The organism is Microbacterium sp. Z12_35, from assembly GCF_058310475.1.
This window is the reverse complement of the sequence record NZ_JBZEGJ010000001.1, coordinates 2,541,339-2,596,746: the sequence shown is the minus strand read 5'-3', so window position 1 is coordinate 2,596,746 and position 55,408 is coordinate 2,541,339. Positions and strand designations below refer to the sequence as shown.

Annotated in this window: 62 protein-coding genes and 1 tRNA gene (2 of these 63 only partly in view); 16 read left to right on the top strand and 47 right to left on the bottom strand. The window is 69.5% G+C overall.

Annotated elements, in window-relative coordinates:
• A protein-coding gene (locus AC4FS1_RS12525) for a zinc-dependent alcohol dehydrogenase (RefSeq protein WP_491155473.1) crosses the window boundary here: on the bottom strand, positions 1-596 show its 5' portion. 424 nt of this gene lie to the left of the window's left edge; 596 of the gene's 1,020 nt are visible here — the first part of the coding sequence; the start codon lies at positions 594-596; its stop codon lies off the left edge, out of view.
• Positions 597-717: 121 nt separating this feature from the next.
• The gene (locus AC4FS1_RS12520) at positions 718-1,257 is read right to left on the bottom strand and encodes a MarR family winged helix-turn-helix transcriptional regulator (protein ID WP_491155471.1); all 540 of its coding nucleotides are present in this window, start codon (positions 1,255-1,257) and stop codon (positions 718-720) included.
• 118 nt (positions 1,258-1,375) lie between these two features.
• Between AC4FS1_RS12520 and AC4FS1_RS12515 the strand changes: the two genes are divergently transcribed.
• The gene (locus AC4FS1_RS12515; protein ID WP_491155469.1) at positions 1,376-2,101 is read left to right on the top strand and encodes a MarR family winged helix-turn-helix transcriptional regulator; all 726 of its coding nucleotides are present in this window, start codon (positions 1,376-1,378) and stop codon (positions 2,099-2,101) included.
• 112 nt (positions 2,102-2,213) lie between these two features.
• On the opposite strand, the gene AC4FS1_RS12510 is transcribed toward AC4FS1_RS12515, so the two are convergent.
• The 6 genes from AC4FS1_RS12510 to dcd form a co-directional block, all read right to left on the bottom strand.
• Positions 2,214-2,927, bottom strand: a complete 714-nt coding sequence (locus tag AC4FS1_RS12510; RefSeq protein WP_491155467.1) for a copper homeostasis protein CutC — start codon at positions 2,925-2,927, stop codon at positions 2,214-2,216.
• A 23-nt stretch (positions 2,928-2,950) separates the two neighbouring features.
• Complete coding sequence (locus AC4FS1_RS12505; protein ID WP_491155466.1) at positions 2,951-3,847, bottom strand: carbohydrate ABC transporter permease; 897 nt, start codon at positions 3,845-3,847, stop codon at positions 2,951-2,953.
• A 3-nt stretch (positions 3,848-3,850) separates the two neighbouring features.
• Complete coding sequence (locus AC4FS1_RS12500) at positions 3,851-4,735, bottom strand: carbohydrate ABC transporter permease (RefSeq protein WP_491155464.1); 885 nt, start codon at positions 4,733-4,735, stop codon at positions 3,851-3,853.
• A 143-nt stretch (positions 4,736-4,878) separates the two neighbouring features.
• Positions 4,879-6,126 (bottom strand): extracellular solute-binding protein, encoded by a 1,248-nt coding sequence (locus AC4FS1_RS12495; protein ID WP_491155462.1) that lies wholly within the window; start codon positions 6,124-6,126, stop codon positions 4,879-4,881.
• 260 nt (positions 6,127-6,386) lie between these two features.
• Entirely contained in the window at positions 6,387-7,517 is a 1,131-nt protein-coding gene (locus AC4FS1_RS12490; RefSeq protein ID WP_491155460.1) for an ROK family transcriptional regulator, read from the bottom strand.
• 37 nt (positions 7,518-7,554) lie between these two features.
• On the bottom strand, positions 7,555-8,160 hold the full coding sequence (gene dcd / locus AC4FS1_RS12485; RefSeq protein ID WP_491155458.1) for a dCTP deaminase: 606 nt from the start codon (positions 8,158-8,160) through the stop codon (positions 7,555-7,557).
• Positions 8,161-8,321: 161 nt separating this feature from the next.
• Here dcd and AC4FS1_RS12480 point away from each other — a divergent pair.
• A tRNA-Gly gene (locus tag AC4FS1_RS12480) sits at positions 8,322-8,395 on the top strand.
• A gap of 59 nt (positions 8,396-8,454) precedes the next feature.
• On the opposite strand, the gene AC4FS1_RS12475 is transcribed toward AC4FS1_RS12480, so the two are convergent.
• Entirely contained in the window at positions 8,455-8,886 is a 432-nt protein-coding gene (locus tag AC4FS1_RS12475; protein WP_491155457.1) for a hypothetical protein, read from the bottom strand.
• 100 nt (positions 8,887-8,986) lie between these two features.
• Here AC4FS1_RS12475 and AC4FS1_RS12470 point away from each other — a divergent pair, with 100 nt between their 5' ends.
• A complete protein-coding gene (locus AC4FS1_RS12470) occupies positions 8,987-9,568 on the top strand; it encodes a TetR/AcrR family transcriptional regulator (protein WP_491155455.1) in 582 nt (193 codons plus the stop codon).
• 146 nt (positions 9,569-9,714) lie between these two features.
• On the opposite strand, the gene AC4FS1_RS12465 is transcribed toward AC4FS1_RS12470, so the two are convergent.
• From AC4FS1_RS12465 to AC4FS1_RS12430, 8 genes are all read right to left on the bottom strand, one after another.
• The gene (locus tag AC4FS1_RS12465) at positions 9,715-10,452 is read right to left on the bottom strand and encodes a response regulator transcription factor (RefSeq protein WP_491155453.1); all 738 of its coding nucleotides are present in this window, start codon (positions 10,450-10,452) and stop codon (positions 9,715-9,717) included.
• Positions 10,449-10,601 carry a hypothetical protein gene (locus tag AC4FS1_RS12460; RefSeq protein ID WP_491155451.1) on the bottom strand — a complete coding sequence of 51 codons (153 nt, stop codon included), beginning with the start codon at positions 10,599-10,601 and terminating at the stop codon, positions 10,449-10,451. The genes AC4FS1_RS12465 and AC4FS1_RS12460 overlap by 4 nt, the downstream gene beginning before the upstream one ends.
• A gap of 328 nt (positions 10,602-10,929) precedes the next feature.
• Positions 10,930-12,279: an MFS transporter gene (locus AC4FS1_RS12455; RefSeq protein ID WP_491155449.1), complete on the bottom strand. Its 1,350-nt coding sequence runs from the start codon at positions 12,277-12,279 to the stop codon at positions 10,930-10,932.
• A gap of 188 nt (positions 12,280-12,467) precedes the next feature.
• Positions 12,468-12,986: a DUF1269 domain-containing protein gene (locus tag AC4FS1_RS12450; RefSeq protein ID WP_491155447.1), complete on the bottom strand. Its 519-nt coding sequence runs from the start codon at positions 12,984-12,986 to the stop codon at positions 12,468-12,470.
• Between the two features lie 56 nt (positions 12,987-13,042).
• A complete protein-coding gene (locus AC4FS1_RS12445; RefSeq protein WP_491155445.1) occupies positions 13,043-13,519 on the bottom strand; it encodes an Hsp20/alpha crystallin family protein in 477 nt (158 codons plus the stop codon).
• Between the two features lie 126 nt (positions 13,520-13,645).
• Positions 13,646-14,074: an Hsp20/alpha crystallin family protein gene (locus AC4FS1_RS12440; protein ID WP_491155443.1), complete on the bottom strand. Its 429-nt coding sequence runs from the start codon at positions 14,072-14,074 to the stop codon at positions 13,646-13,648.
• Positions 14,075-14,204: 130 nt separating this feature from the next.
• Positions 14,205-15,068 (bottom strand): EamA family transporter, encoded by an 864-nt coding sequence (locus tag AC4FS1_RS12435; RefSeq protein WP_491155728.1) that lies wholly within the window; start codon positions 15,066-15,068, stop codon positions 14,205-14,207.
• 44 nt (positions 15,069-15,112) lie between these two features.
• Complete coding sequence (locus AC4FS1_RS12430; protein ID WP_491155441.1) at positions 15,113-16,393, bottom strand: serine hydrolase domain-containing protein; 1,281 nt, start codon at positions 16,391-16,393, stop codon at positions 15,113-15,115.
• A gap of 131 nt (positions 16,394-16,524) precedes the next feature.
• On the opposite strand from AC4FS1_RS12430, the gene AC4FS1_RS12425 reads away from it, so the two are divergent.
• Together AC4FS1_RS12425 and AC4FS1_RS12420 are read left to right on the top strand one after the other, a co-directional pair.
• Complete coding sequence (locus AC4FS1_RS12425) at positions 16,525-16,833, top strand: DUF2470 domain-containing protein (RefSeq protein ID WP_491155439.1); 309 nt, start codon at positions 16,525-16,527, stop codon at positions 16,831-16,833.
• A 60-nt stretch (positions 16,834-16,893) separates the two neighbouring features.
• The gene (locus tag AC4FS1_RS12420; protein WP_491155438.1) at positions 16,894-17,544 is read left to right on the top strand and encodes a biliverdin-producing heme oxygenase; all 651 of its coding nucleotides are present in this window, start codon (positions 16,894-16,896) and stop codon (positions 17,542-17,544) included.
• 154 nt (positions 17,545-17,698) lie between these two features.
• Here the strand turns inward: AC4FS1_RS12420 and AC4FS1_RS12415 are convergent, their stop codons facing one another.
• Positions 17,699-19,057, bottom strand: coding sequence for an ATP-dependent DNA helicase (locus AC4FS1_RS12415; RefSeq protein ID WP_491155435.1), 1,359 nt, complete (start codon positions 19,055-19,057; stop codon positions 17,699-17,701).
• 84 nt (positions 19,058-19,141) lie between these two features.
• The gene (locus tag AC4FS1_RS12410; RefSeq protein WP_491155433.1) at positions 19,142-19,588 is read right to left on the bottom strand and encodes a helix-turn-helix domain-containing protein; all 447 of its coding nucleotides are present in this window, start codon (positions 19,586-19,588) and stop codon (positions 19,142-19,144) included.
• Between the two features lie 49 nt (positions 19,589-19,637).
• Here AC4FS1_RS12410 and AC4FS1_RS12405 point away from each other — a divergent pair, with 49 nt between their 5' ends.
• Positions 19,638-20,495, top strand: coding sequence for an NAD(P)/FAD-dependent oxidoreductase (locus AC4FS1_RS12405; RefSeq protein WP_491155431.1), 858 nt, complete (start codon positions 19,638-19,640; stop codon positions 20,493-20,495).
• A gap of 43 nt (positions 20,496-20,538) precedes the next feature.
• On the top strand, positions 20,539-21,648 hold the full coding sequence (locus AC4FS1_RS12400) for a hypothetical protein (protein WP_491155429.1): 1,110 nt from the start codon (positions 20,539-20,541) through the stop codon (positions 21,646-21,648).
• Between the two features lie 8 nt (positions 21,649-21,656).
• On the opposite strand, the gene AC4FS1_RS12395 is transcribed toward AC4FS1_RS12400, so the two are convergent.
• Both AC4FS1_RS12395 and AC4FS1_RS12390 read right to left on the bottom strand, forming a co-directional pair.
• Positions 21,657-23,645, bottom strand: a complete 1,989-nt coding sequence (locus AC4FS1_RS12395; RefSeq protein WP_491155726.1) for a bifunctional copper resistance protein CopD/cytochrome c oxidase assembly protein — start codon at positions 23,643-23,645, stop codon at positions 21,657-21,659.
• Between the two features lie 132 nt (positions 23,646-23,777).
• Positions 23,778-24,065 carry an HU family DNA-binding protein gene (locus AC4FS1_RS12390; RefSeq protein WP_125133173.1) on the bottom strand — a complete coding sequence of 96 codons (288 nt, stop codon included), beginning with the start codon at positions 24,063-24,065 and terminating at the stop codon, positions 23,778-23,780.
• A 382-nt stretch (positions 24,066-24,447) separates the two neighbouring features.
• Between AC4FS1_RS12390 and AC4FS1_RS12385 the strand changes: the two genes are divergently transcribed.
• Positions 24,448-25,356, top strand: a complete 909-nt coding sequence (locus AC4FS1_RS12385; protein ID WP_491155427.1) for a DNA/RNA helicase — start codon at positions 24,448-24,450, stop codon at positions 25,354-25,356.
• Between the two features lie 96 nt (positions 25,357-25,452).
• Here the strand turns inward: AC4FS1_RS12385 and rpsN are convergent, their stop codons facing one another.
• The 16 genes from rpsN to AC4FS1_RS12305 form a co-directional block, all read right to left on the bottom strand.
• A complete protein-coding gene (gene rpsN / locus AC4FS1_RS12380; protein WP_491155425.1) occupies positions 25,453-25,758 on the bottom strand; it encodes a 30S ribosomal protein S14 in 306 nt (101 codons plus the stop codon).
• 4 nt (positions 25,759-25,762) lie between these two features.
• On the bottom strand, positions 25,763-25,933 hold the full coding sequence (gene rpmG / locus AC4FS1_RS12375) for a 50S ribosomal protein L33 (protein WP_013584775.1): 171 nt from the start codon (positions 25,931-25,933) through the stop codon (positions 25,763-25,765).
• Complete coding sequence (gene rpmB / locus AC4FS1_RS12370; RefSeq protein ID WP_491155422.1) at positions 25,933-26,169, bottom strand: 50S ribosomal protein L28; 237 nt, start codon at positions 26,167-26,169, stop codon at positions 25,933-25,935. Before rpmB ends, rpmG begins: the two co-directional genes overlap by 1 nt.
• A gap of 170 nt (positions 26,170-26,339) precedes the next feature.
• Positions 26,340-27,044 (bottom strand): DNA-3-methyladenine glycosylase, encoded by a 705-nt coding sequence (locus AC4FS1_RS12365; RefSeq protein WP_491155420.1) that lies wholly within the window; start codon positions 27,042-27,044, stop codon positions 26,340-26,342.
• Positions 27,041-28,459: a hypothetical protein gene (locus AC4FS1_RS12360; protein ID WP_491155418.1), complete on the bottom strand. Its 1,419-nt coding sequence runs from the start codon at positions 28,457-28,459 to the stop codon at positions 27,041-27,043. The genes AC4FS1_RS12365 and AC4FS1_RS12360 overlap by 4 nt, the downstream gene beginning before the upstream one ends.
• On the bottom strand, positions 28,449-29,213 hold the full coding sequence (locus tag AC4FS1_RS12355; protein ID WP_491155416.1) for a TIGR03943 family putative permease subunit: 765 nt from the start codon (positions 29,211-29,213) through the stop codon (positions 28,449-28,451). Before AC4FS1_RS12355 ends, AC4FS1_RS12360 begins: the two co-directional genes overlap by 11 nt.
• Before the next feature lie 4 nt (positions 29,214-29,217).
• On the bottom strand, positions 29,218-30,285 hold the full coding sequence (locus tag AC4FS1_RS12350; protein ID WP_491155414.1) for a permease: 1,068 nt from the start codon (positions 30,283-30,285) through the stop codon (positions 29,218-29,220).
• On the bottom strand, positions 30,246-30,650 hold the full coding sequence (locus AC4FS1_RS12345; protein ID WP_491155412.1) for a Fur family transcriptional regulator: 405 nt from the start codon (positions 30,648-30,650) through the stop codon (positions 30,246-30,248). The genes AC4FS1_RS12350 and AC4FS1_RS12345 overlap by 40 nt, the downstream gene beginning before the upstream one ends.
• Positions 30,651-30,764: 114 nt before the next feature.
• Positions 30,765-31,622 carry a metal ABC transporter permease gene (locus tag AC4FS1_RS12340; protein WP_491155410.1) on the bottom strand — a complete coding sequence of 286 codons (858 nt, stop codon included), beginning with the start codon at positions 31,620-31,622 and terminating at the stop codon, positions 30,765-30,767.
• Positions 31,622-32,431, bottom strand: a complete 810-nt coding sequence (locus tag AC4FS1_RS12335; RefSeq protein ID WP_491155408.1) for a metal ABC transporter ATP-binding protein — start codon at positions 32,429-32,431, stop codon at positions 31,622-31,624. The genes AC4FS1_RS12340 and AC4FS1_RS12335 overlap by 1 nt, the downstream gene beginning before the upstream one ends.
• Positions 32,428-33,390 carry a metal ABC transporter solute-binding protein, Zn/Mn family gene (locus tag AC4FS1_RS12330; RefSeq protein WP_491155406.1) on the bottom strand — a complete coding sequence of 321 codons (963 nt, stop codon included), beginning with the start codon at positions 33,388-33,390 and terminating at the stop codon, positions 32,428-32,430. Before AC4FS1_RS12330 ends, AC4FS1_RS12335 begins: the two co-directional genes overlap by 4 nt.
• 106 nt (positions 33,391-33,496) lie before the next feature.
• The gene (locus AC4FS1_RS12325) at positions 33,497-33,838 is read right to left on the bottom strand and encodes a YciI family protein (protein ID WP_491155404.1); all 342 of its coding nucleotides are present in this window, start codon (positions 33,836-33,838) and stop codon (positions 33,497-33,499) included.
• 184 nt (positions 33,839-34,022) lie between these two features.
• A complete protein-coding gene (locus AC4FS1_RS12320) occupies positions 34,023-35,390 on the bottom strand; it encodes a dihydrolipoamide acetyltransferase family protein (RefSeq protein ID WP_491155401.1) in 1,368 nt (455 codons plus the stop codon).
• Positions 35,391-35,412: 22 nt separating this feature from the next.
• On the bottom strand, positions 35,413-36,390 hold the full coding sequence (locus tag AC4FS1_RS12315; RefSeq protein ID WP_491155400.1) for an alpha-ketoacid dehydrogenase subunit beta: 978 nt from the start codon (positions 36,388-36,390) through the stop codon (positions 35,413-35,415).
• Positions 36,387-37,523 (bottom strand): thiamine pyrophosphate-dependent enzyme, encoded by a 1,137-nt coding sequence (locus AC4FS1_RS12310; RefSeq protein ID WP_491155724.1) that lies wholly within the window; start codon positions 37,521-37,523, stop codon positions 36,387-36,389. The genes AC4FS1_RS12315 and AC4FS1_RS12310 overlap by 4 nt, the downstream gene beginning before the upstream one ends.
• An 11-nt stretch (positions 37,524-37,534) precedes the next feature.
• Positions 37,535-38,662: a histidinol-phosphate transaminase gene (locus AC4FS1_RS12305; RefSeq protein ID WP_491155398.1), complete on the bottom strand. Its 1,128-nt coding sequence runs from the start codon at positions 38,660-38,662 to the stop codon at positions 37,535-37,537.
• A 59-nt stretch (positions 38,663-38,721) separates the two neighbouring features.
• Between AC4FS1_RS12305 and AC4FS1_RS12300 the strand changes: the two genes are divergently transcribed.
• Positions 38,722-39,114 carry a phage holin family protein gene (locus AC4FS1_RS12300; RefSeq protein ID WP_491155396.1) on the top strand — a complete coding sequence of 131 codons (393 nt, stop codon included), beginning with the start codon at positions 38,722-38,724 and terminating at the stop codon, positions 39,112-39,114.
• Here the strand turns inward: AC4FS1_RS12300 and AC4FS1_RS12295 are convergent.
• Together AC4FS1_RS12295 and AC4FS1_RS12290 are read right to left on the bottom strand one after the other, a co-directional pair.
• Complete coding sequence (locus AC4FS1_RS12295) at positions 39,068-40,390, bottom strand: hypothetical protein (protein ID WP_491155394.1); 1,323 nt, start codon at positions 40,388-40,390, stop codon at positions 39,068-39,070. The genes AC4FS1_RS12300 and AC4FS1_RS12295 overlap by 47 nt on opposite strands.
• Entirely contained in the window at positions 40,387-40,689 is a 303-nt protein-coding gene (locus AC4FS1_RS12290) for a hypothetical protein (RefSeq protein ID WP_491155392.1), read from the bottom strand. Before AC4FS1_RS12290 ends, AC4FS1_RS12295 begins: the two co-directional genes overlap by 4 nt.
• A gap of 113 nt (positions 40,690-40,802) precedes the next feature.
• Between AC4FS1_RS12290 and AC4FS1_RS12285 the strand changes: the two genes are divergently transcribed.
• Together AC4FS1_RS12285 and purB are read left to right on the top strand one after the other, a co-directional pair.
• The gene (locus tag AC4FS1_RS12285) at positions 40,803-41,309 is read left to right on the top strand and encodes a low molecular weight protein-tyrosine-phosphatase (protein ID WP_491155391.1); all 507 of its coding nucleotides are present in this window, start codon (positions 40,803-40,805) and stop codon (positions 41,307-41,309) included.
• Between the two features lie 31 nt (positions 41,310-41,340).
• Positions 41,341-42,720: an adenylosuccinate lyase gene (gene purB, locus AC4FS1_RS12280; RefSeq protein WP_491155389.1), complete on the top strand. Its 1,380-nt coding sequence runs from the start codon at positions 41,341-41,343 to the stop codon at positions 42,718-42,720.
• Positions 42,721-42,751: 31 nt separating this feature from the next.
• Here purB and AC4FS1_RS12275 read toward each other — a convergent pair whose 3' ends face one another.
• The 4 genes from AC4FS1_RS12275 to AC4FS1_RS12260 all read right to left on the bottom strand — a co-directional run bounded on the left by AC4FS1_RS12275 (position 42,752) and on the right by AC4FS1_RS12260 (position 44,799).
• A complete protein-coding gene (locus AC4FS1_RS12275) occupies positions 42,752-43,096 on the bottom strand; it encodes an amino acid transporter (RefSeq protein ID WP_491155387.1) in 345 nt (114 codons plus the stop codon).
• Positions 43,093-43,728, bottom strand: a complete 636-nt coding sequence (locus AC4FS1_RS12270) for an acyl-CoA synthetase (RefSeq protein ID WP_491155385.1) — start codon at positions 43,726-43,728, stop codon at positions 43,093-43,095. Before AC4FS1_RS12270 ends, AC4FS1_RS12275 begins: the two co-directional genes overlap by 4 nt.
• 71 nt (positions 43,729-43,799) lie before the next feature.
• A complete protein-coding gene (locus tag AC4FS1_RS12265; RefSeq protein ID WP_491155383.1) occupies positions 43,800-44,117 on the bottom strand; it encodes a hypothetical protein in 318 nt (105 codons plus the stop codon).
• A 13-nt stretch (positions 44,118-44,130) separates the two neighbouring features.
• Complete coding sequence (locus tag AC4FS1_RS12260; protein ID WP_491155380.1) at positions 44,131-44,799, bottom strand: DJ-1/PfpI family protein; 669 nt, start codon at positions 44,797-44,799, stop codon at positions 44,131-44,133.
• Positions 44,800-44,917: 118 nt separating this feature from the next.
• Between AC4FS1_RS12260 and AC4FS1_RS12255 the strand changes: the two genes are divergently transcribed.
• A complete protein-coding gene (locus AC4FS1_RS12255) occupies positions 44,918-45,874 on the top strand; it encodes a GlxA family transcriptional regulator (RefSeq protein ID WP_491155378.1) in 957 nt (318 codons plus the stop codon).
• Between the two features lie 33 nt (positions 45,875-45,907).
• On the opposite strand, the gene AC4FS1_RS12250 is transcribed toward AC4FS1_RS12255, so the two are convergent.
• Positions 45,908-46,816 (bottom strand): glycoside hydrolase family 43 protein, encoded by a 909-nt coding sequence (locus AC4FS1_RS12250; RefSeq protein ID WP_491155376.1) that lies wholly within the window; start codon positions 46,814-46,816, stop codon positions 45,908-45,910.
• Positions 46,817-46,909: 93 nt separating this feature from the next.
• Here AC4FS1_RS12250 and AC4FS1_RS12245 point away from each other — a divergent pair, with 93 nt between their 5' ends.
• A complete protein-coding gene (locus AC4FS1_RS12245) occupies positions 46,910-47,767 on the top strand; it encodes a ribokinase (RefSeq protein WP_491155374.1) in 858 nt (285 codons plus the stop codon).
• 7 nt (positions 47,768-47,774) lie between these two features.
• Here AC4FS1_RS12245 and AC4FS1_RS12240 read toward each other — a convergent pair whose 3' ends face one another.
• Positions 47,775-49,262: an amidohydrolase family protein gene (locus AC4FS1_RS12240; RefSeq protein WP_491155372.1), complete on the bottom strand. Its 1,488-nt coding sequence runs from the start codon at positions 49,260-49,262 to the stop codon at positions 47,775-47,777.
• Between the two features lie 206 nt (positions 49,263-49,468).
• Positions 49,469-50,215, bottom strand: a complete 747-nt coding sequence (locus AC4FS1_RS12235; RefSeq protein WP_491155370.1) for an alpha/beta fold hydrolase — start codon at positions 50,213-50,215, stop codon at positions 49,469-49,471.
• Positions 50,216-50,371: 156 nt separating this feature from the next.
• On the opposite strand from AC4FS1_RS12235, the gene AC4FS1_RS12230 reads away from it, so the two are divergent.
• A complete protein-coding gene (locus tag AC4FS1_RS12230) occupies positions 50,372-51,022 on the top strand; it encodes a GntR family transcriptional regulator (RefSeq protein ID WP_491155368.1) in 651 nt (216 codons plus the stop codon).
• A gap of 229 nt (positions 51,023-51,251) precedes the next feature.
• Here AC4FS1_RS12230 and dnaB read toward each other — a convergent pair whose 3' ends face one another.
• On the bottom strand, positions 51,252-52,619 hold the full coding sequence (gene dnaB, locus AC4FS1_RS12225) for a replicative DNA helicase (protein ID WP_491155366.1): 1,368 nt from the start codon (positions 52,617-52,619) through the stop codon (positions 51,252-51,254).
• A gap of 531 nt (positions 52,620-53,150) precedes the next feature.
• Here dnaB and AC4FS1_RS12220 point away from each other — a divergent pair.
• Positions 53,151-54,170 (top strand): hypothetical protein, encoded by a 1,020-nt coding sequence (locus AC4FS1_RS12220; protein WP_491155364.1) that lies wholly within the window; start codon positions 53,151-53,153, stop codon positions 54,168-54,170.
• An 86-nt stretch (positions 54,171-54,256) separates the two neighbouring features.
• Positions 54,257-55,408, top strand: the 5' portion of a protein-coding gene (locus AC4FS1_RS12215; protein WP_491155362.1) for a beta strand repeat-containing protein. 1,050 nt of this gene lie beyond the right edge of the window; 1,152 of the gene's 2,202 nt are visible here — the first part of the coding sequence; its start codon is at positions 54,257-54,259; the stop codon falls past the right edge of the window.

Below are 55,408 nucleotides of genomic sequence, written 5' to 3'. Positions count from 1 at the left end.
TCGTCGTTGACGTCCACCGCGATGACCTCCGCCCCGAGCAGACGCGCGTACTGGATCGCGAGGTGTCCGAGGCCGCCGATACCGACGATGGCCACGCGTTCGGACGGCACGATGTGCGCAGCCTTGAGCGCCGCGTAGGTGGTCACCCCCGCGCATGACAGCGGGGCAGCGTCGAAGGACGAGACCTGGTCCGGAACCGGAACGGCGAAGCGCGCGTCTGCCACGGCGTACTCGGCATAGGCGCCGTCGATCGAGTACCCGGTGTTCTGCTGTGCCTCACAGAGGTTCTCGCGCCCCGTCTCGCAGTAGCGGCACGATCCGCACGCGCTGCCCAGCCATGCCAGCGCCACACGCTGCCCGATCGGGGGATCGGTGACGCCCGGACCCTGCTTCTCGACCAAGCCGATCCCCTCATGACCGGGGGTGAATGGCAACGTGGGCTTGACGGGCCAGTCGCCGTGCGCGGCGTGGATGTCGGTATGACACAAGCCGCAGGTCTCGATCCGGACGAGGACCTGCCCCGGCCCCGGCTCCGGGACAGGGATGTCCTCGACGGCAATCGGTGCGGTGAAGGATGAGACGACTCCGGCCTGCATGGCGGTTCTCCTGACATCGGGGGGACGGCGATCTGTCCGAGCGCCACCTCAGTGTGCGCTGCTTCACGACGAGGCAGAGGAGTCTTTGGTCCTGACCGGGTGGGGGGGGTTCCGGGCCGCCTCAGCGGCTCGGCCAGGCGTCGGCGAGCTTGGCGAGCAGGCGGGCGAGTTCGGCCCGCTCGGCGTCGGTGAAGCCCTCGAGCGCCGAGCGCACGGCGTCACGGCGTTCGCCTCGAAATCCGCGCACGAGCGTGGAGCCGGCCTCGGTGAGGGCCACCCGGATGCGGCGGGCATCGTCGGGATCGGGCTCGCGCCGCACGAGCCCGAGCTCGACGGCCTGTTGCACGAGGCGCGAGGCCCGTGGCTGATCGACCCCGATGGCCTCCGCCGCTTCACTCACGCTGAGCGGGTGGGAAGCCGCGGCCAGAGCGTCGAGCAGCCGCATCCGCGCGGGACCGCCCGCCCGGCCGTGGCCACCGCCCCACGGCGGACCGCCATGCCTGCCGCCGTGCGGACGCTGCCCGTGCTCTCCCCCGCGCGTCGGGTCGCCGTGCGCCCAGGGCCCCCGCGGTGGCATTCCGCCTTCCCATGGCGGCCGCGATCGTGCGCCCCGCAGGCGGAGGAGGGCGGCCGCGATCTCATCGGCGGGGTCGGCAGTCACAGCATCCAAGTTACATGCACATTGACAAGTACCTCTAACGCATGTCATAGTGCATGTACTTGCTTGTCATAAGACATGCAGTTTGCGGTCACTCCGATCGCACATCGAAAGGACTTCCATGCACACCTTTGACACTTCCCACACACCGACGCACCAGCGCCCGCTGGGGTTCTGGCTCCGCACCGTCGACGCCCTGCTCGACCGCGCCTTCGCGGAATCGCTGAGCGACGAGGGCGTCTCCCGCCGCGACTGGATGCTGCTCAACGTCATCGACGGCACCGTCGATGCGCCGTGGCTCGCCGAGCGCCTGGCACGTCGCAGCGGCCGCGTCCGCCGACTGGTCGAGCGCGGCTGGATCACGCAGACCGACGACGGCTGGGCGCTGACCGACGAGGGACGCGCCGCGCGCGACCGCCTCCAGGCGCTCGTGGACGGCATCCGCGAACGCGTGTCCGGTGCAGTCTCGCCGGAGGACTTCGCCACCACGATGGCCTCACTCGAGGCGATCGCCCGCGAACTCGGCTGGGACGAGAGCCGGCCGATCGACTTCGGCGGCGGCCGCCCCTGGGGGCGTGGCTTCGGTCGCGGGTTCGGCCCCCGGCACGGCTTCGGTCCGCACGGACACCGCCCGCACCCGGGTCACGGCTTCGGCGCGCACGGTCACCCCGCGCACCTGGGCCACGGTTCCACCGACGAGCGTTGCGCGGAGCACAGCAGCCCAGATCGCGCGCACGGCCGCCGCGGCCGTGGCGCCGATGCGGCGTTCGAACGCGGCTTCACCGCGGGATTCGCTCAGGGTCGCGGCGCCGCATCCGGAGATGCGACGAACGCCCAGGCTTCCTGACCGCCAGCGGCGGAGCGGTCGCCACGGTGAGCACCGGCACGCGCGTCCAGCGATGCGCGGCGCCGGGCCCGCCGCGGCGATCTCGCCCCGCGGTCCGGCGCCGCGAGGGGGCTCACGTCCGCCCGTCGCCTGCCGTGGTGCGGGCAGAGGCGAGGTCGACGGCTTCGCGCAGGGCAGCGGCCGCCCGCGGGTCGACCCCGGCACCGGCGGCCACGCCGGCGCGGGTGGCCGAGCGGGCCGAGGCGTGCACCGCATCCACTCCGGCGCCGAGGAGGACGGGCACGTGAGCGGCGGTCACTCCGCCGCCCGCCATGATCTCGATGCGGCCGGCCGCGTGCGCAACGAGGCGGCGTAACCGGTCGGACGCCGTGGCCGCGACGGCGGCGCCGCCGGAGGTCAGCACCCGATCCACTCCGAGGTCGACGAGGGTGTCCAGAGCGACGCGGCGCCGGGAAAGCGTGTCGAAGGCGCGGTGGAAGGTCACCGTCGCCGCGCCCGCCGCATCCTTCAGTGCACCCACCAGCGCCACGTCCACCATGCCCTCGCGTACGCCGCCGACCACGACGCCAGCCGCACCCGCCCGCACCGCGGCATCCACGTCGCGGCGCATGACCTCGAGCGCGTCCGCGTCGTACTGGAAGCCGCCTGCGTGCGGGCGCACAAGCACGTGCACCGGGATTCCGACCGCGATCGTGCGCTCGATCGCCCCGATCGACGGGGTCACCCCGTGGACGGCGAGGGCGGCGCACAGCTCGATGCGGTCGGCACCCGCCCGCGCGGCCACGACCGCGGACGCCGGTCCCTCCACGGCAAGTTCGAGCGACACGGGGCGCCGTCTGCCGGTCGTCGTCACTTCACGCTGCCCGCGGTCAGCCCGCCGACGAGCCGCTTCTCGATGAGCATGAACAGGATGACCACCGGCAGGATGGCCACGATCGACAGGCCGAACACATAATGCCAGCTCGTCTCGTACTGCCCCACGAACTTCGTCAGTGCGACCGATAGCGGCTGATTGCCCGCCGTCGAGAGGATGACGAGCGACGCCGCGAACTCGTTCCAGCAGGCGACGAACGTGAACACGATCGCCGTGACGATCCCGGGCCACACGAGGGGCAGGTTGATGCGGAAGAGCACCGTCAGCCGGCTGGCGCCGTCGATCTGCGCGGCCTCGTCGATCTCCTTCGGGATGCCGGCGAAGAACGAGTGCATGATCCAGACCCCGAACGACAGGTTGAACGCGGCGTTGATGAAGATCATCGCCGCCCACGTGTCGATGAGACCGAGCGTTGCGAACTGACGGAACAGACCCGACGTCAGCACGGCCGGCTGCAGCATCTGCGTGACAATCACCACGAAGAGGAACGTCATGCGGAAGGGGAAGCGGAACCGCGCCGTGTAGTACGCCGCGGGCATGGCGACCAGCAGCACGAGCAGCGTCGCAACCATAGCGATCACGACGGTGGAGACGAGGTTCTGCAGCAGCGGCGTCTCGGGGGTCGACCACATCGTGACGTAGTTCTCCCAATGCCACTCCGTGGGGAAGTACGTGGGCTCCACCGAGCGGATCTGCGCCTTCGTCTTCACCGAGCCGAAGAACATGATCGTGTACGGGAGGATGAAGAACACCAGCACGATCGCTCCGGCCAGCATCCGCAGCAGCACCCGACCCATCGGCACCTGGTCGGCGGTGTACCGGCGCTTGCGGGGGGCAGTGATCGTCTCGAACGCGGGGGCGGTGACGGCCACCGATCACACCTCCCGCATGGGCTTGACGACCCTGACATAGATCGCCACGATCACGATCACGATCACGAAGGCGACGACCGACAGGGCGCTGGCGACGTCGACCTTCTGCTGGTTCTGGATGTACTTGAAGATCATCGTCATGATCGTGTCGGCGTCGTAGCCGGGGATCGAGTCCGTCATCACTCTGAGGATCGGGAGCGAGTTGAACACGTTGATGATGTTGATCAGCACGGCCACCGACAGGGCACCGCGCAGCTGAGGCAGCACGACCGAGAAGTAGGTGCGCGCGGGGCCGGCGCCATCGATCTTGGCCGCCTCGATCGCGTCGGCCGGCACGGTCGCGAGGCCGGCGAGGATCGTGTAGGTGGTGAACGGCAGGGAGACGAAGATGGCCACGGCGATCGACCACATGAAGGCCGTCGCCGGGTTGCGCGTCCACCCGTAGCCCTCGGGCGTGGCGACCAGCCCCACGTCGACGAGGAAGGTGTTGATGATGCCGAAGTACGGTTCGAGCCCGTAGTAGACGACCATCGTCGTCATCACGACCGATGCCGCCCACGGGATGATGACGACGAGCCGCACGATCCGGCGGCCGGGGAACGCCTTGTCGAGTACCTGTGCGATCACCAGCGACAGCAGCACGGTGATGGTCACCACGGCCACCACCCACACGATGGTGCGCCCGAGGATCGGCCAGAAGTGGGGAAAGGAGAAGACCTCGACGTAGTTGTCCAGGCCCGCGGAACCCCTGTCCACGCCTGACACCGAGATGTCCCGCGTGGAGTTGAAGAACATCACCCCCGCCGGGAAGAACACGACGCCGAAGATCAGGATGAGCGCGGGTCCGATCCACGGCAGCGCTGCGAGCAGTTCGCGCCATCCCGGCACGCGATTGCTTCTCGTCGGGCGGTCGGGGGCGTGGCGGGGACGGCTTGCAACCGCCCCCGCCGGGCTCGATGACCGCTGCATCGTGGTACTCATCCTCCGACTCACCGTGCCCTTGCCGCCGCCGTCGCCGCCACGTGCCGGAATCAGCCCGCGGTGTCGACCTGCGCCTGGATCTCGGCCAGCACGTCCTGGGCGGGCCTCGTCTGAAGCTGCCCGAACAACGCCTTGAACGCGGCATCCGTCGCCGACCACTGCAGGTTGGTGCTCGGATAGAACTGCGCGTCGGGGAGCACCTCGAGGAACGGCGCGAGCGCCTCCTCGCCCGAGAGCTGCTCGGCACCGGTCTCGGTCACGGGAAGGAAACCCTCCGCCTGCACCCACGGAACGTAGACATCAGCGGTGTAGAAGTAGTCGAAGAAGGCGGTGATGGCCTCCTGCTTGTCACCGTCGTTCTCGAACGCCATGAGCTGATCCATGACGCCGAGGGTGAAGGGCGAGCCGTCGGCTGTCGGGATGGGCACGATCGAGTAGTTCAGGTCGGGATTTCCTTCTTCGATCTGGCCCACTATCGGGGGCAGACCGACCTGCATGCCGATCTTGCCCTGGACGAAGATGTCCATCAGCGGCGAGCGCTGGGTCGAGCCCGGGTCGGCCTGCGTGGCGCCGGCGTCGATCATGGCCTTGATCTGCTCGGCGCCCGGCAGGTTCGCCGGGTCGTCGACCGTGATCTCCGTCCCGTCGCCGAACGATCCTCCACCGCCCCACAGCCAGACGGCCGCTTCCGCCTGTGCCTCTTCCGAGCCCAACGGCATGCCGTAGCCGGCGATGCCGCCGCCGAGGCCCGACACCCTGGTGGCCGCATCCAGGAGTTCGTCCCAGTTCGTGGGAGCAGCCGCGACGCCCGCCTGCTGGAGCAGGTCGTCGTTCACGAACAGCGCGCGGGCCGATGCGATGAGCGGGAGAGCGTAGGCGGTGCCGTCGACCTCGGCGTTGGCGACGAACGCGTCTTGGAAGTCGGCGTAGGTCTCCGGCGAAACGACGTCTTCGGCCGCATAGAGCAGCTCGTCGGCCGCGAAGCCGGCGAAGGGGCCGCCGTTGTAGATGTCGGGCGCCTCACCACCCTGGATCTTGGTCGTGATGACCGACTCGAGGTTGTCCCACGACTGCACCTCCAGGTTGACCGAGATGTCGGGGTTCTCCTCCTCGAAGCCCGTGATCACGTCCTCCCAGAGCGCCTGGGTGTTGTCGGAGTAGCTCGGCACGAGCAGATCGAGCGTGGTGCCGCTCGAGTCGCCACCGCCGCCGGTCGATCCGCCGAAGCCGCACGAGGCGAGCGCCAAGGTGGCGGCGGCCGTGATGGCCACCGCCCCGAGTCGGATGTAGGTCTTCATTGCGCATCCTTCACTGTCGAGTGGTGCGCCGCTGCCCGCGTGTTCTGCAACGGCGGGTGTCTGGTGACTGATCGTTGGTACGACTAACAGGCCCTGCAAACACCCAGCGTCGGTCACAAACACGTCGCGCATCACTGAGTGGGACAGCTTCTCGGCCCCTCAGTCCGAGGGGGTCAGCGAAATTTGTTTAACGGTAGTACATACTCCGAGGGCCGACAAGAGAGGTGGTGGGGTCATGTCGCGGAGTGGTCCACGACCGCTCAGATGATGCCGAGGACGCCGCTGAGGACGAGGATGACCGCTCCCCGGAGCATGACGTCGTCGCCGAGGTCCGAGCCCCGCAGGGTCAGCGTGGCAGACAGCTCCGCAGGGATGCGGCCGGACAGCGACGCATGGGTCGCCGCCAGCAGATCATCGGCGTAGGAGGGCGGCAGCCCGCTCACCACGACCGTGGTCAGCGCGAGAGCCCCGACCAGGGGGGCGAGCACACCGCCGAGCTGGTGACCGGCGTTCTCGAGGACCTCCCTGCGCCGTTCGGGCGAACCGTCGCCCCCGCGCAGGAGCGCGGCGAGCCGCGGCACGGACAGCGTCGCCTCCAAGCACCCGAAGCGGCCACACACGCAGCGGGGGCCACCCGGGGCCGTGGTGACGTGGGCGATCTCACCCGCCGAGAAATCGTGACCGTGGAGGAGCTGGCCGTTCGCGATGATGGCGGCGCCCACACCGGATCCGACCCGCACGAACATCAGGTCATCGCGCCCCTGCGTCACCTCGCGTTCGGCCAGCGCTGCCGCATTGGCGTCGTTGGCGACGCACACCGGCAGCCCGGTGTGCTCCGACAGCCGAGCGCGCAGGGGCAGGCCAGACCACCCCCGGTTGAGGGAGGTGAGCACGACGCCGTCGAGGTCGACGATGCCGGGGACGCAGACCCCGATGCCGAGAACAGGAACCTCGGCGCGGGCGAGCAGCAGGTCGATCAGCTTACGCGCCATGACGAAGGCGTCCTCACCGCGCGCCCCGCCCAACGTCACGGAAGCGCGATCGTGGATCCGCCCACCGAGGTCGATCAGCGCGGCCATGAACTCATGATCGGGCGAAAGGTCCACGGCGAGCACCACCCACGACGTCCGCGCCACGTCGAGGTCGACTGCTGGTCGTCCGGGCCCATCCACCGGGCGCTGCCGCGTCTCGACGACAAGCCGGGCCTCGAGCATTTCGGCGATGAGGCTCGACACGGTGGCCTTGGTGAAACCGGCCGCACGGGCCAGGTCTGCTCGCGAGCGGTTGCCGCGTCGGTAGAGCAGCTTGAGCAGGCGCGCGTGGTTGCTCCCGGGGATGCTCCGCTGAATCTCCAGGGGCGTGGAACCGGCGGCGCCGGCACTCGTTGTCATGGCGCCATCCTCGCCCGCTGCGACGGCGGACGCCGCGTCAGCGCCCGGCTGAGCCGGCGTCCGTCACGCCGACGTCGGTGCGATGGAAGTTCAGGAATGACCGGGATGCGGTGGGGCCGCGCTGGCCCTGGTACCGGTTGCCGTACGGGCCGGAGCCGTAGGGGTTCTCCGCCGGCGACGACAGCCGGAAGAAGCAGAGCTGGCCGATCTTCATCCCCGGCCACAGCTTGATGGGCAGCGTGGCGACGTTGGAGAGCTCGAGGGTGATGTGCCCCGAGAATCCGGGGTCGATGAAGCCCGCGGTGGAGTGGGTGAGGAGACCGAGCCGTCCGAGGGAGGACTTGCCCTCCAGCCGTGCGGCGACGTCGTCCGGCAGGCTCACCTGCTCGTAGGAGGAGCCCAGCGCGAACTCGCCAGGGTGCAGGATGAAGGGCTCGTCGGGTGCGACCTCGATGAGCCGCGTGAGTTCGGGCTGGTCTTCGGCGGGGTCGATGAACGGGTACTTGTGGTTGTCGAACAGCCGGAAATACCGGTCCAGGCGCACGTCGACGCTCGACGGCTGCACCATCGTGGCGTCAGAGGGCGCGAGCCCGATGCGTCCGGATTCGAGTTCGTGGATGATGTCGCGATCGGAGAGCAGCACGCGCTCAGCCTAGAGCCGCCGCCGGTCCCCTGCGTCCGTGAGACTGCATGGTGCCCACGAAACTGCGGTCGTGCGCCGCAGTCTCGTGGGCAGGATGCTGTCTCGCGGTGTGAGGGGCGGGGAGTGCGCTGTTATGCTGACGAGGCGCCGAAAGGCCGCTCGGGGATGTAGTTCAATGGCAGAACTTCTGCTTCCCAAGCAGATAGTGCGGGTTCGATTCCCGTCATCCCCTCCATTGCCCGTTCTCCCGCTGAATCTGCCATCGCGGCGCGGGGAGAGAAGCGACCGACGGCCTCAGCGGCCAGAACGCACGAGCCGGTAGGCCAGGAAGAGGATGGCGCCGGCGAGGACCACGGCGCCGGCGGGGGTCATGACCGCAACCCCGAACGAGGCCTCACCCGCGGTGGCGCCCACGTGGACGAAGAACCCGCCGGCGAGGAGTCCCACGCCGACGAAGTAGACCACGTAGCTGGCGATCTGCGTGCGGGTCGAGGCGCCTGTGCGCGCCATCGTCATCACGTACAGCATGCCGATCACGGTCAGCACTCCCGCGTGGCCGTGGCCCGCACGGAAGAACTGCTCGGCGTGGTCGCTCATGCCGGCGCTGATGAGCCGGAGCAGGGAGTAGCCGCCGAACATCACGCCGAGAAGCGCGATCCAGTTCACGGCGAGGAGGATGTCGGTCACAGTGCGTTGGCGGGGGCGAGTGTCGGTCGCGGTCGTCACGGGTTTTCCTTCTTCAGGGCGCTTCTCGGGTCGGTCACGTCATCGCTAAGTGAACAGTGATCACTTGCGAATGCGTCACGGTACCAGCAAAATGTGATCAGTGTCTACATCGCGCGGGTATCATCACGGCGACGCTCGCGAGAGCCTGCTCGCGGCCGCGGAGCGGGCCTGCGACGCGAACGACATGCGATCGCTGAGCCTTCGCGAACTCGCCCGCGACATCGGCGTGAGCCCTGCCGCGCCCTACAAGCACTTCGCGACGAAAGAAGCGCTGCTGCGAGAACTCGCCGAGCGATGGATGGCGCAGTTCGTCGACTCGCAGGTGGCCGCGCTGGATGATCCGGAGCGGACGGTCAGCGCAGCGGAAGCAGCCGGTTGCGCCTACGTGGCGTGGGCCGTCGCGCACCCCCGGCGGTTCGCGTGGATCTACGATCCCGACGTCGTCGGTGACCGGAGTCCGGAATTCGCCCTCCAGATGGCGCGACACCGCGACGTGCTGCGACGCGTCGCCGCGGAAGCGGGTCCCGCCGCCGACGCGAAGGCAACGCCTGGGCTGGCCACGCGGATGTGGGCCACGGTGCATGGCCTCGCGGTGCTCTCGAACATCGGCCTGGTGCCGGAGGCGGAGGCCGTCGACGCGATCCGGCTGAACCTGCGTCGGCAGCCCCGATCGAGCGACTGACCTCAGAACCCAGCCGACCTGAAGTGGGGCATCAGCCGTCCCGCGACGCGCCAGAGGTCGACCACGACGGGGATTCCCGTCATCCCCTCCCTGTGAGTTCTCCCACCGGTACGACCACCACCCGCGCCGATACCGACGGCGGCCGATCAGGCGCGGCGGCGGGTCGCGCCGTAGACGGCCGCCTGTGTGCGACGCTCGAATCCGAGCTTGGCGAGGAGGCCGGAGACATAGTTCTTGACGGTCTTCTCGGCCAGGAAGAGCGACTCGCCGATCTGCCTGTTGGTCAGGCCATCGGCGATCAGCCCCAGGACCTGGTCCTCACGCAGCGTCAGGCTGGGTCCGGTGGTGACGAGCCCCCGCGATCTCTTCGCAGACGGACGCGACGCCGGCAGGAGGTGCTCACCGCGGGAGACCCGGATGACCGAATCAAGGAACGTCCTGCCGTCAGCGCGCTTGAGGACGTAACCCGACGCACCGGCGGCGATCCCCGCGGCGATGGTCTCCGGCTGCTCGTCGGAGGTGAAGATGAGACACCGGGTCTGAGGGCGCGCAGATGTGATGGCGCCGCACAGGTCGGTCCCGCTGCCATCCGGCAGGTGCGCTTCGATGATCACGACCTCGGGATCGGCGGCAACGACCTGGGCCGCGGCCTCTCCGGCCGAGGTCGCCTCTCCGACCACGACAAGACCCGCGTGCGACCCGAGCAGCTTGGTTATCCCGAGCAGGAAGATCTCGTTGTCGTCCACGACGAGCACCCGGACCGAGCCATCCTCTGAGGGGCTTCGGACGGGCGGGCGTTCGACGCGACGCGCCGGAGCCGGAGCGTTCACGTCACCGGCGCTCATCACGCGCAGCACCGGCTGCGCCCAGTGCTGGCGGTTCACGATGACCTCGCCGCGGATTTCTCCGCGGCGACCGCCGCCAGGATGAGCGCGGTCACGTCGATCGGCTGGGTGGGCGGAAGGTGGAGATCGGCCGGGCCGACGGCCCCCAGCCGCCGCTCGGGCGCGGGGTACCCGGAGAACTCAGCCATTGCCGGCTCCTCTCCGCTCGCTGTGGCTCAGCGCGGTCTCGGACCTCATCGGGGGGAGGGATGTCTTCGGTGTCAGGGTCATGGTCGCCTCTCGGGGGGGGAGGTGGCAGCCTCGGATCGAGGATGCCGGGGACGACAAGGTTCACTCACGACGCGCGGCATGGTAAGGGCCATAGGTCCCAGCGCGCGACACCGGTGACATGCATGCGGCGGATCACGCCGACACGACGCCTTCGCACGCGCGCTCGCGATGGCGTAACGGCACGTACGACAAAGCGCGGTGCCGGGACCCTGAAGGCACCCGGCACCGCGCGTCAGCCCCTGCCCGTCAGCGTCGAGCCGCCGGGTCGGGTGCGACGGTGACCGCAGGGCTTCGCAGCGCATCGTGCTCGCTCGTGATGTCACGACCGGCCGTCTCGGGAAGCCACTTCCACAAGAACGGCAGCGCGAGCACAGCGAGCAGCACCATGTACCAGGCCGGCGAGACCGGGTTGCCGGTGGTGCCCGCAAGCCACGTCCCGATGTACGCGGCCGGGCCGGCGATGAAGGCCAGCGCGATGTTGAATCCGATGGCACTCGCGCTGGACCGGTTGGACGCGGGGAACAACTCCACGAGCATGACGACGGTCGTGACGCTCACCAGCGACTGGGTGATCGTCAGCAGGATCATGCCGGCGACCACCGGGACGCCCTGGCCGCTGGACATCATCCAGAAGACGGGGATCGGAAGGATGATGTAGCCGATCGTGCCGATGATGTTCAGTCGGCGTCGACCGAACCGGTCACTGAGCGCACCCGCGAGCGGGCACAGGATCATGTAGACGGTGAGACCGATGGCGCTGAACGTCAACGCAGGTCCGCGCTCGAGACCGACGGTGGTCGTGAGGTAGTTCACGACGTACGTGGCCAGGTAGTAGAAGCCGGTGCCCTGCACCGCGGCGATCGCGAGGGTCAGCAGGATCGGACGCAGGTTCTGCCGGAGGCTGCGCAGCAGGGGCGACTTCTCCACCTCACCGCGGGATTCGACGTTCTGGTAGACGGGCGTTTCCCCCAGCCGCAGCCGGATGTACAGCCCCACGAGCGTGAGCGGGGCGGCCAGAAGGAAGGGGATGCGCCAGCCCCACGAGAGCAGGTCGGTCTCGGAGAGCACGTTGTTGAGGAACAGCGCGAACAAGCTGCCGACGATCGTGGCCAGGGCGGCGGTGGCGGAGATCACGCTGCCGAACTTGCCTCGGTGCGGGGTCGGGGTCGATTCGATGAGGTACGCGGCCGACCCGGTCCACTCCCCTCCGGCGGACAGGCCCTGAACGCACCGGCACAGCACCAGCAGCAGCGGCGCGAGGACACCGACCATGCTGTACACGGGAAGCAGGCCGATGATCGTGGTGGCGATGCCCATCGAGACGATCGAGATCACCAGCGCGGTCCGCCGACCGTAACGGTCCCCGATCGGTCCGAGGATGAAGCCACCCAGGGGGCGCATGAAGAAGCCCACGGCGAAGACGCCCAGCGACGACAGGATCGCCACGAAGGGGTCGGTGTCAGCGGGGAAGAAGAGCTGGCCGATGATCACGGCGAAGAAGCCGTATACGGCGAAGTCGAACCACTCCATGAAGTTGCCGACCGCGACAGCGACGGCGACGCGGGCCTTGTTGGGCGGGGACGCGACGGACGACACGAGTACCTCCTTGTACGGGGACCAACCAAGACGAACTTCGCAATCTTGGCCTATCGTCTGACAATCCGTCAAACCCGCCCGAACCGGTTGGTACCCGCTGCGTCCCTCGCACAGCGCTTCCCCACGGGTCGCCCCGGCGGGCGCCTTCGCGCACGCCGGGGCAGTACCCGTCGGGGATCAGCGCCCGATCACGACTCGATCGCTGCCAGGACGCGCTCGTCGCCCTTGCTCACCGCCTTGACAACGGCGTTGAAATCGCCCTTGTCGACCGCCTTGGTGACGCTCTTCGTCGCCTTCGTGAACGCCTTGTCGACCCGGTCGAGGTAGCGATCGTCGATGACGGCGACAACGGCGGACGACCCCGCCGGCAGCCACTCCTCCACATCGACACCGATCTCCTTCTCCTGGTGGCGCTTGACGATCTCGCCCACCCCGGCTCCGATGCCGGCGCCGATGACCCCCGAGAGCAGGAGCGGAGGGGCAAAGAGGCCGACGACCACGCCGACGGCAGCGCCCGCGGCGGTGCCGTATACGAGCTGCCTTCCGCCGTGCTCCTTCACGGTGACTTTGCCGTCGGAGTCGCGGGCCAGCACGGCGGCGGCGACCACTTTGACGTCATCGACCGACTTCAGTTCGTTGAAGCCGGTCGACGCGGCGTCCTGGTCGTCGTATGCCGCGATGAGCAATGAATAGTTCCGGTCTGACATGGCATGCCTTTCGTTTCCCACACTGTCCGCTTCGGCGGGGGCGGGAGGCCAGGGGATTAAGTCCCGCTGTCCGGAGGGACACCGCACTGCGCGGCCGTGTCCGCGCCGTCGAACGCGACCGCCATCCGGCGAGTGCCGGACCCGTCCCCGGGAGGCACTCGGACGCGCAACACCCCTGCGGAGAAGTTCGCCGTCACCCCTCCGAGCCCGAAATCATCGGGGAGCGCGATCGTATGGGAAATGGCACTGGCCGCCTCGCGCAGAAAGTACTCGCGACGCCCGTCGGGCGCGGCACTGTTCCGCTCGGCTTCCACGACCAGCCGACCTCCCTCGACCTTCACCACGACGTTGTCCGCATCGAAGTTGGGCAGGTGCATCTCGATGACGAAGGCTCCCCCGTCGTCGGTGTACATATCGGTGGTCGGGGGAACCACGCCGGTCACACGCCCCGGATCATCCGCATCCGTATCCACATCGAGGCGGTCCGGAACGCCCTCCGTGCGCGAGCACTCATAGGCGATGTGGCGAGGCATTCTGAGCCGCAGCCGCTGCCTGGATGAGCGCCGAGACGTCGATCGGCTCCGTGGGCGGCAAGGAAATGTCGGCCGGTCCGATCGGGCTTCCGCGGACCGCTGACAGGTGGTGGGCGAACGGGCCACTCACGACGTGGACGATCCGATCTCAATGCTGCGCGCGGACTCACCCGCGCTGAGCGGCACGGTGACCTTCAGCACCCCGTTCGTGAAGTCTGCCGAGATCGCACCCTCCTCGGCTTGTTCCGGAAGAAGGACGCTGCGGTAGAAGCTGGTGCTGCTCTCGCGGATGACGTACTTCTTGTCCTTGTCCTCCTCCTTCTCGCGCCGCTCGGCGTTGATCACCAGAGCGCCGCGATCCACCGTCACGGAGACATCCTTCTCATCGAAATTCGGCAGATGCGCCTCGACGATCAGGGACTTGTCGCCCTCCATGTAGATGTCGGTCGTCGGGAGCTTTCCCCCCGAGCGGGCCGGGAGAAGGTCCTCGACCAGTGACCGGCGCACCGCATCCAGTCCCATGAACGGGTCGAACCTCGTCAGACTACGGGCCATGTTCTGTTCCTTTCGCACGGGGCGACAGCGGTCGCTTCGATGGAGCACGCTTCGCGCCCATGCCCACATTCACTCAGAAGGCGTCACGCGGTAAGTGCCATAGGTCCCCGCGCGACGGCGGGCCGGCCCGTCAGACGAGCGGCTCGGCGAACCGCTCGTCGTCGGGCGCCGCCCGCTTCGGGGCGCGGGTGGCGGACCACACTGCGCCGATGGATGCCGCGATCACGAGCGCGATGCCGACGATCTCCAGCCACGCCAGGTGCTGGCCGAGGAGGAAGAACCCGGCGACGGATGCGGTGGCCGGACCGAGGCTCATGAGGATCGCGAACGCGGCCGCCGGGAGTCGGCGCAGCGCAATGAGTTCGAGCGCGTACGGAATGGTCGACGACAGGACGGCCACGGCGGCGCCGAGCGCGAGAAGGTCCACGCGCAGCAGCGCGGAGCCCGCATCCACGATCCCGAGGGGGAGCGAGAGGACTGCGCCGATCACCATCGCCAGGGCGAGACCGTCCAGGCGCGGGAACTCGCGGCCCACACGTGCCGAGGCGAGGATGTAGAACGCCCACGCGGCCGCAGCTCCCAGCGCGAACAGCACGCCCAGCAGATCCAGGCGCTCCCATCCTCCGCCACCCAGCGCGGCGACCCCGACCAGGGCGAGTCCTGCCCAGACGAGCGCCGAGGCGCGCCGGCTGGCCACGATCGACAGTGTCAGTGGCCCCAGCACCTCGATCGTCACGGTGACGCCGAGCGGCAAACGCTCCAGTGCGAGGTAGAACAGTCCGTTCATCACGAGCAGCACGAGGCCGAACAGCACCACGGAGGTCCAGCCGCGGCGTGAGTGGCCCCGCAGTCGCGGGCGGGCGATCGCCAAGAGGAGAAGCGCGGAGAAGACCAGCCGCAGCATCACCATTCCCAGCGGGCCCACCTCGGGGAACAGCATCACCGCGAGCGCTGCGCCGACCTCCTGACAGGCGAGGCCGACGACGACGAGCAGCACGGCGCTGCTGGGTCCGAGGCGACCCGCCCCGCCGGCCGGGGTCACTGCGGGGGTGCCTGGCAGATGGCGTTCGCCGCGATCGTGTCGTGGAACTGCTGCGCCGTCCATGGCAGGCCTGCTTCGGGGATGCTCTCCCCTTCCGCCGCCGGCGCCTGGGAAGCGATCGCGGCCAGCTCCCACGCGAGCCACGCGCTCATCGAGGGGTTGGCGCCGGAATTGTTGAGCACGACCGCGACGGTCAGCCCGGTTCGCGGGTCGGCGAATGCGGCGGTGAGATACCCGGGGATCGAGCCGTACTGCCCGATGAGCGCACCCGCCTGATACGCGCCGCCGGCGGCGGTGAACCAGGTCGGCTGATCGGCGGCGACGGGCAGCGGGTTCTCGAAGCGATCGGTCGCCTCCGGGGTGAGCGCGCCCGTGGCCAGGGCCTGCGCATACCGGCCCAGGTCGGTGATGTTCGTCACGGCACCGGAGTCGGCCCAGCCGATGCTCGCCGACATCCTGGTCACATCGGGCGGCTCGGCGCAGTTCCACGCCCCCGCAGCATCCGCCGTCGACCAGTACCCGTGCAGGGATGCGTCGTCCGAGGGTGCTGCGGCCGGGCGGGTAGGCAGCTCGGTCACGGTGAGGTCGAGGGGCTCTGTGACCCGTTCCGCGAGCAGATCCCGCATGCTCTCCCCCGTCGCGCGCTCGAGCGCCGACCCCAGGAGCAGATACCCGGCGTCGGAGTCGCGGTAGGCGGTCCCCGGTTCGATGCGGTCGAGGCCGAGTCCGTAGCCGGCGAGCTCGCGGGGGTCCCACTGCCGTTCGATGTTGGAGAAGATCAGCGACTGCAGCTGCGGCGTGAACGAGCCGACACCCGCGGTGCCGTCGCACAGCTGACGCAGCGTGATGTTGTCGAGGTCGGGGAAGCCGTTGACGTAGTGGACGACACTGTCGTCGAGATCGACCGTTCCTTCGGCTGCGACCTGGAACAGGACGTCGCAGGTCATCGCGCGCGTGACATCTGCCGCCCGGAAGGCCATGTCGGCATCGACCGCGCCGCCGGCACCCCCCGGAGCCTGCGTGCCGAGGCCCGAGACCCAGCTTCCGCTCCATGGAGCCCACACACCCACGATGGCGCCGGATGCGCCGGCGGCGCCCATGGCAGCGGTGACGGCGGCCTCCAGCTGCGATGCCGTCTCATCGGGGAGTCCGCGCTCGGTCTGAGCCGGCAGATCGATCTCGACCGCCTGAGGAGCGGAGCATCCGTTCAGCGCTGTGGCCAGGGCAGCTACGCCCAAAGCGACGGCGAGAAGGCCGCGACCGCGATGGAACCGCATCCTTACCCCCGGGAATTTCAGCGCGTCGCATGACGTGCACATGAATTCAAACACACCCGCTGGACGCGCCCAGAGGCTTTCGGCCGGGTGCGGGTCACGTCTCCATCACGACTGTCCCTAATGTGGTCCCCATGCCGCACACCTTCGACGACGGGGCCCTCGCGGGCGTGCTGCGTCACATGAACGACGACCACGCCGACGACAATCTGCTCATCGCGCAGGCGTTCGGAGTGGCGGATGCGCGCGACGCGACGATGACCGGATTCGACGGGGATGGCGGCGAGTGGACCGTGGTGGCGGCCGACGGCACCACGACCTCGCTGCGGGTCCCGTGGCCGGGCGGTCCCATCACCGAGCGGCGCCAGGTCCGGCGGGAGATCGTCGCCCTGTACGACGAGTCGTGCCGGCGGCTGGGTCTGGAAGCCCGACCGCACGACTGAGACCGAGCCACGTGATTCTCGCACTTAGGCTTGCCTAACTCTTGCCTTAGGATGGCGCACATGAGCGACGTCCTTTCGTTCTCGGCAGCGTTGCGCGAGCGTTCCAGCGCGGCCCACTCCTCCAGCGAGTACTCCGGATTCATGTCCGACCTCATGCAGGGCGAGGGCACACGAGACGACTACGTCGCGCTCGTGGCACAGCACTGGTTCATCTACGCCGCGCTCGAGGAGGCGGCTGAGCGGATGCGCCGCGACCCGGTGGCGTCGGTCTTCATTTCCGACCGCCTCACCCGCCTTCCCGCACTCGAGGCCGATCTGGAGTTCCTCCTCGGACCCGACTGGCGCGACAGCATCCACCCCCTCCCCACGACCCAGCGATATGTGGAGCGCATCCGGAAAGTGGGCACCACCTGGGCGGGTGGCTTCGTCGCCCACCACTACACCCGCTACCTCGGCGACCTCTCGGGCGGACAGTTCATCGGGCGGCTCATGCAACGCCGCTTCGGCTTCGAGACCAACGGCGTGGGCTTCTACGTCTTCGCCGACATCGCCGACCCGACGGCGTTCAAGGACGTCTACCGCGAGCAACTCGACGCGGCCCCCTGGGATGCACCGGAGCAGGAACGCGTGATCGACGAGGTGCTGCAGGCCTACCGCTTCAACACGGAGCTGTTCGAAGACCTCGCTCGCGCGAAGGCCGCCGTAGCCTGACCCGTCCGCCCTTCCGCCCCTCCCCGTCGTTCGCCGAGAAACTACGATTCCGCCGAGACATGACGCATCGCGCCGTTTCTCGTCCGGAATGTCGTTTCTCGACGGGACGGGACGGGACGGGCGGGCGGGCGGGACGAGGGCGGGGGCGCGCGGGTTACGCGCGGGCGCGGAGCGCGGTGCTCATGAACCGCTGCACGTCGGGATCGACGCGGATGTCGCTGGGCCGGAGCGGCCGCGACAGGTAAAGGCCGTCCAGGCTCGTGAGGCGGCTGAGCGCGACGTAGGTCTGGCCGGGCGCGAAGGCGCCGGAGCCGAGGTCGATCACGGCGCGCTCGTACGTCTTCCCCTGCGACTTGTGGATCGTCACCGCCCACGCCAGGCGGAGGGGGAACTGCGTGAACTCGGCGACCACGTCGCGGGACAGCGTCCGCGTGCCGGGGTTGTACGAGTAGCGGAATCTCTCCCACACCGCCGGCTCCACATCGTGCTCGGTACCATCCACCTCGACGCGCACCGTGCCGCCGGCGATACGGGTGACGGTGCCGATCGTGCCGTTGACCCAGCGAGGCGGTTCCCCGTACGTCGACACGTCGTTGCGGAGGAACATCACCTGCGCCCCCACCTTGAGCTTCAGCTCGACATCGGCGGGATAGTTCCCCTCACCCCGCCCGAAGTCGCCACTGACATCGGCGTTGGCCGTCTGCATCCGCCCGACCAGTTCGTCCAGGTGCCGCCGGTTGATGGTGTTCACGATGTCGTTGCGGGTGGCGAGCGTGATGATGGGATGCTCCCCGTCGGCCGGGCTCGGAGGCGTGCGTGCGCCGGCGTTGTTGAGCACCCCCGCCATGTCGGCCGTCACCCGCCCGTAGCGGACCGCGTTCAGCAGCGCCTTGAACGCGGGGTCGGACTGGCGGTGGATCTCGGCCAGCTCCCGCACGTTGAGGTCGGTCCCGTAACGGCCGAGGTCGAGCGCGCCGTCCGCTCCCTCCGAACCCGCCCACACCTTCGCATCGAAGAACCAGAACGACCGGTAGTGGTCGCGGATGTAGCGCATCTCGTCGCCCCGCGGCGGCACCGGCGCGAGTTGGTAGGGGTCGCCGAACATGACGATCTGCACGCCACCGAACGGCTCCGCGCGCCGGCCGCGAGCCTGCCGCAGCGACCGGTCGATGCCGTCCATGAGGTCGGCGTTGACCATGGAGATCTCGTCGATCACGAGCGTGTCGATCGCGTTCAGCAGCTTGCGGGTGACGTCGGACTGCTCGATCTCACTGGTGGCGATGAGCCCGATGGGCAACCGGAAGAGCGAGTGGATGGTCTGGCCCTCCACATTGAGCGCGGCGACGCCCGTGGGGGCGCAGACGGCGATCTGCTTGCTCGTGTTCCACGCGAGATGCTGCAGAAGCGTGGACTTGCCCGTGCCCGCACGGCCGGTGACGAACACATGCTCGCGCGTGTCTTCGATGAGCCGGAACAGAGCCTCCTGCTCGGCGGAGAGGGACGGCGTGCTCACCGGTTCATGGTAGTTCCCGTCGCGCGCCGTCGCGCCACGGTACGCACCGGACGCCGGCGGACATCCGGCTGTGCACAGGTGCCGTCACGCCGCGGCGCGCGCCCTTCGCCCCCGCGCGGTGCGTGTGCGATCGTCCGGAGTGCCGACGGACAGCTCCGAGACGTGCACCTGGAAGCGGGGACAGGTCGCAACATCGCGCGCACGGCAGTGCAACGCATGCTCGGCCATCTCTCGCGCGCGCTGGATCTCCGCGGCTCGGCGGTCCAGTTCGGCAAGGTGCTCACGCAGCATCCGGTTGCGGCCGGCGGGAGCCGCGTCCAGCAGCGCGGCGATCTGATCGAGGCTCATCCCGGATGCCTTGCTGCACAGGATGACGGCCACACGGACCCGATCGCCCTCCGAGTACCGCCGCCGGCCGGCGGGGTCGCGGGCGGGGTGCAGGAGACCCATCTCTTCCCAGTGCCGGAGGACGTGGGTGTCGAGCCCGAACTGCGCGGAAATATCGCCGATCGCCTCACCGTTTGACTTCATGTTGACATGAAGTCACAGGATCGTCTCCTACGCAAATTGAAGGAGTGACATGTACGACACGGTGATCGTCGGCGGGGGTCCCGCCGGCCTGCAAGCAGCCCTCACTCTCGGCCGCGTGCACCGCCCGACGGTGCTCTTCGATGAAGGCGGATACCGTAACGACCCCACCGCGCACGTCCACAATGTGCTGGGATTCGACGGCACCCCTCCGGCCGAGCTCCGGGCGCGGGCACGCGCGGAACTCGCCGCCTACGAAACGGTCGAGGTGCGCGACGAACCGGTCACCGCCATCACGCGGGAAGATGAGGGCTTCCTCGTCACCACCGGCGACGGCACGACGGTGCACGCACGGACGGTGATCCTGGCCACGGGGATCACGGATGCGCTTCCCGACATCCCCGGTCTCGCCGCGCAGTGGGGCCACAAGGTGGCGCATTGCCCCTTCTGCCACGGACATGAGTTCGCGGGCCGCCCGGTCGCGGTCATCGCGGAGAACCCCCACGCGGCCGTTCAGGCCGCCAAGCTCCGCCCTGTCGCTTCGGAGGTGCACGTCGTGGCTCCATCCGCCGTCGAGCGTGTCCACGAAACATCCGACGGTCTCACCCTCGACCTCGCCGACGGATCGACCCTCGAGGTGGCGGGTGTCTTCGTTCACCCGCGCTCATCGCAGCGGGCGCCGTTCGCCGAGCAGCTGGGCCTCGCCGTGAATGCGTTCGGGCTCGTGGCGGTGGATGGGGTCGGACAGACCAGCGTCGACGGCGTCTCTGCGGTCGGCGACATGGCCCAGAGCGAGGCGTGGCCGGCTCCGCTGGCTTCGGTCGTCCTCGCGATGTCGACGGGCCAGCTCGCCGCGTTCGGCATGGTCCAGCGGTTCGCCATGGAGGAACTCGCCCATGCAGCCCCGTGACCCTCACGGGGCTTACGGAGGCACGGGTTCCTAGACTGAGACCGTGCAGACGCCCTCGCCATCGGACACTCTGCGGCCGGAGGCGACCGCAGAAAGCGGCGATTCCGCCCCTCGGCGCCGTTCGCGTCGTCTGGCCCGTGACCTGACCACGCTGGCCGTCGTCGGGGTGCTGCTGGTGGCGGCCCTCGCCGCCGCCGGGGTGACCCTCTACCGCGAGGTGTACAGCCCCACCGCCTTCGTGCTGCGGTACCTGGATCTCCTGTCCGACGGGCGCGCAGCCGATGCGCGCGCGGTTCCCGGCGTGACGATGGATGCGGCGGCGCTGCAGGCCGCGGGGCTCAGCCCCACCGCATCCGATGTGCTGCTGCGCCATGACGCCCTCGCCGCCTTGACCGACGTCGAGATCATCGACGAGAAGGTCGAGGGGGAGCTGACGGAGATCACCGTGTCTTACCACGCCGGCGGCCTGCCGGGAAGGACCACCTTCTCCGTCGTGCAGGACGGATGGACCGGCATCGCCCCGTCCTGGCGCTTCGCCACCAGTCCTCTCGCCATGATGGACCTCACTGTGCGCGGGTCGATGCGGTTCGACGTCAACGGCTTCGAGATCGACAAGCGGCAGGTGTCGCCGGACGGTGCGGAGGCGGACCCGCTGGCCCCCCTGCCGCTCCTCATCTTCTCCCCCGGCCTGTATTCGGTCGGAGTCGACACCGCCATCTCGGCGACCCCCGGCGTGGCGGTGCTCGCCGACGCGCCGCGGGCCGCCGTCCCGGTCGACATCCAGGCCGAAGCGACCGAAGAGTTCGTCGCCGTCGTGCAGCAGCGGATGAACGAGTTCCTCGCCGCGTGCGCCGCACAGGAGGTGCTGCAGCCGACCGGCTGCCCCTTCGGGTTCCAGGTCCGCAACCGCATCGTCGACGCGCCGGCCTGGTCGATCGTGCAGCAACCGGAGGTGCGCGTGGAGCCCGATGGTGCGGGATGGCGGATCGTGCCGGCCGAGGCCGTGGCTCATATCGCCGTGGACATCCGCTCGCTCTTCGACGGCTCAGTGCGCAGGGTGGAAGAAGACGTGCCGTTCTCGGTGTTCGGATCCATCACGGTCCAGGCGGACGGCACCGCATCCATTCAGGTGCAGGGGCAGAACGCCGAGTAGCCGGCGGTTCAGGGGCGCGCGCGGGCATCGCGCTCGGCGAGCGCCGCCAGCTGAGCGTTGTACTCGTGTAGCTCGGCGTCGCCCGTGCGGTCGGCGTGCCGATCGCGGCGGCGCTGCGTCCGCTCGTCCGATCGGCTCCACTGGATCGCGACGGTGATCGCCAGGATCAGGGTCGGGAGCTCGCCGATCGACCACGCGACACCCCCGCCGATGTACTGGTCCTCGAGCGGATCGGCGCCCCAGGTGCGTCCCATGGAACCGAACCATTCCGCGATCATCAGGCCGCTCTGCATCATGATGGCGATGCCGAAGAAGGCGTGCATCGCCATGACGACGATGAGGAGCACGAGCCGCAGGGCGTACGGCAGCCGGTACGGCACCGGGTCGATGCCGATCAGGGAGAGCACGAAGAGGTAGCCCGTGAGCAGGAAGTGCGCGACCATCCATTCGTGCCCGAGGTGGTCGTACAGCGACCAGCGGAACAGGTCGGTGTAGTAGAAGATCCACAGCGATCCGATGAAGAGGCCTGCCGCGATATACGGATTGGTGAGCACCCGCGCGACGGGGCTGTGCACGGCCCAGAGGATCCACTCGCGGCCGCCTCGGGTGCCGTCATCGCGACGACGGATCGCGCGCGCGGCGAGGGTGACCGGGGCCCCCGGCACCAGCAGGAGCGGGATCGCCATGGTCAGCAGCATGTGACCCACCATGTGCACGCTGAACAGGTAGTCCTGGTACGCGTTGATCGGCCCGCTCGTCACCCACAGCAGCAGCAGCATCCCCGCCACCCACAGCACCGTGCGGTACACCGGCCACCCGTCACCGCGGCGGTGCAGGCGCCATACTCCGGCGAGGTAGAAGAAGAGTCCGAAGGCGACCGCGAACAGCCAGAGCAGGTCGATGTCCCACGTGGTCAGCCACCGTCCGATGGTCAGCTCGGGCGGAACGGGTGAGCCGGTGAGGATCTCGGCCGGGGAGTTCAGCGCGGGGGCGCCCGCCGAACCGGGCGGAGGAGTACGCGCGAGCGCTGCTGCGGCGCCGCTGGCGATGCCCATGAACGCCAGCTCGAGCCCCACCAGTCCCCAGAAGCGGCGGGATGCTCCGTCCTCGCGCGTGCGCGAGATCAGGCGCTTGCGATACCAGGCGCCGAGGACTCCCATCGCCAGCAGCGCGATGACCTTGACGATCACGAGCACCCCGTAGGGGCTCGCGAGCGCCGCCCATCCACCGAGGCCCACCGAGGCACGAACCGTCCCCGACACGGCGACGACGACGAAGGCGACCAGCGCCAGACTCGAGTAGCGGAGGAGAACCCGGCTCAGCATCTCCCGATCGAGGATCGGGCGGATGATCACGAGCAGGATCAGGCCGCCCAGCCATACCGCGGCGCCGATGATGTGCAGCACGAGCGCCAGCACGGCGGAGTCGTGGTTGGCCTCCTCACCCGAATGGCCCTGCGTTCCCATCGGCACCAGCGCGACGATGGCGAGGAGGGCGACGAAGAACGTGGATGTCCACGAGCGGACCGCGAACGTCAGCACGGTCAGCACGGCACCGGCGACCGTCGTGAGCAGCCACGTGCGGCCGAGCTCGACCTCGACGAGGAACCGGCCGAGCTGCTGGCCGAAGAGCGCATCCGCGCTCGGGGCGGCGTTCATCGTGTTCACGAACGTGAAGAACCCGGTCAGCGCGGACGCGACCGTGAACAGCGCGGCACTGGCCGATGCGGTGTCCAGCGCCACGTCGAACGCGCGCTCACCGGCCGGAAGAGCGTAAAGGGCGAGGACGAGCGACCCGATCATCCCTGCGGCGGTGAGGTTCACGGCCAGGGTCGCGACGGGCAGACCCCAGCGCACGACCGGACCGGGGTCGCCGAGCGCCAGCGGCGCGGCACCGCCTCCGTAAGCCAGGCCCCAGAAGAGGGTGACGACCGCGGCCACGACCAGGATGATCGGGCCGGCCAGCCGCAGAGCTCGCCGCGGGCGTTCCGACCCCACGGCCCCGCGCGGCGCCTCGGCGCGGCGCGGAGGGGAAGTGAGGGTCACCCCACCAGCCTACGTGCGCGTTTCTGGGGAAAGGACGAAGGGGGGATGCCGCAGCATCCCCCCTTCGCTTCGCGTGACGTCGTCTTACTTGACGGCGGCCTTCAGCTTCGAACCCGCGGTGACCTTGACGCGCTTGCCGGCGGGGATCGCGATCTCCTCGCCCGTCTGCGGGTTGCGGCCCGTGCGCGCGGACGTCTCGACCTGCTCGAACGCGATCCAACCGGGGATCGAGACCTTGCTGCCCTTGGCGACTGCCTCGGACACAGTGGAGAAGAGGGAGTCGAGTACGCCCGACACAGCGGACTGGCTCTGCCCCGTCGCGCTGGCGATGCTCGCGACGAGTTCGGTCTTGGTGATGGACTTGTCAGCCATTCGGTGGTCCTCCCGGGCGGCCGAACTGGCCGCCTGCGTTACATCGGACGGGGGCGATGCCCCCGGTGGTCGGATCGACCGCCTCGAATCTATCAACGAACCCGCGGAATTCCGCGGATTTTTGGCCCTTTCGGCGCGGATCCGTGGGCGTGTCGCGCCCGGATGTGACGGATGTGACCGATGGGACGCTCTCCCACCCGCCCGAGGAGAGGAGATCTGCCCGCGCGAGGGTGCATGCTGCGCTTCGGCTCCTCGCTTCGGCGGATGTCCTCGCCTGGGCCGAGGACTTCGCTCACCCTCCCCAGGGGCGCTCCGCGCAGCGCTTTCCACCGAACGACCGCACCCATCCATGCAGGGGGAAGCGGGACCGAATGATGAGCTCATGCTGAAGACCATCCACGCCGTCGAAGCCGTCCGTGCCGCCGGAGGGGTGGCGCAGCGCGACGCTGATCGCGCGGGGACCTCCAAGCACGAGATCGCCCGCGCCACGGCGGACGGGCGACTCATCCGGCTGAGGAGGGTGTGGGTCGCGCTCCCGGACGCGGACCCTTTTCTCGTCAGCGCGGCCCGCGACGGCGTCCTCCTGACCTGTGTCACGCAAGCCGAGCGATCGGGAAGCTGGACGCTGTCCGACGGCCGGACTCACGTGGCGGCGCCGGCTCACGCGGGGGCGGTCTCGGTCGCCCGGGCGACCGTTCACCGTCACCGCCCGCTGGTGCCCCGGCATCCGGATCGCCTCGAGGATCCCATCGAGAACGTACTCGCTCTGGTCGCGGCGTGTCAGCCCCACGAGCGCGCGCTGGCCATCTGGGACTCGGCTTTCCGTCTCGAGCTCGCGGATCCTCTCGCCCTCGCCGGCTACGACCTGAGCGCGGGCGCCCGGAAGCTGCTCAGTGAGGCCAGCGCCTACCGCGATTCGGGCCTGGAGACCTTCGTCGTGGTGCGCTTACGTTTCCTGCGTCTCCCGCTGGTGTCGCAGGTGTGGATCGCCGGACATCGCGTGGATCTCCTCATCGGGGAACGTCTGGTGCTGCAGATCGACGGCGGGCACCACGTCGGGGCGCAGCGCGCGGCGGATGTCGAGCATGACGCCCGGCTCCGCCTTCTGGGGTCATCCGCGTCACCTATACGCAAGTGGTCGGTCAGTGGTCGACGGTCCTGGATCTCGTTCTCCGCGCGGTGGGTCAGGGGCTCCATCGCGCCCGGCGCTGACGCCGGGATCCTCGCCCGAGACGAGGCGAACGGCCGGAGCGAGGACGGATTCAGCCCGAGGGGTCCTCGCTCGGGCTGAATCTCCTCGGCTCAGGCGCGCCGGATGCGGAAAGGGCGGGAGTTCCGGAGAACCCCCGCCCTTTCGCGGATGCTGTGGCAGCTGCTTGTCGGAGCCTTACCAGCTCGACTTGGTCACGCCGGGCAGCTCGCCCCGGTGCGCCATGTCGCGGAAGCGCACACGCGAGATGCCGAACTTCGACAGGTTGCCGCGGGGGCGACCGTCGATGGCGTCGCGGCCGCGGACGCGCACGGGCGAAGCGTTGCGGGGCAGCTTCTGCAGGCCGACACGGGCGGCCTCGCGCTGCTCGTCGGTAGACGTCGGGTCGACGAGCGCCTTCTTCAGTTCGGCGCGCTTTGCGGCGTAGCGCTCCACGACAACCTTGCGCTGCTCGTTGCGCGCGATCTTGCTCTTCTTGGCCATGAGATCAGCGCTCCTCTCGGAAGTCGACGTGCTTGCGCACGACAGGGTCGTACTTTTTCAGCACGATGCGGTCGGGGTTGTTGCGGCGGTTCTTGCGCGTCACGTAGGTGTATCCCGTGCCGGCGGTCGAGCGCAGCTTGATGATCGGACGAACGTCCTGAGCCTTCTTCGCCATTAGAGCTTCACACCCTTCGCGACGAGGTCCTTCACGACGGACTCGATGCCCCGTGCGTCAATGACCTTCATGCCCTTGGCGGACACGTTGAGCTTGATGTTGCGACCCATCGACGGAACGAAGTAGGTCTTCTTCTGCACGTTCGGGTCGAAGCGGCGCTTCGTCCGGCGGTGCGAGTGCGAGATGCTGTGACCGAAGCCGGGAACCGCTCCAGTCACCTGGCACACTGCTGCCATGGTGATGTCTCCTTCTGTACCGTGAAGCCGGACGGCCCCACCCAAGATCCCTTGTCTGCACCCCATCCCGCGGCGAACGCACCGGAACTCGGGGGCAGAAGCCGCCGGTCGCTGAGCGAGCAAACGAGACGAAGCACGAACCACGCGCTGGAGTGCGCGCGGACAAGGGGTCAGTCTAGCACGGGCGGTGTGCCGGCCGAGCGCGCTGCCTCCTCGGCGCCGCGGCCCCACCGGAAGGGCGACACCGTCGGGTCTCCCGCGATCCAGAAGCGCCACGGGAACGCGGCCGTTCCGGCCACCCCGGCCACGCCCACGCGCGGCCCCGTGGCGATCTCCGAGGGGAGTTCCGTCGGCAGTTCCAAGCGGGCGGTCGCGCCGGCCTGCTCGGCCCCGGTGACGGCGTCGATCCCGTCGTGCACGGGATGGCGGAGGCCGATGGCGTCGCCGAGGCGTCCCGGGCCGCGGGCGAGGTCGCGCGGCGAGCGCACCACCCCGCGCCTCTCGAGGCGGCGCCGGGTCGCGGCATCCTCGCCCTGAACGATCTCGCCCCCGCGCAGCAGGATTCCGCCGGCCACGCCCTCCGGGCCGGACACGACGTTCACACACGAGTGGATGCCGTGGCTGAGATACACGTAGAGGTGCCCCGGCTCGCCCCACATGGTGGCGTTGCGGCGCGTCGGTCCACCGCGGGCGTGGGAGCCGGGGTCGCCGATCTCGCCCGTTCCGAGACCGTGGTAGGCCTCGACTTCGGTGAGGCGCACGACGACGGTGTCGTCGCCGATGCGGGTTCGCAGCAGCCCGCCGAGAAGGCGCGGAGCGACCTCGAGCGGGAGACCGAGGAGATCGGCCCGCGTGGCGGGACGGTGCGTGCTCATGACGGCGGCGCCTGACACCACGACGGGCCGTATCCGCCGAGCCCCGCGGCCTCGTCAGCGGTACGGATCTCGATCACGCGCGTCTCGAGGCGTTCGGGCAGCGGAAGCCGGTAGCGGTCGTACGCGTTCTCGGCCGCGTCTGGAGCAAGGACCACAGCGGCGTAGCGACCGCTGGGCGACACGCAGGTCTGCACCAGCGCATCGGCGCGATCCAGCGTCAGGAGCGGCGACACCGTTCCATCGGCGCTCACGTGCACCACCGAGTTCGACACCAGCGCGCCGGCGTCGCTGATCGCGGCGGCGGCGCGGATCGTCCCCGCGCGGTCACCGGGCACCGGTGTGACCGTGCCGAAAAGCCCGATGTCGTCGGTGGCGGCGGCCAACGGCGTCTCGCTGCCGTCGCTGAGGTCCAGCACCGCCATCCCCTCGTTCCGTTCCACGATCGCCTGCGTGGAGCCGCGGGCGATCCCCTCGATCGCCAACGCCGACCCCAGCGGCGCCGCATCCGACCCGTCGGGTCCGGCCAGCAGCAGCCGCCCGTCGAAGGTGAGGGCGAGGATGCGGTCGGTGTCGGGCACGAACCGCCAGTCCGCGACACGGACATCGTCGCCGGGCAGAGCCACCTCCTCCGGCGACTCATCAGCGGCGGCATCGGCGAGGGATGCCGTGAACAGAACGCTCTCCCGGCCGCTTTCGGCGCTCAGGGAGGCGTCGGAGTAGGTGTACCCGATACGGTCCCCGCGGTCGGCGGACTGCAGCGCGGAGACGAACCCGTTCCCCGGCAGCGGCAGAGCGCGGTCGGCGCCGGTGGCGGGATCGACGACGAGGAGCACCGCAGTATCGTCCTCCATCGCGGACACCACCAGCTGCGTTGCCGTCGCACGGTAGTCCTCGATGTGCGGATGCGAGAAGACCGCGGATGCGGCGTCGCCCGAAAGATCGGTGCGGTAAATCGTGTCGGCGCCCTCCCCCGATTCGCGCTGCAGGAGGTAGAGCTCGAGCGGCGGCGTGCGGAACGTGCTCTCCAGCGTGGCGGCGGGTCCGGCCCCGAGGCCACGGACATCGCGGACGCGAACGGTGTACCGGGTGTCATCGGCGAGCGGATGCGTGAACCGCACGCCGATGCTGCGGCCGGACGTGTCGACGGTGAAGGGGGTGACGGGGTCGACCTCCACCTGCGCCGCGTCCACCTCCCGCAGTGACTGGGTCGTGGTGAGGATGACGCGCGACCCTGACGCCTCCACGGCGGCCCCGGGATCCGCCTGCACGTCGGTGAGGCGCGGACCCTGCGCGACGCTCACGGCGGCACCGACCCCCGCGACCAGAACGAGTGCGCCGAGGACGGCGGCGAAGGCGAGCCGGAAGCCGCGGCCGCGCCGCCGCCGCGAACGGGACCGCCGCGAATCAGTACTCATACGGGTCCCGGGGTTCGTCGATCGCGGTGATCTCGTCTGCCTGCACCCGCAGCGCACCGTCGGCGTCTGAGCGGATCGTGCCGGAGATCGTCACCCACTGGCCGGTCTCCGGCGCGCGGGCGGAGGAGGACACCGGCAGGCTGGCCGACTGCGCGTCGATGACGCAGTGCGTGATCACGAGCCTGCTGAGCGCGAAATCGCCGTCGCCGCCGGGAGTGACGAATCCGGTGAGGGTCACCGGATCGCCGTCGAATCCGTCGGGGTTGGTCGCCGACGCGAACACGCCGGCCCACTCGCCGACGCCGAACCGCGAGGTGTCGCCGGAGGCCGCGAGGGTGACCACGTCGTTACCGGCGAACAGGGGGGCGGTGTCGACATCACGTGACATCGCCAACTCCGCCGAGAGCGACGCGGGAGGGGTGGCCACCATCGTCAGGACGATGCCGGAAGCGAGGATGCCGCCGGTCGCCGACGCAGCGGTCGCCATCCCGGATGGGCGCCCGGGGTGGGGATGGCTCCCGGGCGCAGCATCCGCACCGTGATCGTGGCCGTGCTCGGCCTCATCGCCGAGGGGCAACGCGAAACTCGCCACGGCGCCGGCCAGCACCACGATCGCCATACCGACGGTGAACCAGGCCGAATCGGGGTTGACGTAGAGGGCCAGTCGGCCCGTAGCGGCGAGCCCGATCGTGACGACGGCGAGGCTCGCCGACAGGCCCACACCCAGCCAGCGGGTGGTGAGTGATCGACGCACGGACTCACGCAAGGAGGTTCACCACCGCTCCCAGGGCGAAGGCTGCGGCGACGACGATCGCCGTCATCCCGATCAGCACGCGCGTGGTGAAGGTCGTCCGCAGCAGCGCGAGCATCTTCACGTCGACGAGCGGCCCGACGAGCAGGAACGCCACGAGCGACCCGGGAGTGAACGCCGAGGCGAAGGAGAGCGCGAAGAACGCATCGACGTTCGAGCAGATCGAGACCACCATCGCGAGCACGATCATCGTGGCGATGGACAGAGCGGGATCAGACCCGATCGCCAGGAGCGTGGCGCGAGGGACGAGCACCTGCACCGCTCCGGCCAGAGCCGAACCGATCACCAGTGCCGGCATCACGGCGCGCAGTTCAACGACGAACTGCGCGAGGCTCCGTCGTCTCCTGTCGCCGACGCCCCCGGATCCGGATCCCTGCCCGACTTCGCAGGCCTGACGGAACCGGTCCGTCAGCAGCGCGTCGGGATCGGGGTGGCGGCTGTAGAGCCAGCCGAGGAGATTGGCGACGAGGTAGCCGCCCACCAGGCGGGCGATCAGGATGCCGTCGCTCCATCCGAACGCGGCATGCGTTGTGAGGATCACGATCGGGTTCACGATCGGGGCGGCCACCAGGAACGTGAGCGTCTCGGAGACCGAGAACCCGCGCATCATCAGGCCGCGCGCGAAGGGGACATTACCGCACTCACACACCGGCACCAGCATGCCGAGGAGCGAGAGCACCGCCCGCCGCGCCCAGGCGCGCCGCGGCATCCACCGTTCGATCGCACCAGGCGGCACCCACACCTGCACGACCACGGACAGCACGACGCCGAGCACCACGAACGGGAGCGACTCGACGAGCACGCTCAGCGCGAGGGTCAGCCCGTCCTGCGCCCGCGTGGGAAGGGCCTCGGCGAACAGGGCTGGGGCGAACGCATCGATCGCGAACAGCGCCAGGACCGCCGCGGCGCCGGCGAGGAGCCACGGCGTCGGGCGGGAGGGTGAGCGCTGCCGGGCGGGCTGCGAGCGGGTCTGCGTCACGCCTTCTCGCGAGCCGTCTGCGCACACGACGCGCATCGGCCGAAGATGTCGACGACGTGCTCGGCGTCGCTGAATCCGTGCTGGGATGCGGTGCTCCGCGCCCACTGCTCGACGTCGGAGGCCTCGATCTCGACCGTGAGGCCGCACGATCGGCAGATCAGGTGATGGTGGTGCCCGGTCGACGTGCAGGCGCGAAAGAGGTTCTCCCCCTCGGGGCTCTGGAGCGAGTCGGCCTCGCCCTGCGCGGCCATCCCCGCCAGGGTGCGATAGACCGTGGCCAGCCCGATCCCGGTGTCCTCATGGCGCAGGGCAGCGTGCAGCGACTGGGCGCTGACGAATCCCCTGGCGTCGGCGAGCGCCTCGCGGACGCGTTCGCGCTGCCACGTGTTGCGCTGGATCATGCCCGGAATCCTACCCGCGCGGCCTCCACGCGACCCGGGTGCCCGACCCGCAGGCGGGCGGGGATGAAGCGGGGCGAGGCGGGGCAGAAGCCCGGAGCGGATGCGGCGGCTGCGTCAGGCCGTGCGCGCCACGCGCCCGCGGCGACTGCCGATCACGCGGCAGACGAGGTAGATCACGAACGAGATCGTGGTGATGTAGGGGCTCACCGGAAGAGTTCCGGCCACGGCGAGGAGAATGCCGCCGACCGCCGAGACGAACCCGAAGACAGCGGCGAGCACGGGAACGACCACGGGGCTCGAGGCCACCCGCATGGCGGCGGCGGCGGGTGTGACCAGCAGCGCCATGACCAGCAGCGCCCCGATGATGTGGACCGCCACCGCGACGACGAGACCGAGCAGCAGCATGAACGCGAGCGACACCGCCGTGGTGGGCACTCCCCGCGCCGCAGCGGATTGGGGGTCGAGCGAGTCGAAGCGGAGCGGCCGCCAGATCATCACGAGCGCGATGAGCACGATGGTGGAGATCGCGATCAGCCAGCCGAGCTGCCCGCTCTGCACCGAGACGATCTGCCCGGTGAGCAGGCTGAACCGGTTCGCGCTGCGCCCGTCGTAGAGGGACAGGAACAGGATGCCGAGCCCCAGGCCGAAGGGCATGAGGACGCCGATGATCGAATTGCGGTCGCGGGCGCGGGCGCCGAGCCATCCGATGATCCCCGCCGCCACCAGCGATCCGATGATCGAGCCGGTGACGACGTCGAACCCCAGGAGGAGGGCGGCGGCGGCGCCCGTGAACGACAGCTCGCTGATCCCGTGCACGGCGAAAGCCATGTCGCGCTGCATGACGAAGACGCCGATGAGCCCGCCCACGAGCCCGAGAACCGCCCCCGCGATCACCGAGTTCGACACCAGCGCGAGGATGGCGCCGTAGTCGGGCAGCCCGCCGAACAGGGCGTCCCACGCATCCGCCCCCATCAGTGCTCGCCCTCATGGTGATGGTGCGACTCTTCGGCGTCGGGGGCACCCACGACGATGAGGCGATCTCCCGCGCGGAGCACGTAGACGGGCGCGCCGTAGAGCTCGGTGAGCACGCGCGAGTTCAGCACGTCGTCGGGGCGGCCGAGCATGAACCGTCCCCCGGCGATGTACAGGATGCGGTCGACCTTCCCGAGCACCGGGTTGATGTCGTGGGTGACGAGGAGGACGGCCGCGCCGGTGTCGCGGCGATGGCGGTCGATCAGCCGGACGACGGCCTGCTGGTTGGCGAGGTCGAGACTCGTCAGCGGCTCGTCGCACAACAGCAGGCGCGGCTCGTCGGCGAGCGCCTGCCCCACGCGCAGTCGCTGCTGCTCCCCCCCGGACAGCACTCCGACGGGCCGGTCGGCGAAGCCCTCCGCCCCGACTTCGCTCACGAGCGCGTCGATCCGTGCGCGGTCGCCGCGGCGCGGGATGGGCAGGCCGAACCTGTGCCCATCGACACCCAGGGCGACGAGGTCACGCCCCCGCAGAGCCGTCTCAGCCGGAAGCGGACGTTGCTGGGGGATATAGCCGATTCCGCGATTTCCTCGCCGGTGCACCTCGGTTCCCAGGGCACGGATGCTGCCGGCGCTGAGCTTCTCGAGGCCCAGGATGGCGCGGAGGAGCGTCGTCTTTCCCGAACCGCTCGGCCCGAGCACGGCGATGAGCTCGCCCGGCTCCACGTCGAGGTCGAGGCCGCTCCACAGCGTCCGGCCGTTCCGCCGGAGGGCGGCCCCGTGGATCTCGAGCGGGCGTGCGGATGTCACCGACCCAGCGCGGCGGCCAGCGCCGCGACGTTCTCGTCCATCCACGAAAGGTAAGTCTGACCCTCCGGGAGCGTCTCCGCGAACTCGACGACGGGGATGTCCGCGCTCTCCGCCTCCCGCAGCACCTCGTCGGTCTCCGCTCCCCCGGTCTGGGCGTTGGCGATGACAGCGCGCACCTCCCCCGTTTCCAGGAGGTCGAGCGCTTCGAGGAGCGTGGCGGGCGGGACATCCTGACCCTCCTCCACGGCTTCCGTGAAGGCCTCGGGAGTGACGTTCTCCAGCCCGGCGGCGGCGGCCAGGTAGAGCGGAACCGGCTCGGTGACGAACACCGGTGCACCGGCGTCTACGGCCGCGATCTCGGCGAGGGCGTCCTCGAGCCCTGTCACGCCGGCCGAGAACTCCTCCAGCTGCGCGGCGATGTCTGCGGCGCTGTCCGGAGCGAACTCGGTGAGTTCGGCGGCGATCGCCTCGGCGAAGTGCGCCATGGTGCGCGGGTCGTACCAGACGTGCTCGTTGAATCCTTCGACGTGCTCATGGTCGCTGTGGTCGTGCCCGGGCGCCGCATCGGTGTCGTCGTGTCCGCCGTTGCCCGGCCAGTCGTGGGAGTATTCGGCGGCGGTGAGGACCGCCGCATCCGTGCCGGAGGACTCGATCAGGGCATCGATGAAGCCGTCGTAGCCGCCGCCGTTCTCCAGGATGAGCTCGGCGCGGCTGACGGCGAGCTGATCGCGCGCACTGGGTTCGAACGAGTGCGGATCCTGCGACGCCGCGGTCACGATCGAGGTCACCTCGACGGCATCCCCGCCGATCGCCTCGGCGATCTGCCCGTACACATTGGTGGATGCGACGACCTGGACGGTCCCATCATCACTGTCGGCCCCCGCCGCGTTGCCGGCACATCCCGCGAGAACGAAGGCGGAGGCCGCGAGCAGAGCGGAAGCCGAGCGGAAACGCGTCATGCGCCTACCTTAGCGGCTATTGATAATCGTTCTCACCCGTCACCGGGGCAGATGCCGCGGCCGCAGGTGAGAGACCCGGCGCCCGCCGCGCCACGGTGACCGAGCGTCAACTGGCCGCGTCGTCCCCGAAGGCGCGCACCTCTTGCGCGCACCGGCAGGCCACGGCGAACTTCGCGGCCCACTCCAGCGCCGCCTCTCGGGAGGGCACTTCGAGCACGGTGTAGCCGCCTTCCAGGCGCGCCGTCTGCGGATAGGTGCCCTCGGTCACGGTGCCGTCCCCGCCGACCATGACAGGCGGGATGCTCTCGTCGATGCCGCCGCCGAACACCCAGACTCCGGCGTCCTTCGCCTCCTGCACCACAGCGTGGGCTTCGTCCGCCACCGTCTGCAGATCGACGCCGGAGAGGTCCATGGCGCCACTGGGGAACGAGATCAGGTACTTCGTCATCGCGTCGACTCCTTCGTCGTGCTGCCGGAACCCGACCCATCCTCGCCGTCGCCGTACCGGCCCGCAACCGGTCGTTCTCGCGCGGGAGAGCAGCGTGTCAGCCGAGGAGAAAGCAGCGTGTCAGTCGAGGAGAAAGCAGCGTCAGTCGAGGAGAAAGCAGCGTGTCAGTCGAGGAGCAGGCGTGTCAGTCGAGGAGGAGGGCGGGTTCCTCCAGGATCGACGCGACGTCGGCGATGAAGCGGCTCATCTCGTCCCCGTCGATCACGCGGTGATCGAACGAGCCCGCCACCGTGGTGACCCACCGCGGGCGCACCTCGCCATCGACGACCCACGGCTTCTGCCGGATCGTGCCGAGCGCGACGATCCCGGCCTCACCCCCGTTGATGATCGGGGTCCCCGCATCCATCCCGAACACACCGATGTTGGTGATCGTGATGGTGCCGCCCTGCTGATCGGCGGGAGTGGACTTACCCTCGCGCGCGGTCACGGTGAGCTTCTGCAGGGCGCGGGCGAGATCGCGCAGGCTGAGCTCCTGCGCGTCTTTGATGTTCGGAACCAGAAGGCCGCGCGGCGTGGCCGCCGCGATACCGAGGTTGACGTAGTGGTGCAGCCGGATCTGCGCCCCGTCTTCGGTGTCGATCCACGCCGCGTTCACCATCGGCGTGCGACGGACCGCCCAGATCACCGCCCGCGCCATGATCAGCAAGGGTGAGACCTTGACGTCCGCGAAGTCCGGGGACGCCTTGAGCCGCTTGACCAGTTCCATCGTCCGCGTGGCGTCCACGTCGGTCCACACCGACACGTGTGGGGCGGAGTAGGCGGTGCGGACCAGCCCGGTGGCCACCGCCTTGCGCACTCCTCGCACCGGGATCGACTCCTCGCGAGCGTCGGTGCCGGCGGATGCAGCGGCCGGAGCAGGAGCCGCGGCCGGTGCGGCCGGCGCAGCCGGAGCGGACGCAGCCGCCGGAGCCGGGCCGCCGACGGGGATCGTCTCCTCGCGCACATCCCCCCACTCGGGAGTCTCGATGTTGCGGAAGACGCTCGCCTGCGACGCCTGCTTCAGCACGTCCTCCCGCGTGACCTCGCCCGCCGCGCCACTCGGAGTGACGTCCGTGAGGTCGACACCGAGGTCACGCGCGAGCTTGCGGATCGGGGGTTTGGCCACCACCCCGACGGATGCGGCGACCGGGCGCTCGGCAGTCCGACGACGGCGCGACTGCACCTGGCCCCCGGTGCCGTAACCGACCAGCACGGCGCCGCCCGGGTCTGTGGATGCGGGGACCACGGCCGGCGCGGCGGACCCACCGGCGTCGGCGGCCGTGATCGTGATGATCGGTGCCCCGACATTCACCGTGTCGCCCTCGGCAGCCAGCAGCTCGCCGACGGATCCCTCGAAGGGCGACGGCAACTCGACCAGCGACTTGGCCGTCTCGATCTCCACCAGCACGTCGTTGACGGCGACGGTGTCGCCCGGAGCGACCCGCCACGAGACGATCTCGGCCTCGGTGAGGCCTTCACCGACGTCCGGGAGGAGGAAGGTCTGGGTGCTCATCCGAGTGTCCTTTCGGGACGGGTCAGTAGGCGAGGGCGCGATCGACGGCCTCGAGGATGCGGTCGGCGTCGGGCAGGTACGTCGCCTCGAGTTTTGCCGGGGGGAAGGGGGTGTCGAAGGCCGACACCCGCAGAACCGGGGCCTCCAGGGAGTAGAAGGCGCGCTCCGCGACCGTGGCCGCGACCTCGCTCCCGAGGCTCGTGAACCCGGGCGCCTCCTGCGCGTAGACCATGCGGCCCGTGCGCCGCACGGAGTCGAGGATCGGCCCGTAGTCCACCGGTGACAGCGAGCGGAGGTCGATGACCTCGCAGCTCGTGCCCTCCCCCTCGGCGAGAGCGGCGGCCTGCAGCAGGGTCGTGACCATCGCGCCGTGGCCGACGAGGGTGATGTCGGTGCCTCGGCGGACCACGCGGCTGGCGTGCAACGGCAGGGCCGGTGCGGTCGTGTCGACCTCGCCCTTCTGCCAGTACTTGCTCTTGGGCTCGAGGAAGATCACCGGGTCGGGCGATGCGATGGCGGCCTGGATCATCCAGTACGCGTCGTTCGAGGTGGACGGACTCACCACGCGCAGGCCGGGTGTGTGCGTGAAGTACGCCTCGGGGCTCTCCTGGTGATGCTCGATCGCGCCGATGTGACCGCCGTAGGGGATGCGGATGACCACGGGCATCTGCAGGGCCCCTTCGTGGCGGTACGTGATCTTCGCCAGCTGAGAGGTGATCTGGTCGAACCCGGGGAAGACGAATCCGTCGAACTGGATCTCGCACACAGGTCGGAATCCGCCCATGGCCAGACCGATCGCGGTGCCCACGATGCCCGACTCGGCCAGCGGCGTGTCGATGACGCGCTGCGGGCCGAAGTCGGCCTGCAGCCCCTCGGTGATCCGGAACACCCCGCCCAGCGGACCGATGTCCTCGCCCATGAGGAGGACGCGGTCGTCCTCCTCGAGCGCGCGGCGGAGCCCCGCGCCCAGGGCCTTGCCCAGCGGCATCTCGGTGCTCATGACGCGCCTCCCTCGAACGAGGCCTCGTACGCGGCGAGCCACCGGCGCTCCTCCTCGACGAGCGGATGCGGCTCGGAGTACACGTTCGCGAAGATCTGCTCGGGGTCGAGGGTCGTCGCCGCGTTCGTCGTGCGGGTACGGATGTCGTCGGCGAGCGCCTGCCCCTCCGCATCCGCCTCGTCGAAGAACGCCTCCGAGGCGCCGCGGGACTGCAGGAACGCCCGCATCCGCGCGATCGGGTCGCGGCCGATCCAGGACTGCTCCTCATCGGAGGTGCGGTACTTGGTGGGGTCGTCGCTGGTCGTGTGCGCCCCCATGCGGTAGGTCATCGCCTCGATGGCGCGCGGGCCATCCCCGCCGCGGGCCTCGTCGAGGGCGACCTTCGTGACGGCGTAGCTGGCGAGCACGTCATTGCCGTCGACCTGCACGCTCGGGATGCCGTAACCCTCGCTGCGCCGGTAAAGCGGCGAGCGCGACTGGGTCGCGACCGGAACCGAGATCGCCCACTGGTTGTTCTGCAGGAAGAAGACCTCGGGGGCACGGAAGCTGGCCGCGTAGACCATCGATTCGTGCACGTCACCCTGGCTGGATGCGCCGTCGCCGTAGTACACGATGACGGCTTCGTCGCGCTCCACGTCGCCGGTGCCGCACTTACCGTCGAAGACCAGCCCCATCGCCAGCCCGGTCGCGTGCAGGGTCTGCGCCCCGAGCACGAGGGTGTAGAGGTGGGTGTTGCCGTTCGCCGGATCGAACGGATTCCAGCCGCCGTGGGTGAGACCGCGCATCAGCCGCAGGATGTGCAGCGGATCCACGCCGCGCACCTGGGCGACGACGTGCTCACGGTACGAGGGGAACAGATGATCCTGCGCACGGGCCGCGCGCACCGACCCGACCTGCGCGGCTTCCTGGCCCCAGCTCGGCGGCCACAGGGCGAGCTGCCCCTGCCGCTGCAGGTTGGTCGCCTGACGGTCGAACGCGCGGATGGAGATCATGTCGCGATAGAACTGCTCGAGTTCGGCGTCGGTGAGCGCATCGATGAGCTCGCGATACGGCTCCGCGGCCGGGGTCGGCGCAAGCGTCCCATCGGCGGCGAGCACGCGCACCAGTGCCGGGTCGTCGAGCGTTCCGGTCATTTCGGGCCCTGTCACAGTTCCCACGCTAACCCGCGGCCCGCGTGGCCTTCCGGGAGGGTCCGGACAACGGATGCAGCAATCCGTAGGACCTTCTCGACAGACTCTTCCTCGCCGACCGACACGCGAAGGCCGTCCCCGGCGAACGGGCGGACGATCAACCCTTCGTCCGCGAAGGCGGCGGCGAACTCGTCGGTGTGCGCACCGGCGGGAAGCCACACGAAATTGCCTTGCGCCTGCGGCACGCTCCATCCCGCGTCGCGCAGCCCTGCCGCGAGGCGGTCGCGGCGCTCGCTGATCACGCCCACGCGCTCCAGCAGGGCGGCTTCGTGGTCGAGGCACGCAAGCGCAGCGACCTGGGCCTGAGCGGTGACCGAGAGGGGGATCATGGTCGCGCGCGCCGCATCCAGCACCCGCGGGTGCCCGATCGCGTACCCGATGCGGAGGGCGGCCAGCCCGTACGCCTTGGAGAAGGTGCGCAGCGCCACCACGTTCGGCCGCCCGAGAAGACCGAGCACCCGCAACCCGTCCACCGCGTCCGGGTCGGTGACGAACTCGGCGTACGCCTCGTCGAGGATGATCATCACGTCGGCCGGCACGGCGTCGAGGAAGGCCGCGAACTCGTTCTGGGTGACGATCGGGCCGGTCGGGTTGTTGGGGCTGCACACGAGAATGACCCGCGTGCGCTCGGTCACCGCTGCGGCCATCGCGGGCAGGTCATGGCGGGCATCGTCGGTGAGGGGCACCTCGACCGCCGTGGCCCCGGCGACGTTCACCAGGGTCGGGTACGCCTCGAAGGAACGCCACGCATAGATGACCTCGTCGCCGGGTCCGGCGGCGGCGAGGATCAGCTGCGCGATGATCGACACGCTCCCCGCTCCCACATGCACGCCGTCGACGGAGACGCCGAATCGCGCGGCGAGCCGCTCTCGCAGAACCGTTGCCGAGGCGTCCGGATAACGGTTGAGCTCGCCGGCGCCGGCCACGGCCTCCAGTACGCCGGGAAGCGGGTCGAAGGGGTTCTCGTTGCTCGAGAGCTTGAAGGCGTCGGCGCCGGCCTGTCGTCCCTGCCGGTACACCGGAAGCGAGGCGATCTCCGGTCGGATGCGGGGGAGGATGGGCGCGTCATCGTCGGCGGTCACCCGTCGAGCCTAGCCGCGGGCCACTGCACACGTGCCGACGGCTCTGGCATAGTGGCCCCGTGCGTTTCATCGTCCGCGTTCTCATCAACGCCTTCGCGATCTGGGTGGTCTCACTCATCACGGTGCTGCAGGTGCGCCTCGTGGCCTTCCCTCCGGGCGAGTGGCTGCAAGTGGCACTGACCGCCTTGCTGGTGGGCGCGATCTTCGCCGTGGTGAACGGCATCATCGGCACCGTGCTGAAGGTGCTCGCCTTCCCGCTGTACATCCTCACGCTCGGGCTCATCTCGCTGGTGATCAACGGGTTCCTGCTGTGGCTGACGGCATGGATCACGACGCTGTGGGACTTCGGCCTGCGGGTCGAGCACTTCTGGTGGGGCGTGCTGGCCGCCCTCATCATCACCGTCATCAACGCGATCCTCGGCGCTCTGTTCCGCCCGAGCCGGAAAGACTGACCCGCTCCGCCGCGTAATCGCCCCCCACCCCTCGTTCGGCCTCGCCCAGGTCGCGGAACACCGCGTGCAGGCCCGCGGCACGGGGGTCGTCCGACGCATCCAGGAGCGCCGCGGTTTCGGCGTAGGCGGTCATCTCATGTGCGGGGGCGGTGAGGTCGTGCCATCCTGCCGGGGCGTCGGCAGTGCGCTCGACGATGAAACTTCCCGGCGCTCCCACCGTGACCGGGTGCCCGCCGCCCTGCAGCGCGGCCACGGGATCGTCAGTGTGCCGGATCGTGACCGCCAGAGTTCCCGACCCCACGTCCGCCTGGATGGGCGCGCCGAACGACACCAGCGTTCGCGTCTCATACGGCCCCTCGAGAGCGAGGCGCTCGCCGACCATCGCTCCCTGGGAGTAACCGAACACGTGCACCACGTCGCCCGGCTCGGCACCGGCGTCTTCGAGGGCGGCGAGGGCGGCCCGGTACGAGGCGGAGCGCTCCCCGCCGTAGAGCTGCACGTTGGAGCGCAGATCGAACGGATCGGCACCGGCCACAGACTGCGTTCCGGCGACATAGACGGTGAACTGCCGCGCGCCCCCGGGCATCGTGTAGCGCTCGACACGCACACGGGCGTCTTCACCCCCGGGGATGCGCGCGGCTGCCGCGGCGAGCGTCGCGGGCGGCAGAGAGGGCGCCGACGCCATCCGTCGGATCGCCACCGGATCGCCTGCCCCGCGGAGCCGCTCGCGGGTGCCCACCGGCCCGAGCCGGAGCGCGTCGACGCCGGCCCCGAGGGTCGAAAGGAGGACCGGCACGAGCGACCCGACGAACGGTCCGGCTCCCAGCGACCCGAGCCACGCCTGAGACGAAAGGTCACCCCGCTCCGGGCCCTTCGCGAGGAGTTCCTGCGCCTCCAGCCAGAGATCGGGGTCGTCGGGGCGGGCGGCGGCGATCCGCTCATCCCATCGCGCGACGGCGGCGTCGTCGCCGGCCGCTCGGGCCGCGGCGCGCTGGGCGAGCATCTCGACCGCCTCGTACAGATCGGCCGCCTGGTCCACCGCCGCCGCGAGGTCGGCGGCCAGCTCGGCGGCGTCGGCGAGGACGACGCCGACCGTGTAGAGCTCTTCTGCCGGCGGCTGGCCCGCGACGCCCGCGAGCCTCTCGGGCGCGCCCCGGAGGACATGGATCGCGTCATCCGTCTGCTCCGAGAGCGATCGCAGACGCGAGGCCGCCTCCCGCAGGCTTTCGGTGTCGACCTCGATGACCCCTCCGGCGAGGATGGTGAGTTCGCTCACGGCATCGGCGCTCCGACGATGATGCGCGCCCGCGTGGCGGCCAGCCCGTCCAGAGCCCCTTCGATCTGGGCTTGCGCGACGCACAGCACCCGTTCGATCTCCTCGGCGCGGCTTCCGAACGCACGAGCCGACGGCGCCTGCCAGCGCACCGCGTCCTGGAGACGGGCCGACCGCAGAACGAGGGCGTCGACGCGATCCTGCACCGCCCGCACGGTCTGAAGGACGTCGCCGACGATCTCGAGGCTCGCCAGCGTCGAGGCCGGGAGAAGGGCGGGAGGGGCGAGAATCGGGATCGTCACGCGTCCAGCGTGCCGCTCCGCGCGGCGCGACCGCGGGCTCTCCCGGGGATCGGTGAGGGACGCGGGAAGAACCGGGCCTGTGCAGGAGCGGTCGGTCACGACAGAATGTGGGGATGACTGCGCGCGCGACAGAGCCGTTCCGCGTCGTCTTCGTCTGCAGCGGCAATATCTGCCGGTCGCCGATGGCGGACATCGTGTTCCGATGGTTCGTGGATTCTTCCGGGCTGGGAAGACACGTGGCCTCCTCCTCGGCGGGTACCGGCGATTGGCACGTCGGCGAGCGGGCCGACACGCGCACCCTCGAGGCGCTCACCCGACGCGGCTATGACGGCGCGCGTCACCGGGCCCGTCAGTTCACGGCCGCCGACTTCGATGCCAGCGACCTCGTCGTGGCCCTGGACCACAGCCACGAACGAGTGCTGCGCGGGTGGGCGCGCAGTGAAGGCGACGCCGACAAGATCGCCCTCTTGATGTCGTTCGACTCCTCGGCCAAGTCTCTCGACGTGCCCGACCCGTACTACGGCTCACCGGCGATGTTCGACGACGTGCTCGGTATGATCGAGGGCGCGAGCCGGGCGCTGTTCCGCCAGCTCGAGCCCGCGATCCGCTCCGCGGTCTGACGCTCCGACCGCGACCCGAAACGGGAGACCCGTGACCTCTCTTCCTCCGCAGCCGCTCAGCCCCCTGGACGGCCGGTACCGCGCGGCCGTCGCGCCGCTGGCCGACTATCTCTCCGAGGCGGGGCTCAACCGCGCCCGGGTCGAGGTCGAGGTGGAGTGGCTGATCGCGCTCACCGACCGCTCGCTGTTCGGCACGCACCCCCTGGGCGACGACGACAAGGGACGCCTCCGCGCGCTGTACCTCGAGTTCGGGGCGGCGGAGATCGACTGGCTCGCCGAGCGGGAGGCGATCACCCGCCACGACGTCAAAGCGGTCGAGTACCTCGTGCGCGATCGCCTCGCGACCCTGGGCCTGGACGCCATCGCCGAACTCACGCACTTCGCGTTGACCAGCGAAGACGTCAACTCCGCGGCCTACGCCCTCACCGTGCAGCGCGCCGTGACGCGCGTCTGGCTCCCTCAGCTGGAGGCGGTGACGGATGCCCTCGCCGCGCTGGCCCGCGAACACCGCGACGCCGCCATGCTGTCCCGCACGCACGGTCAGCCGGCGACGCCCACCACGATGGGCAAGGAGATCGGCGTCTTCGCGTGGCGTCTGCGCCGCGTCGCCGGCCAGGTCGCCGCATCCGAGTATCTCGCGAAGTTCTCCGGGGCGACCGGCACGTGGTCGGCCCATCTCGCGGCCGATCCCGACGTGGACTGGCCGGGTGTGTCCCGCGCGTTCATCGAGTCACTGGGGCTCGGATTCAACCCGGTGACCACCCAGATCGAGTCGCACGATTGGCAAGTGGAGCTGTATGACCGGGTGCGCCACGCCGGCGGTATCCTGCACAACCTCGCCACCGACATGTGGACCTACATCTCGCTCGGCTACTTCAGCCAGATCCCCGTTGCCGGCGCCACCGGCTCGTCGACGATGCCCCACAAGATCAACCCGATCCGCTTCGAGAACGCCGAAGCGAACCTCGAGATCTCCGGAGGGCTGCTCGGCACGCTCGCCTCGACGCTCGTGACCTCGCGGATGCAGCGCGATTTGACCGACTCGACGACCCAGCGCAACATCGGCGTCGCGTTCGGCCACTCCCTGCTGGCCCTGGACAACCTGGCGCGCGGTCTCCGCGAGATCTCCCTGGCCCCGGGCGTGCTCGACGCCGACCTCGACGCGAACTGGGAAGTGCTGGCCGAAGCCATCCAGACCGTGGTCCGCGCGGAGATCGCGGCGGGCCGATCGTCGATCGCCGACCCGTACGCCCTGCTGAAGGACCTCACGCGCGGTCGCCGCGTCGGAGCCCCCGAGCTGGCGGATTTCGTCCGCGGGCTGGATATCGGCGACACCGCGAAGGCGCGACTCCTCGCCCTCACTCCCGCCACCTACACGGGTCTGGCCTCCACGGTCGTCGACCAGCTCTGACGCCGGCCTCGCCGACGCCGGCCCGGGCGGGTCAGGGTGCGGGAGGGGTGCCGCCGTCGCGATCCTTCGGATCGTCGCTCGGAGACTGCGGAGCATCCTCGGGAGGCAGAAGCAGCGGACGATCGAGGGTCTTGCCGACCTGGGCCGGATCGACGGCCAGCAGAAGCAGGGCCACGATGACGAGCACCGCGATGAACGTGATGCCGGCCACGATCGCCCCGAGGACGAGGGCACGCTCGGTCTTACCGTCCGGCCCGCCCTGGAAGACGCCCATGCTGACGACTGTGACGATGCCGGCGAAGAGCGCGGAGATGAAGGCGAGGCCCAGCAGCTGGACCGGCCGCATGAGGTCGCGGCGGGTGGGCTTGTCGGTCATGCGCCGACCTCCTCGGATGAGGCGGCCGCGACGGGCTCGCGGCGCGGAGAGAAACCTGCGATGCCGAGGTACACCGCGACGATCGCGGCGTACCCACCGAAGATCCCCACCGCGATGATCGTTCCGGTCAGGGTGAAGGACTGGCCGGCTTCTTCGATGTAGTACTCGAGCGCGTATCGCGTGGGGACGAAGGCGACGGCTGCGGCGAGCGCCGCCGTGAGGATGCCGACGGTGAGGGAATCGCGGCCGGATGCTGCTCCCTCGTTCCGCCGCCGCGCACGGGCGCCGACGACGATCTCGGTCACTCCGGTGGCCACCGCCCACGCGATGAGGACGGCGAACAGCAGCTCGGTGGTGCGCCAGGGGCCGATGCCCGCGACCATGCCCGAGGCGAGGTTCAGCACCGCCATGAGGATCGCCGGTCCGCGTCGGCCGGCGGGATACACCATCCATGCCGCCAGCGCGAACACCAGTCCGGTCGCGATCGCGAAGCCGCTGAACACCGACAGGCCGACGGCGGCGGAATGGTCCGGCGAGAACGTCACCATGACCGCCGCCAGCGCGGCGAACAGCGCGCGGGCGATCTGCAGATGCCGCACCTCGAAGGCGCGGGCGGATGGTGAAACGGTCACGACACGTCCCGGGGAGGCGGAAGAAGGATGCCTCCAGTCTAGGTCGTGCCTACCGTTGCCCTTGCCCGGGGTCAACCGGCTGACCGCTGACCCGTGACCCGTGTGCGGGGAAGGCGGCCGGCCTGAGAGGAGCCCGACAGGGTGTCCCCGTCGATCGTGACGTCGTAGGAGAGGTTGAGGCGGAGCGGTCGCGTGATCCGCTGCGTCCACGTCACGTGCTCGCCGTCGGGTGCCTTCGAGACGGCCACGTTCTCCAGGACGACCTGCTCACCGGCACCGGTGGCGGTGCCGGTGAAGCCGTCGAGGGTCTCGGTGAAGGTGTAGTCGGCCTCGATCGTGCCGATGGGAGTGGCCATGCGCAGCCGCCAGCTGCCGGAAAGAGCGCTCATGGTCGGTGCCCCCTCACGCCGCCGCGACCGGGATGGCGCCGGTGCTCTTCCACGTGGTGCCGCGGCGCTCGTACTCGAACAGCACCTCGACCGATCGCGCGATCTGCGGGCCGAACTCGCGCTCGAGCAGGTACAGCCCGAGATCGAGCCCCGAGGTCACGCCGCCGGCGCTGACCAGGTCGCCATCGTCCACCACGCGGGCGCGCACCGCGTGAACCCCCGAGGCATCGAGCAGGTCGATGCCGAGCACGTGCGTCGTGGCGGTGCGTCCCTCCAGGAGGCCGGCCATCGCCATGGCGAGCGATCCGCCGCAGACCGGGGCCACGGTGATGTCGGCCGCCGCGAGGCATCGGGCCAGGAGCCCGGCGGCATCGCTCGCCGCAAAACGCGCCAGCAGCACCGGGACGGTCTCGATGCCCTCATCGGGGTCGCCGTCCACGGGCCCGGAGGCCCCGGGAACGAGAACGAATCCCGGGATGTCGGGATCCAGCGTCCCGGTCGCAGCGAGGGCGATGCCGGGTGTGCCCGACCGCACCACGCGTGGCCCCTCGGCGGTGACGAACTCCAGTTCGATGCCGCCGCCGAGCGCATCGCGGCCCGCCGTCAGGACCTCGTAGGGGGCGATCACATCGAGAGGGTCGAAGCCATCGAACAGGACGAATTGGAAGCGTGGGAAGGGCATGTGCCCATGCTCCGTGACACCTGCGGCATGACCCCAGTGACCTTCTGGTCACGATTGGCCGGATTCTGGCCAACGGTTCTCGGGCATCACGCTGCCGCCCACCCTTATCATCAGGGCCATGCACACCGTCGCCGTGCTCGCCCTCGAGGATGCGATCGCCTTCGATCTGGCCACGCCCATCGAAGTCTTCGGGCGGGTGCGCCTTCCCGACGGCCGCCCTGGCTACCGGATCGTCGTCGCCGGTCCGACGTCGACGGTGACCGCGGGACCGATGCGCCTCTCCGTCGACGCGGGGTTGGATGCCCTGGAACGCGCCGACGTGGTGGCGGTACCCGGGCGCAACGACCCCCACCACGCCACTCCCCCGGCCGTCCTGGACGCGCTCCGCTCCGCCGTCGAGCGGGGCTCCCGCGTCGCATCCATCTGCGTCGGAGCGTTCAGCCTCGGGGAGGCCGGCCTGCTCGAGGGGCGCGACGTCACGACTCATTGGCTTGCCGCCGCCGAGCTCGCGCGTCGTTATCCGGGTGCGCGGGTCGACGCCGATGTCCTCTACACCGACAACGGCTCCGTGCTGACCTCGGCCGGTGCCTCGGCCGGGCTCGACCTCTGTCTGCACATCGTCGAGGCCGACTACGGCGTCGCGGTGGCCGCGGATGCTGCCCGCCTCGCGGTCGCGCCGCTGCAACGCACCGGGGGGCAGGCGCAATACATCCTCCGCAACCGTCCGACGTCGCAGACCGCGACGCTCGAACGCGTCCTGGGGTGGATCGAGGAGAATGCGTACCGGCCGCTGACACTCGCCGAGATCGCACAGACCGCGGGCAGCAGCATCCGCACCCTCACCCGCCGATTCGACGCCGAGGTCGGGCAGAGCCCCATCCAGTGGCTGTCCGGCGTCCGGATCCGTCACGCGCAAGAGCTGCTGGAGACCACGGACCACACGGTCGAGCGGATCGCCGCACAGGTCGGCTTCGCCTCGCCGAGCAGCTTCCGCACGCAGTTCGGCCAGGTGGTCGGGGTGACGCCGGGCGCGTACCGCAGGACGTTCCGCCCGGCTCGCGTCGGTCATCCCTGACGGAGCGGCGTTGCACGTGAAACCGCCGGGGCGTCAGGCGTCCTGCGCGAGCCGGACCGTTCCGTTCTCCTGACTCAGCCGGCGGAGCACGGTGCGTTCGTTCGGGGTGTCGTTGGGCTGATGCAGTGTCAGCAGCAGTTCGCCGTGGAGGGTGCGCCCGATCATCCCGTGGCCGCCGTCCGCCGCCCAGATGGGCTCAGGTTCCTGCTCCCAGGGACCGTCGATGGCGCCGCTGGCCGACCGCGCGATCCCCATGGCGTACCCGGAGTCGCCGAAGCTCGACCAGAGCATGATCAATCCGCCGTCATCCATGCGGTGCAGAAAGGGGCCGTCGGTCACGAACGCCGACACCTCCGGGGGCACCCGCCGATGCGTGATCGGCCGCGCCCACGCGGCGCTGGAGGCGCGGAACAGGACGAGCGGGTCGCCGATGGTCTCCCTCAGGTCGGCCGACAGGGGCTGTGCCACGACCTCCCCGTCCCACACCTGTTCCCATTCGTGGCAGAAGACGATCCACGGGACGCCGGCATCGTCGACGTGCAGCGTGCCGTCGAGGCATTCCCACTCGCGCGGGGTGACCGGGCCATCGCTCCACAGCGCATACGGGCCCTCGGGGCGCTCCGCGACGAGGATCTGCGTCCCCCGGCGCACGCCTTCGGCTGTGAAGGTGGCGAACATGAAGAACCGCCCGGCGTAGCGGTGCACTTCGGGCGCCCAGTAGTTGCGATCCGACCAGAATCCGGCAGGCGGGCGGAAGGCCTCGATCGGCCCCTCCCACGACTCCAGGTCGGTGCTGCGGTAGCAGTCGAATCCCGTCGCCGGCGGATTCCAGATGTCTGGGTCCGTGGAGCCGAAGAGGTAGTACGCACCCTCCCCGGGAACCGTCAGCAGGAACGGATCGCGGATCTGGATGTCGGCGAGGGTCTGAGTCGGAGAGGTCATGGCGTCTCTACTTTCGCACCTCACGCGGTGGTGTGAGAAAACGCTTTTTTCGCGACGTCTTCGCCACCACTGCCGTGGTGGTGGAATGGACGGATGACCTCTTCCCTCGGCGCCCTCTGTGTGGTGGGCAGCATCAACGTCGATGTGACGACGACCGTCACCCGCCTTCCCCAGCCGGGTGAGACCGTGCTGGCGGCCTCGTTGCGGCGAGACTTCGGGGGGAAGGGCGCCAATCAGGCGGTAGCGGCGTCGCGGCTCGGCGCCCGGGTGCGCATGGTCAGTGCGGTGGGCGATGACTCCGACGGCCTGGCCGCGCTGGCGAACCTGCGCGACGCCGGGGTCGATGTGGGCTCGGTCTGGCTGGGCGACGCCCCGACCGGCACGGCGCTGATCACCGTCGATGAGTCGGGCGAGAACCAGATCGTCGTGCATCCCGGCGCGAACTCCGAGGTCACACTGGACGGAGGATCCTTCTCCGCGGATGAGGCCGTGCTCACGCAGCTCGAGATTCCGCTCGCCGTGGTCACGGCGCTGGGTGCGGTGCCCGGGTATCTCGCGGTGAACGCCGCGCCGGCGCATCCCCTGCCCGCCGAGCTCGTGGCGCGCGCCGATCTGTTCATCGTCAACGAGCGCGAATACGAGGCGCTGCCGGAGCTGGCCGACGCGAGGCTCGTCGCGGTGACCTACGGATCAGCGGGCGCGGCGCTCCTTCGCGACGGGACGGAGATCGTGCGCGTTCCTGCACCCCGCGTGACCGCCGTCAGCTCGGTCGGGGCCGGGGACGCCTTCTGTGCGGCCCTCACGGTCGCATTGCACGCGGGTTGGGATGCGGAGACGGCGCTGCGCGCCGCCTGCGCCGTCGGGGCGGACGCCGTCACGCGTTCGGGCGCACAGCCGCCGCTGCGTCGGCTGGACGAGTACGCCCGACCAGCCGCTTCACCACCGGACTGAGGCACCCTCAACGAGGAGTCGGCGTGAACCAGCCGTCCGTCTCGAGGTCGGCCCACAGTTGCCTCACGACCTCCGCGCCGCGCCGGATGATGCGGGTTTCGTCGTCGACGACGAGGTGCCCGTCGCTGACCTGCAGCACGCCTTCGGTCATCACATTCCGTACCATCGGTCCACTCGCGTAGAGCAGGTTGTTCAGGGGTTCCGGACCGGCTTCGCCCGCTCCCACGAGGAAGCCGCTCACGTCTATGGACGTCAGATCCGCCAGGGCACCCACCTCGATGCGGCCGATGTCGGTCCGCCCGAGCCCTCGTGCGGGATTGGTCGTGACCGACTCGATCATGTCCCACACCGTGGGACGCTTCACCGGTACCGGGCTCGTCTCGTGGATGATGTCGTAGCGCAACCGGCCATAGAGCACCGCAAGCTTCGCGTTCTCCAGCATGTCGTTCGAGTGTGAGTCCAGTCCGACGGCGACGTTGATGCCCGATCCGAGCGCCTCGATGAACGGCTGCCGCCCCTCGCCCGATCCCGCGCCCGCACCGGAGGGACAGTGCACGTAGGTGAACAAGGCCTTCTGAGCGAGGAACGGCGCGTCGGTTGCCGCGTCCCACCCGCCCATGTGCGCCCCGAAGAAGGGCACGTCGTACCAGCCGTGTTCTTCCACCCATCGCACCGGGCCTTTGCCCCACATCCGCTCGATGCGCGCCGAATCGGCCGACAGCGTCGCGAGATGCGTGTGGATGCCGGTCCCCAGCTCTCGCGCCGCAGCGAGGACCGCATCAAGCGTCTCGGGTGTCGCCGTCTCTGGACCGTGCGGCGCGATCATCGGTTGGATGCGTCCCCCTTCGGCGCCCTTCACCGACCGGGCCCACGTCAGATAGGCGTCGATCTCATGGATCGTCCCGGGGGCGGATTCCACGATCGTCGAGTCGTCCGGTGCGAACCAGATCGGCAGCATCTGAGAGAACGTGGGGAGCATCCCCGACGCGTAACCGCGCACTCCCCAATTGCGGGCCACCCGGACGTACGATTCGGCGTGAGCCAGGGAGAGCGACTGCTCGAGCTGCGTCGTGCATCCGCCGCGGAGGATCTCGGCGAGGTTGTACGCGGTGACCGCATCCAGGTCGTCACCCGAAACCCCCTCGAGCAGCACGGCGGGCTGACCGTACGACCGGCCCCCCTCGATGAGCCCACGGGTCGGCGAACCGAGCGCGACATGCGTGTGTGCGGAGATCATGCCGGGGATGAGCAGCTGCCCCGTCATGTCGATGCGCACGTCGTTGCCGGGGATGCGACCCTCCACGATGTCGGCGATTCGCCCGTCCCGAATGACGATGCTTCGATCGCGGACCAGCTCGAGTTTGCCGTCGCGGTGTACCAGCGTCCAGGTCGGCTCGAGGATCACCGTTCCCGCGTCTCGAACTGATCGGGACGCGGCGAGCGCCTCCTCGGCCGCCTGCTCGGAAGCTCCCTCTGCCACGTCGTTGTGACCCATGCCGACCCCCGTCGAACTCAGACGGGGCCACCATGGCGTCCGTACAGTGTCAGCAGAGTATGTGCAGGCACACTGCACGCACAAGGCAAGGGCGCGAAGCGCGGGTCGGCAGAGGCGGCGGGAACGCCGGGCCGGCTCGCTCGAACCCCAGTGGGGCCGGCTCGCCTCACAGGTGCGAACCGGCCCCGGCGGGAAGCGGACTGCGCTCAGCGACCGACGCGCAAGGCGGCCTTCGCGGCCTCGTCGATGGTGTCGGAGACGACCCCGGCCTGGGTGATGAACACATCATGACTGGCGGCGACCCGGGTGATCTTCGCGCCGCTCCTCGTCGCCATGTGCTCCAGCATCGCCGGGTCGAAGGACTTGTCGTCCGTGGCGATGACCGCCCAGGTGGGCTTGTCCCGCCAGGCCGCGTTCGTCACCGCCGCGCCGAAGACCGACATGTTGATCGGGATCTGCGAGTCACGGAGGAACGCGGCATCCTCATCACTGGCGTCCGCCGCGAACCCGGCCTTGAACTTCTCGTGGTTGAGGAATCCGTACCCGTCGTCCGCCACGTCGATGACGAAGTCCGGCGTGGGGGCGAACCCCTCGTACTGCTGACCCGTCGTCTGGCCGGCGTCGGGCGCCAAGGCGGAGACGTAGACCAGCCCGGCGACGTTCGGGTGCACGCCCGCCTCGGTGATGACGGTGCCACCCCAGGAGTGCCCGACCAGAATGGTGGGTCCGTCTTGCCGACTGAGAACCCGCGTGGTCGCCGCGACGTCGTCTTCCAGCGACGTGAGTGGGTTCTGCACGACCGTGACCGTGTATCCGCGCGCCGTCAGGTTCTCGTAGACGCCGCGCCATCCCGACCCATCGGCGAACGCCCCGTGCACCAGCACGACGTTCTTGACCCCCTGATCTTCCGTGTTCTCTGAAAGGACCCCCGCCTGGGCGTCGATCGTGCTCACGTCGTTCTCCTCTCCCTGCCGTACCGGCCCTCGCCGGACGGGTCATCGTCAGACCGGTGATCATCGGTCCGATGTGCAATATATTGCATATCGTATTCATCGGCAAGGCCCTGCGGGAAATTCGGCGACGGGCGCGACGTGTGTGCAATATGTTGTATGCCGATTCCGCGCGACACCCCTGCCGTCGACCGCACGCTCCTGCGCGATGACGTCTACCGACGGCTGCGGGACGCTCTCGTGGATGGGACGTTTGCGCCGGGAGAGCAGCTCAAGGACGCCGAGCTCGCGGGATGGCTCGGGGTGAGCCGGACGCCGGTGCGCGAGGCTCTGCTCCGCCTTGCCGCGAGTGGGCTGGTCGTCGCCCTCCCGGGTCGTTCCACGACCGTCAGCGCCATCGACGCTCCGATGGTGCGCGACGCGAGAGATGTGGTCGCCGCCATGCACGAGCTGGCGGTCCGGGAGGTGACCGGCCGCCTCAGCGAGGCGGAGATCGCGCGCATGCGGGGCGCGAACCGCCGGTTCGCCGCTGCCGTGGCCTCAGGGGATGTCACCGGGGCGCTGGATGCGGACGAAGAGCTCCACCGGGTTCCGATCGCCGCGCTCGGCAATCAGGCCGCGGAAGCGGTGCTGGAACAATTCGAGCCGCTGGTGCGCCGCGCGGAGCGGCTGCGCTTCGGCGCCGACGGCTCTGGTTCGGTCGATCGACATGAGCAGCTCATCGATCTCATCGAAGCGGGGGATGCGGACCGCGCGGCATCGGTGGCCTTCGACATCTGGCGCAGCCTGGAGCCCGCCGCGGAGGTCTGACGTGGTGTTCGACGGCGAGAACGCCCTCCAGCCTCTCGGCGTGGCAGGGTGGGCCACGCTCCGAGTTGCGGATCTCCGGGAGCGCCGTTCCCCGCAATCCACTGCTCATTCTCGAGCGCGGCCACGGGCGTCCGCTCGTGCGGCGGAAAGCGGTGGTGCTCGGGTACGGCAACGAGGAGTTGCGGTCCGGGAACGCCCATACCGAGCGCTTACGCGCGCGGGCGAGTGATCACATCGCGGGCGCCATGTCGGTGAAGCGAGAGTAGTGACCCTGGAAAGCCACCGTGATCGTGTCGGTCGGGCCGTTTCGGTGCTTCGCCACGATGAGGTCGGCCTCACCCGCACGCGGGCTGTCCTTCTCGTACGCGGCCTCGCGGTGCAGCAACACCACCATGTCGGCGTCCTGTTCGATCGAGCCCGACTCACGCAGGTCGGACAGCGCCGGCTTCTTGTCGGCGCGCTGCTCGGGACCACGGTTCAGCTGCGACAGCGCGATCACCGGGCACTGCAGCTCCTTAGCGAGGAGCTTCAGCGCACGGGAGAACTCGCTGACCTCCTGCTGTCGCGACTCGACCCGCTTACCGCTCGTCATGAGCTGCAGGTAGTCGATGACGACCATCTTGAGCCCCTCGCGCTGCTTGAGCCGACGGCACTTCGCGCGGATCTCGACGAGCGTCATGTTGGGACTGTCGTCGATGTAGAGAGGCGCATCGTTGATCCGCCCGCGGGTGGCGGCGATCGTCGTCCAATCGCGTGAGTCCAGAGTGCCCTTACGCATGCTCTGCAGGGGGATGGCGCCCTCCGCGCTGAGGAGGCGCATCGCGATCTCGCTGCGACCCATTTCGAGCGAGAAGAAGATCGTCGGCATGTTGTGCTTGATCGCCGCGGCGCGGGCGAAGTCGAGCGCCAGCGTCGACTTACCCATGGCGGGGCGCGCGGCGATGATGATCATCTGCCCGGGGTGCAGGCCGTTGGTGAGCTGGTCCATCCCGGAGAAGCCGGTGGGGATGCCGGTCATCTGGCCGTCACGGCCGCGAGCGGCCTCGATCTCATTGACGGCAGCATCCACCGCTGTGGTGAGGGGGACGTAATCCTCCGCGGTCTCCGCGCCGGAGACGTTGTAGATCTCGGCCTGCGCGTTGTTGACGAGGTCGAGCGCGTCTCCCTGACCCGAGTAGCCCATCTGCACGATGCGCGTTCCGGCTTCGACGAGTCGGCGAAGAAGCGCACGCTCAGCGACGATCGACGCGTAATACCCCGCGTTCGCCGCCGTCGGGACGATGGATGTCAGCGTGTGGAGGTAGTCCGCCCCGCCGGCCCGCTGGAGCTCACCGGTCTTGATCAGCTCGTCCGTGACGGCGACGACGTCGGTGGGCTCCCCGTGGGAGTACAACGACAGGATGGCCTCGAAGATCAGCTCGTGCTTCGGGATGTAGAAGTCCGCGCCGCGCAGCGTCTCGATGACGTCGGCCACGGCGTCCTTGGAGAGGAGCATGCCGCCCAGCGCGCTCTGCTCGGCAGGCAGGTCGTGCGGAGGGGTGCGTTCGGCCCTTCGGGGTCCGCCGAGGCGTTCTTCCGAGATGTCGGCGATCGACACGCGCTCTCCATTCCGTCGGGTACGGGTAAGGTCCGCTCAGACAGGGCGAATCTCCGCTGCGATCACCGGTCGGCGGCGCGCGTCACCCCGTGCCCTAATGGCAACACGGACCCCCGACACGCCCCTGGCGCGACCCTCAGCGGTTTGTCCTGGTGGGCTGGACCCACGGTAAGCACGCCCCCTGGCAGGCGCAAACCGGGCTGTGGATAACTATGTGGAATCTCTGCGGGAAACGCCGCCGCGCCTGTGCACAACGCCTGTGGACAACGGCGGATAACTATTTCATTCGACCATATGAACCGCCGCTTGACCGGCCCTTTTTTCGTCCACATGCTCTTTCCACGGATGTGATTGAAGCGTGGGTTGAAGGTTGCGTCCGACATGCCGGTGGTTGTGTACAACCCGGGGGATAACTTTCGAGCCGGTAGTGAAAGTATCGCCCGCTGTCAAGTTCTCTTGCCCTCAGGCTTTCCTCAGCGCTATCTTCACACCAGGGGCTCACCGCCCGTGCCATCGCGAGGAGGTGAATACGTGAACATCGCATACCACCACCGTCGGCTTCAGCCGGCGCGCGTCGTGCTGCTTGCGCTGCTCGCCGGCATCGCCTGGTGCGTGCTGTGCTTGTTCGCGTCCCCCTCCTCTGCGTCCGCGCAGGAGGGCTCCTCCGCTCCGAGTTCGGGACTGCTCGGGACCGTGGTCGAAACCCACGGCGGCGCCGGACAGACCCTGCAGCAGACGACCACCGCTATCGATCAGGCCGTCACGCATGTCGCCACTGCTATCGCGCCGGCGCCCGCGCGCGTCGCGCAGCCGGTCGCCGAGGTGGTGCCGCCGGCCACCCAGGTGGTGGAGACGACGACTCAGGCCGCGAATGCAACGGTGAACGACGTCGCAACCAGCACCGTGGGTACCGTCGCAACGGCCCTGACGGAGGTCGCCGACGCCGGTGCCGTCACCGCTGTCGTGAAGCCCGTCGTCGGCGTGACATCGAGCGTCCCGGTCGTGGCAGACCTCCTCGACCGAACGCGCGTCCACCAGAACCTCATCGGGATCGCTTCCGCCGTGGACAGCACAGTATCCGCTGTCGTCGGCCACGCCGCCCCGCTGGCACCCCTGCTCCCCACGCTCCCGGTGATGGGCCTCACCCCGATCACGGACACGCTCGAGGTGACGGTGCCCGGTCTCGGCGCGCCGCTTCCCGAGGCTCCTCTTCTGGCGCCCTCGGGTCTCCCCGGCACGCTGCCACCGAATGCGGCGGTTTCGGGCGTGGGCTCCGCCTTCGGTGCGCTGGCTTCGCCCGCGCGCTGGGTGAGCAGTGCCCCAGTATTGACGTCGGCCGTTCCAATGGAGACACCGGGGGCATCCAGCGCAGGACTTCTCGGCGCTACCGGCTCGATCAACACCGGCGGTGCGGCCGGCACCGGTCTTCTTCTGGCCGTCGGCCCCTCCGACGCGCGCAGCGCCGCGCCTTTCCTTACCTCGGTGCAGCAGCACGTGAACGATGCGCTTCCCGGCGCACCGGTCTACGACACCGACATCTCCCCTGACTGAGTGAGTGATCGCGCCGCGCCTGTGCGCGGCAGACGGTCCCCGCGCGTTCGCGCGCACCATCCAACTCACTCATTTAGGGGTACATCATGCGTAGATTCATGAAGAAAGCGCTTCTCGGAGCGCTCGTCGGGGGCGGCATCGCCGTCCTCGGAGCAGGGGTCGCATCCGCGGCCGAAACATCCGGCGACGGCGGTGTGCTGTCGGGCACACAAGCCCTGGTCTCGGTCGACATTCCGGTGACCGTCAGCGGCAACGCCATCTCCGTCGTCGGCGACTCGTCGTCCGACTCCGCCGCCACAGCGGCTCCGGCTCCCGCTGCCGCGCCGGCGGCGATCACCACGGGGTCGGAGGGCATTGCATCCGGCACCCAGGCGCTCGTGAACGTCGGCGTTCCCGTCAACGTTTCGCGCACCGCGATCTCGGTGCTTGGCGACAGCACGTCCACCGATGCGACCATCGCCCCGGCGGCGCCTTCGGTCGTAGCCGCACCACCGTCGCGGACCTCGGGTGATGACAGCATCCTGGGCGGCACGCAGGCCCTTATCGGCCTCACCGTGCCCGTGACGGTATCGGGCAACGCGATCTCCGTCCTCGGGGACGCTGAGTCGGCGGACGCGACCACCACCACCACGGCGGCGCCTTCCGGCGCAACGGGGAGCCCGACCACCGGCGGTGCGGACAGCATCGCCGGCGGCACCCAGATCGTCGCACCCATCACCGCACCGATCACCCTCGGCGGCAACGCCATCTCGGTGCTCGGTGATGCCACCACCGAAAACAGCACCACCGTGGTCGCACCGAACGCCGGTTCCGGCGCAACGGGGGCCCCGACCACCGACGGTGCGGACAGCATCGCCGGGGGCACCCAGGTGCTCGCACCGATCACCGCACCGATCACCCTCGGCGGAAACGCCATTTCGGTGCTCGGCGACGCCACCACCGAGAACAGCACGACCCTGGTCGCACCCAACACCGGATCGGGTGCCTCGGATGGGCCCACCACTGGCGGCAGCGACAGCATCGCCGGCGGCACCCAGGTCGTCGCACCGATCACCGCACCGATCACCCTCGGCGGCAACGCCATCGCAGTGCTCGGTGACGCCACCACCGAAAACGGCACCACCGTGGTCGCACCGAACGCCGGTTCCGGCAACTCGGAAGGCCCCACCACCGACGGTGCGGACAGCATCGCCGGCGGCACCCAAGTGGTCGCACCGGTGACACTGCCCATCACCCTC

Bases quoted from the DNA above. Each gene is read 5' to 3' on its own strand.
- AC4FS1_RS12515 (WP_491155469.1), top strand. From the start codon at position 1,376: ATGCACACCTTTGACACTTCCCACACACCGACGCACCAGCGCCCGCTG.
- AC4FS1_RS12495 (WP_491155462.1), bottom strand. From the start codon at position 6,126: ATGAAGACCTACATCCGACTCGGGGCGGTGGCCATCACGGCCGCCGCC.
- AC4FS1_RS12490 (WP_491155460.1), bottom strand. From the start codon at position 7,517: ATGACAACGAGTGCCGGCGCCGCCGGTTCCACGCCCCTGGAGATTCAG.
- AC4FS1_RS12460 (WP_491155451.1), bottom strand. From the start codon at position 10,601: ATGGCTGAGTTCTCCGGGTACCCCGCGCCCGAGCGGCGGCTGGGGGCC.
- AC4FS1_RS12450 (WP_491155447.1), bottom strand. From the start codon at position 12,986: ATGTCAGACCGGAACTATTCATTGCTCATCGCGGCATACGACGACCAG.
- AC4FS1_RS12445 (WP_491155445.1), bottom strand. From the start codon at position 13,519: ATGCCTCGCCACATCGCCTATGAGTGCTCGCGCACGGAGGGCGTTCCG.
- AC4FS1_RS12440 (WP_491155443.1), bottom strand. From the start codon at position 14,074: ATGGCCCGTAGTCTGACGAGGTTCGACCCGTTCATGGGACTGGATGCG.
- AC4FS1_RS12430 (WP_491155441.1), bottom strand. From the start codon at position 16,393: ATGCGGTTCCATCGCGGTCGCGGCCTTCTCGCCGTCGCTTTGGGCGTA.
- AC4FS1_RS12425 (WP_491155439.1), top strand. From the start codon at position 16,525: ATGCCGCACACCTTCGACGACGGGGCCCTCGCGGGCGTGCTGCGTCAC.
- AC4FS1_RS12420 (WP_491155438.1), top strand. From the start codon at position 16,894: ATGAGCGACGTCCTTTCGTTCTCGGCAGCGTTGCGCGAGCGTTCCAGC.
- AC4FS1_RS12410 (WP_491155433.1), bottom strand. From the start codon at position 19,588: ATGAAGTCAAACGGTGAGGCGATCGGCGATATTTCCGCGCAGTTCGGG.
- AC4FS1_RS12405 (WP_491155431.1), top strand. From the start codon at position 19,638: ATGTACGACACGGTGATCGTCGGCGGGGGTCCCGCCGGCCTGCAAGCA.
- AC4FS1_RS12390 (WP_125133173.1), bottom strand. From the start codon at position 24,065: ATGGCTGACAAGTCCATCACCAAGACCGAACTCGTCGCGAGCATCGCC.
- AC4FS1_RS12385 (WP_491155427.1), top strand. From the start codon at position 24,448: ATGCTGAAGACCATCCACGCCGTCGAAGCCGTCCGTGCCGCCGGAGGG.
- rpsN (WP_491155425.1), bottom strand. From the start codon at position 25,758: ATGGCCAAGAAGAGCAAGATCGCGCGCAACGAGCAGCGCAAGGTTGTC.
- rpmG (WP_013584775.1), bottom strand. From the start codon at position 25,933: ATGGCGAAGAAGGCTCAGGACGTTCGTCCGATCATCAAGCTGCGCTCG.
- rpmB (WP_491155422.1), bottom strand. From the start codon at position 26,169: ATGGCAGCAGTGTGCCAGGTGACTGGAGCGGTTCCCGGCTTCGGTCAC.
- AC4FS1_RS12365 (WP_491155420.1), bottom strand. From the start codon at position 27,044: ATGAGCACGCACCGTCCCGCCACGCGGGCCGATCTCCTCGGTCTCCCG.
- AC4FS1_RS12360 (WP_491155418.1), bottom strand. From the start codon at position 28,459: ATGAGTACTGATTCGCGGCGGTCCCGTTCGCGGCGGCGGCGCGGCCGC.
- AC4FS1_RS12350 (WP_491155414.1), bottom strand. From the start codon at position 30,285: ATGCGCGTCGTGTGCGCAGACGGCTCGCGAGAAGGCGTGACGCAGACC.
- AC4FS1_RS12345 (WP_491155412.1), bottom strand. From the start codon at position 30,650: ATGATCCAGCGCAACACGTGGCAGCGCGAACGCGTCCGCGAGGCGCTC.
- AC4FS1_RS12340 (WP_491155410.1), bottom strand. From the start codon at position 31,622: ATGGGGGCGGATGCGTGGGACGCCCTGTTCGGCGGGCTGCCCGACTAC.
- AC4FS1_RS12330 (WP_491155406.1), bottom strand. From the start codon at position 33,390: ATGACGCGTTTCCGCTCGGCTTCCGCTCTGCTCGCGGCCTCCGCCTTC.
- AC4FS1_RS12325 (WP_491155404.1), bottom strand. From the start codon at position 33,838: ATGACGAAGTACCTGATCTCGTTCCCCAGTGGCGCCATGGACCTCTCC.
- AC4FS1_RS12320 (WP_491155401.1), bottom strand. From the start codon at position 35,390: ATGAGCACCCAGACCTTCCTCCTCCCGGACGTCGGTGAAGGCCTCACC.
- AC4FS1_RS12315 (WP_491155400.1), bottom strand. From the start codon at position 36,390: ATGAGCACCGAGATGCCGCTGGGCAAGGCCCTGGGCGCGGGGCTCCGC.
- AC4FS1_RS12310 (WP_491155724.1), bottom strand. From the start codon at position 37,523: ATGACCGGAACGCTCGACGACCCGGCACTGGTGCGCGTGCTCGCCGCC.
- AC4FS1_RS12285 (WP_491155391.1), top strand. From the start codon at position 40,803: ATGACTGCGCGCGCGACAGAGCCGTTCCGCGTCGTCTTCGTCTGCAGC.
- AC4FS1_RS12275 (WP_491155387.1), bottom strand. From the start codon at position 43,096: ATGACCGACAAGCCCACCCGCCGCGACCTCATGCGGCCGGTCCAGCTG.
- AC4FS1_RS12265 (WP_491155383.1), bottom strand. From the start codon at position 44,117: ATGAGCGCTCTTTCCGGCAGCTGGCGGCTGCGCATGGCCACTCCCATC.
- AC4FS1_RS12260 (WP_491155380.1), bottom strand. From the start codon at position 44,799: ATGCCCTTCCCACGCTTCCAATTCGTCCTGTTCGATGGCTTCGACCCT.
- AC4FS1_RS12255 (WP_491155378.1), top strand. From the start codon at position 44,918: ATGCACACCGTCGCCGTGCTCGCCCTCGAGGATGCGATCGCCTTCGAT.
- AC4FS1_RS12250 (WP_491155376.1), bottom strand. From the start codon at position 46,816: ATGACCTCTCCGACTCAGACCCTCGCCGACATCCAGATCCGCGATCCG.
- AC4FS1_RS12245 (WP_491155374.1), top strand. From the start codon at position 46,910: ATGACCTCTTCCCTCGGCGCCCTCTGTGTGGTGGGCAGCATCAACGTC.
- AC4FS1_RS12240 (WP_491155372.1), bottom strand. From the start codon at position 49,262: ATGGGTCACAACGACGTGGCAGAGGGAGCTTCCGAGCAGGCGGCCGAG.
- AC4FS1_RS12230 (WP_491155368.1), top strand. From the start codon at position 50,372: ATGCCGATTCCGCGCGACACCCCTGCCGTCGACCGCACGCTCCTGCGC.